At 66.4% G+C, this 54,487-nt stretch carries 58 protein-coding genes (1 of these 58 cut by a window edge); 33 read left to right on the top strand and 25 right to left on the bottom strand.

All coding sequences use genetic code 11. The features are described 5' to 3' along the window. Positions 1-612, top strand: a 612-nt coding sequence (locus AB1411_09555) for an SLC13 family permease (GenBank protein MEW6543840.1), incomplete at its 5' end; no start/stop codon positions are given. A gap of 39 nt (positions 613-651) precedes the next feature. On the opposite strand, the gene AB1411_09560 is transcribed toward AB1411_09555, so the two are convergent. After that, positions 652-816: a fatty acid cis/trans isomerase gene (locus AB1411_09560; GenBank protein MEW6543841.1), complete on the bottom strand. Its 165-nt coding sequence runs from the start codon at positions 814-816 to the stop codon at positions 652-654. A gap of 2 nt (positions 817-818) precedes the next feature. Here AB1411_09560 and AB1411_09565 point away from each other — a divergent pair, with 2 nt between their 5' ends. Then, positions 819-1,286, top strand: a complete 468-nt coding sequence (locus AB1411_09565; protein MEW6543842.1) for a hypothetical protein — start codon at positions 819-821, stop codon at positions 1,284-1,286. A 12-nt stretch (positions 1,287-1,298) separates the two neighbouring features. Here the strand turns inward: AB1411_09565 and AB1411_09570 are convergent, their stop codons facing one another. After that, positions 1,299-2,306, bottom strand: coding sequence for a phosphate ABC transporter substrate-binding protein (locus tag AB1411_09570; protein MEW6543843.1), 1,008 nt, complete (start codon positions 2,304-2,306; stop codon positions 1,299-1,301). 149 nt (positions 2,307-2,455) lie between these two features. Here AB1411_09570 and AB1411_09575 point away from each other — a divergent pair, with 149 nt between their 5' ends. From AB1411_09575 to AB1411_09585, 3 genes are all read left to right on the top strand, one after another. Further along, complete coding sequence (locus AB1411_09575; GenBank protein MEW6543844.1) at positions 2,456-2,857, top strand: hypothetical protein; 402 nt, start codon at positions 2,456-2,458, stop codon at positions 2,855-2,857. 293 nt (positions 2,858-3,150) lie between these two features. Next, positions 3,151-3,447 (top strand): RNA-binding protein, encoded by a 297-nt coding sequence (locus AB1411_09580; GenBank protein ID MEW6543845.1) that lies wholly within the window; start codon positions 3,151-3,153, stop codon positions 3,445-3,447. 299 nt (positions 3,448-3,746) lie between these two features. After that, positions 3,747-4,256 (top strand): hypothetical protein, encoded by a 510-nt coding sequence (locus AB1411_09585; GenBank protein ID MEW6543846.1) that lies wholly within the window; start codon positions 3,747-3,749, stop codon positions 4,254-4,256. A gap of 6 nt (positions 4,257-4,262) precedes the next feature. On the opposite strand, the gene AB1411_09590 is transcribed toward AB1411_09585, so the two are convergent. Further along, the gene (locus AB1411_09590) at positions 4,263-4,868 is read right to left on the bottom strand and encodes a 2,3-bisphosphoglycerate-dependent phosphoglycerate mutase (protein ID MEW6543847.1); all 606 of its coding nucleotides are present in this window, start codon (positions 4,866-4,868) and stop codon (positions 4,263-4,265) included. Between the two features lie 139 nt (positions 4,869-5,007). On the opposite strand from AB1411_09590, the gene AB1411_09595 reads away from it, so the two are divergent. Then, positions 5,008-5,868, top strand: a complete 861-nt coding sequence (locus tag AB1411_09595) for a hypothetical protein (protein MEW6543848.1) — start codon at positions 5,008-5,010, stop codon at positions 5,866-5,868. On the opposite strand, the gene AB1411_09600 is transcribed toward AB1411_09595, so the two are convergent. Continuing rightward, positions 5,857-6,501 (bottom strand): DUF2628 domain-containing protein, encoded by a 645-nt coding sequence (locus AB1411_09600; GenBank protein MEW6543849.1) that lies wholly within the window; start codon positions 6,499-6,501, stop codon positions 5,857-5,859. The genes AB1411_09595 and AB1411_09600 overlap by 12 nt on opposite strands. Before the next feature lie 164 nt (positions 6,502-6,665). On the opposite strand from AB1411_09600, the gene AB1411_09605 reads away from it, so the two are divergent. From AB1411_09605 to dapB, 10 genes are all read left to right on the top strand, one after another. Then, positions 6,666-7,859: an acetylornithine transaminase gene (locus AB1411_09605; GenBank protein ID MEW6543850.1), complete on the top strand. Its 1,194-nt coding sequence runs from the start codon at positions 6,666-6,668 to the stop codon at positions 7,857-7,859. Positions 7,860-7,994: 135 nt separating this feature from the next. Then, positions 7,995-8,936 carry an ornithine carbamoyltransferase gene (gene argF / locus AB1411_09610; GenBank protein ID MEW6543851.1) on the top strand — a complete coding sequence of 314 codons (942 nt, stop codon included), beginning with the start codon at positions 7,995-7,997 and terminating at the stop codon, positions 8,934-8,936. Next, entirely contained in the window at positions 8,933-10,153 is a 1,221-nt protein-coding gene (locus tag AB1411_09615; GenBank protein MEW6543852.1) for an argininosuccinate synthase, read from the top strand. Before argF ends, AB1411_09615 begins: the two co-directional genes overlap by 4 nt. A 79-nt stretch (positions 10,154-10,232) precedes the next feature. Continuing rightward, entirely contained in the window at positions 10,233-11,597 is a 1,365-nt protein-coding gene (gene argH, locus AB1411_09620; protein MEW6543853.1) for an argininosuccinate lyase, read from the top strand. Continuing rightward, positions 11,594-11,818: a hypothetical protein gene (locus tag AB1411_09625; GenBank protein ID MEW6543854.1), complete on the top strand. Its 225-nt coding sequence runs from the start codon at positions 11,594-11,596 to the stop codon at positions 11,816-11,818. The genes argH and AB1411_09625 overlap by 4 nt, the downstream gene beginning before the upstream one ends. 46 nt (positions 11,819-11,864) lie before the next feature. Next, entirely contained in the window at positions 11,865-13,742 is a 1,878-nt protein-coding gene (locus AB1411_09630; GenBank protein ID MEW6543855.1) for a cobalamin-dependent protein, read from the top strand. A gap of 1 nt (position 13,743) precedes the next feature. Further along, positions 13,744-15,003, top strand: coding sequence for a diaminopimelate decarboxylase (lysA, locus tag AB1411_09635; GenBank protein MEW6543856.1), 1,260 nt, complete (start codon positions 13,744-13,746; stop codon positions 15,001-15,003). A gap of 8 nt (positions 15,004-15,011) precedes the next feature. After that, on the top strand, positions 15,012-15,884 hold the full coding sequence (dapF, locus tag AB1411_09640) for a diaminopimelate epimerase (protein MEW6543857.1): 873 nt from the start codon (positions 15,012-15,014) through the stop codon (positions 15,882-15,884). Between the two features lie 105 nt (positions 15,885-15,989). Continuing rightward, entirely contained in the window at positions 15,990-16,862 is an 873-nt protein-coding gene (dapA, locus tag AB1411_09645; GenBank protein MEW6543858.1) for a 4-hydroxy-tetrahydrodipicolinate synthase, read from the top strand. A 104-nt stretch (positions 16,863-16,966) separates the two neighbouring features. Then, the gene (dapB, locus tag AB1411_09650; protein MEW6543859.1) at positions 16,967-17,770 is read left to right on the top strand and encodes a 4-hydroxy-tetrahydrodipicolinate reductase; all 804 of its coding nucleotides are present in this window, start codon (positions 16,967-16,969) and stop codon (positions 17,768-17,770) included. Positions 17,771-17,845: 75 nt separating this feature from the next. Here dapB and AB1411_09655 read toward each other — a convergent pair whose 3' ends face one another. Then, the gene (locus AB1411_09655) at positions 17,846-18,076 is read right to left on the bottom strand and encodes a hypothetical protein (GenBank protein MEW6543860.1); all 231 of its coding nucleotides are present in this window, start codon (positions 18,074-18,076) and stop codon (positions 17,846-17,848) included. Between the two features lie 298 nt (positions 18,077-18,374). Between AB1411_09655 and AB1411_09660 the strand changes: the two genes are divergently transcribed. Both AB1411_09660 and AB1411_09665 read left to right on the top strand, forming a co-directional pair. Continuing rightward, positions 18,375-18,713 carry a hypothetical protein gene (locus AB1411_09660; GenBank protein MEW6543861.1) on the top strand — a complete coding sequence of 113 codons (339 nt, stop codon included), beginning with the start codon at positions 18,375-18,377 and terminating at the stop codon, positions 18,711-18,713. Further along, a complete protein-coding gene (locus AB1411_09665; GenBank protein ID MEW6543862.1) occupies positions 18,710-19,420 on the top strand; it encodes a hypothetical protein in 711 nt (236 codons plus the stop codon). Before AB1411_09660 ends, AB1411_09665 begins: the two co-directional genes overlap by 4 nt. 27 nt (positions 19,421-19,447) lie before the next feature. Here AB1411_09665 and AB1411_09670 read toward each other — a convergent pair whose 3' ends face one another. Together AB1411_09670 and AB1411_09675 are read right to left on the bottom strand one after the other, a co-directional pair. After that, a complete protein-coding gene (locus AB1411_09670) occupies positions 19,448-19,630 on the bottom strand; it encodes a hypothetical protein (protein ID MEW6543863.1) in 183 nt (60 codons plus the stop codon). 107 nt (positions 19,631-19,737) lie between these two features. Beyond that, the gene (locus tag AB1411_09675) at positions 19,738-19,860 is read right to left on the bottom strand and encodes a hypothetical protein (protein MEW6543864.1); all 123 of its coding nucleotides are present in this window, start codon (positions 19,858-19,860) and stop codon (positions 19,738-19,740) included. Between the two features lie 231 nt (positions 19,861-20,091). Here AB1411_09675 and AB1411_09680 point away from each other — a divergent pair, with 231 nt between their 5' ends. Continuing rightward, a complete protein-coding gene (locus AB1411_09680; protein MEW6543865.1) occupies positions 20,092-20,340 on the top strand; it encodes a YHS domain-containing protein in 249 nt (82 codons plus the stop codon). 6 nt (positions 20,341-20,346) lie between these two features. On the opposite strand, the gene AB1411_09685 is transcribed toward AB1411_09680, so the two are convergent. The 3 genes from AB1411_09685 to AB1411_09695 form a co-directional block, all read right to left on the bottom strand. Beyond that, complete coding sequence (locus tag AB1411_09685; GenBank protein MEW6543866.1) at positions 20,347-20,661, bottom strand: hypothetical protein; 315 nt, start codon at positions 20,659-20,661, stop codon at positions 20,347-20,349. 61 nt (positions 20,662-20,722) lie between these two features. Next, entirely contained in the window at positions 20,723-22,123 is a 1,401-nt protein-coding gene (locus AB1411_09690; GenBank protein ID MEW6543867.1) for a sigma-54 dependent transcriptional regulator, read from the bottom strand. Between the two features lie 3 nt (positions 22,124-22,126). Then, positions 22,127-24,055, bottom strand: a complete 1,929-nt coding sequence (locus AB1411_09695) for an ATP-binding protein (protein ID MEW6543868.1) — start codon at positions 24,053-24,055, stop codon at positions 22,127-22,129. 642 nt (positions 24,056-24,697) lie between these two features. Between AB1411_09695 and AB1411_09700 the strand changes: the two genes are divergently transcribed. Next, complete coding sequence (locus AB1411_09700; GenBank protein ID MEW6543869.1) at positions 24,698-25,288, top strand: PDZ domain-containing protein; 591 nt, start codon at positions 24,698-24,700, stop codon at positions 25,286-25,288. A gap of 7 nt (positions 25,289-25,295) precedes the next feature. On the opposite strand, the gene AB1411_09705 is transcribed toward AB1411_09700, so the two are convergent. Then, entirely contained in the window at positions 25,296-25,862 is a 567-nt protein-coding gene (locus AB1411_09705; protein ID MEW6543870.1) for a DUF3365 domain-containing protein, read from the bottom strand. A 280-nt stretch (positions 25,863-26,142) separates the two neighbouring features. Between AB1411_09705 and AB1411_09710 the strand changes: the two genes are divergently transcribed. Further along, positions 26,143-26,679, top strand: coding sequence for a hypothetical protein (locus tag AB1411_09710; protein ID MEW6543871.1), 537 nt, complete (start codon positions 26,143-26,145; stop codon positions 26,677-26,679). 4 nt (positions 26,680-26,683) lie between these two features. Here AB1411_09710 and AB1411_09715 read toward each other — a convergent pair whose 3' ends face one another. Beyond that, on the bottom strand, positions 26,684-27,193 hold the full coding sequence (locus AB1411_09715; GenBank protein MEW6543872.1) for a hypothetical protein: 510 nt from the start codon (positions 27,191-27,193) through the stop codon (positions 26,684-26,686). Between the two features lie 87 nt (positions 27,194-27,280). Between AB1411_09715 and AB1411_09720 the strand changes: the two genes are divergently transcribed. From AB1411_09720 to fsa, 3 genes are all read left to right on the top strand, one after another. Continuing rightward, complete coding sequence (locus tag AB1411_09720; protein MEW6543873.1) at positions 27,281-28,987, top strand: porin; 1,707 nt, start codon at positions 27,281-27,283, stop codon at positions 28,985-28,987. 2 nt (positions 28,988-28,989) lie between these two features. Then, the gene (locus AB1411_09725) at positions 28,990-30,444 is read left to right on the top strand and encodes a porin (protein ID MEW6543874.1); all 1,455 of its coding nucleotides are present in this window, start codon (positions 28,990-28,992) and stop codon (positions 30,442-30,444) included. 90 nt (positions 30,445-30,534) lie between these two features. Beyond that, positions 30,535-31,185 (top strand): fructose-6-phosphate aldolase, encoded by a 651-nt coding sequence (fsa, locus tag AB1411_09730; GenBank protein MEW6543875.1) that lies wholly within the window; start codon positions 30,535-30,537, stop codon positions 31,183-31,185. Between the two features lie 60 nt (positions 31,186-31,245). Here the strand turns inward: fsa and AB1411_09735 are convergent, their stop codons facing one another. After that, positions 31,246-31,956 (bottom strand): uracil-DNA glycosylase, encoded by a 711-nt coding sequence (locus tag AB1411_09735; GenBank protein ID MEW6543876.1) that lies wholly within the window; start codon positions 31,954-31,956, stop codon positions 31,246-31,248. Positions 31,957-32,066: 110 nt separating this feature from the next. Between AB1411_09735 and AB1411_09740 the strand changes: the two genes are divergently transcribed. Genes AB1411_09740 through AB1411_09750 form a run of 3 tightly spaced genes read left to right on the top strand, consistent with a single transcriptional unit; the run spans position 32,067 to position 37,122 of the window. After that, on the top strand, positions 32,067-33,182 hold the full coding sequence (locus AB1411_09740; protein MEW6543877.1) for a transglycosylase SLT domain-containing protein: 1,116 nt from the start codon (positions 32,067-32,069) through the stop codon (positions 33,180-33,182). A gap of 8 nt (positions 33,183-33,190) precedes the next feature. Then, a complete protein-coding gene (locus tag AB1411_09745) occupies positions 33,191-34,528 on the top strand; it encodes a glycerate kinase (protein ID MEW6543878.1) in 1,338 nt (445 codons plus the stop codon). A 14-nt stretch (positions 34,529-34,542) separates the two neighbouring features. Beyond that, positions 34,543-37,122 (top strand): PEP/pyruvate-binding domain-containing protein, encoded by a 2,580-nt coding sequence (locus AB1411_09750; protein MEW6543879.1) that lies wholly within the window; start codon positions 34,543-34,545, stop codon positions 37,120-37,122. Between the two features lie 16 nt (positions 37,123-37,138). Here AB1411_09750 and pal read toward each other — a convergent pair whose 3' ends face one another. Continuing rightward, entirely contained in the window at positions 37,139-37,732 is a 594-nt protein-coding gene (pal, locus tag AB1411_09755) for a peptidoglycan-associated lipoprotein Pal (GenBank protein ID MEW6543880.1), read from the bottom strand. Between the two features lie 170 nt (positions 37,733-37,902). Beyond that, on the bottom strand, positions 37,903-38,661 hold the full coding sequence (locus tag AB1411_09760) for a hypothetical protein (protein MEW6543881.1): 759 nt from the start codon (positions 38,659-38,661) through the stop codon (positions 37,903-37,905). A gap of 128 nt (positions 38,662-38,789) precedes the next feature. On the opposite strand from AB1411_09760, the gene rmuC reads away from it, so the two are divergent. Genes rmuC through AB1411_09775 form a run of 3 tightly spaced genes read left to right on the top strand, consistent with a single transcriptional unit; the run spans position 38,790 to position 41,066 of the window. Then, positions 38,790-40,130 (top strand): DNA recombination protein RmuC, encoded by a 1,341-nt coding sequence (rmuC, locus tag AB1411_09765; protein ID MEW6543882.1) that lies wholly within the window; start codon positions 38,790-38,792, stop codon positions 40,128-40,130. After that, the gene (locus AB1411_09770; GenBank protein MEW6543883.1) at positions 40,127-40,561 is read left to right on the top strand and encodes a nucleoside triphosphate pyrophosphohydrolase family protein; all 435 of its coding nucleotides are present in this window, start codon (positions 40,127-40,129) and stop codon (positions 40,559-40,561) included. The genes rmuC and AB1411_09770 overlap by 4 nt, the downstream gene beginning before the upstream one ends. 16 nt (positions 40,562-40,577) lie before the next feature. Then, positions 40,578-41,066 (top strand): PilZ domain-containing protein, encoded by a 489-nt coding sequence (locus AB1411_09775; GenBank protein ID MEW6543884.1) that lies wholly within the window; start codon positions 40,578-40,580, stop codon positions 41,064-41,066. Positions 41,067-41,227: 161 nt separating this feature from the next. On the opposite strand, the gene AB1411_09780 is transcribed toward AB1411_09775, so the two are convergent. Genes AB1411_09780 through folK form a run of 3 tightly spaced genes read right to left on the bottom strand, consistent with a single transcriptional unit; the run spans position 41,228 to position 42,953 of the window. Next, positions 41,228-41,467 carry a four helix bundle protein gene (locus AB1411_09780; GenBank protein ID MEW6543885.1) on the bottom strand — a complete coding sequence of 80 codons (240 nt, stop codon included), beginning with the start codon at positions 41,465-41,467 and terminating at the stop codon, positions 41,228-41,230. Positions 41,468-41,484: 17 nt separating this feature from the next. Next, a complete protein-coding gene (panC, locus tag AB1411_09785; protein MEW6543886.1) occupies positions 41,485-42,354 on the bottom strand; it encodes a pantoate--beta-alanine ligase in 870 nt (289 codons plus the stop codon). Then, complete coding sequence (gene folK, locus AB1411_09790; GenBank protein ID MEW6543887.1) at positions 42,354-42,953, bottom strand: 2-amino-4-hydroxy-6-hydroxymethyldihydropteridine diphosphokinase; 600 nt, start codon at positions 42,951-42,953, stop codon at positions 42,354-42,356. Before folK ends, panC begins: the two co-directional genes overlap by 1 nt. A gap of 219 nt (positions 42,954-43,172) precedes the next feature. Between folK and AB1411_09795 the strand changes: the two genes are divergently transcribed. Beyond that, a complete protein-coding gene (locus AB1411_09795) occupies positions 43,173-44,279 on the top strand; it encodes a type I restriction endonuclease (protein MEW6543888.1) in 1,107 nt (368 codons plus the stop codon). 438 nt (positions 44,280-44,717) lie between these two features. On the opposite strand, the gene AB1411_09800 is transcribed toward AB1411_09795, so the two are convergent. The 4 genes from AB1411_09800 to AB1411_09815 form a co-directional block, all read right to left on the bottom strand. Next, entirely contained in the window at positions 44,718-45,893 is a 1,176-nt protein-coding gene (locus AB1411_09800) for an LL-diaminopimelate aminotransferase (protein MEW6543889.1), read from the bottom strand. Positions 45,894-46,093: 200 nt separating this feature from the next. After that, entirely contained in the window at positions 46,094-47,203 is a 1,110-nt protein-coding gene (locus AB1411_09805; protein ID MEW6543890.1) for a Fic family protein, read from the bottom strand. A gap of 232 nt (positions 47,204-47,435) precedes the next feature. Next, positions 47,436-48,011, bottom strand: a complete 576-nt coding sequence (locus AB1411_09810) for a type 1 glutamine amidotransferase (protein ID MEW6543891.1) — start codon at positions 48,009-48,011, stop codon at positions 47,436-47,438. 346 nt (positions 48,012-48,357) lie between these two features. After that, positions 48,358-49,077, bottom strand: coding sequence for a pirin family protein (locus tag AB1411_09815; protein ID MEW6543892.1), 720 nt, complete (start codon positions 49,075-49,077; stop codon positions 48,358-48,360). A gap of 197 nt (positions 49,078-49,274) precedes the next feature. On the opposite strand from AB1411_09815, the gene AB1411_09820 reads away from it, so the two are divergent. Continuing rightward, a complete protein-coding gene (locus AB1411_09820; protein ID MEW6543893.1) occupies positions 49,275-50,138 on the top strand; it encodes a hypothetical protein in 864 nt (287 codons plus the stop codon). Between the two features lie 37 nt (positions 50,139-50,175). Here the strand turns inward: AB1411_09820 and AB1411_09825 are convergent, their stop codons facing one another. Then, positions 50,176-50,817, bottom strand: a complete 642-nt coding sequence (locus tag AB1411_09825; GenBank protein MEW6543894.1) for a methyltransferase domain-containing protein — start codon at positions 50,815-50,817, stop codon at positions 50,176-50,178. A 332-nt stretch (positions 50,818-51,149) separates the two neighbouring features. Here AB1411_09825 and AB1411_09830 point away from each other — a divergent pair, with 332 nt between their 5' ends. Further along, positions 51,150-51,767 carry a hypothetical protein gene (locus AB1411_09830; GenBank protein ID MEW6543895.1) on the top strand — a complete coding sequence of 206 codons (618 nt, stop codon included), beginning with the start codon at positions 51,150-51,152 and terminating at the stop codon, positions 51,765-51,767. A 27-nt stretch (positions 51,768-51,794) separates the two neighbouring features. On the opposite strand, the gene AB1411_09835 is transcribed toward AB1411_09830, so the two are convergent. Next, positions 51,795-52,940 (bottom strand): efflux RND transporter periplasmic adaptor subunit, encoded by a 1,146-nt coding sequence (locus AB1411_09835; GenBank protein MEW6543896.1) that lies wholly within the window; start codon positions 52,938-52,940, stop codon positions 51,795-51,797. Continuing rightward, positions 52,937-54,487 carry the 3' end of an efflux RND transporter permease subunit gene (locus AB1411_09840; GenBank protein MEW6543897.1) on the bottom strand. It continues 1,638 nt past the right edge of the window, so the window shows 1,551 of its 3,189 coding nt (coding positions 1,639-3,189); its start codon lies off the right edge, out of view — the gene reads right to left on this strand; it ends in the stop codon at positions 52,937-52,939. The genes AB1411_09835 and AB1411_09840 overlap by 4 nt, the downstream gene beginning before the upstream one ends.

A 54,487-nucleotide genomic window follows, 5' to 3' on the forward strand; every position in this document is an offset into this window, starting at 1 on the left:
GGCGGGCCGGAGCGGCGCGACGAGGCCTACGCGCACTTCGATCGCTGGCAGACGACGAAGGGGCTGACCGTGGCGGCCGTCCTCGTCGCGGTCTTTTTGACCGCGCCCTGGCCGCGGGAGCTGGCGGCGCTCGCGGGCGCCGGCCTGCTGCTCCTGAGCCGCAATCTCCACTCGCGCCGGATGCTCGGGCTGGTGGACTGGGAGCTGCTCGTGCTCTTCGTCGGGCTCTTCGTCGTGAACCGCGCGTTCGAGCAGACGGGCCTGACGGCCCGGGCCGTGCAGGCGCTCGCCGAGGTCGGACTCCAGCTCGAGCAGCCGGGGGCGTTGTTCGTGCTGACGTTCCTGCTGAGCAACGTGGTGTCCAACGTGCCGGCGGTGATGCTGCTGCTGCCGCTGGCGACCCACCCGATGGCGGGCACTCTGCTGGCGCTCGCGAGCACGCTCGCGGGGAACCTGCTGATCGTCGGCAGCATCGCCAACATCATCGTGGTGGACGCGGCCGAACGGCGGGGCCTGGCCATTGACTGGCGCCGGCACGCGCGCGTCGGCGTGCCGGTCACGCTCGCAACGCTCGGGATCTCCGCCGCTTATCTGTGGCTCCGCCTCACGTAGGCGCGACACGACGAGTCGGCAGGCGGCCCTGATCGTGGTTCAGCGGTTTTCCAGGCGGTTGTAGTCGAAGAGTCCCGCCTCGCGCGGCGCCCGCGCGCGGTAGGCCCGGTGGAGCTGGTCGCTGTGGGACCAGAAATCCGGGCTGGTCCGGCGCACGCCGAAGTGTTCCGCGACCGTCCGCGAGGCAGGTCCACGACACGCCATCCATGACCACCGTCCTCTTCGTCTGCACGGGGAACATCTTCCGGAGTGTCGCGGCGGAGTACGCGCTCAAGGCGCACCTGGGGCCGGACTCCGGCTACCTCGTCGGCTCCGCGGGCATCGAGGCCGTACCGCAGCCCCTGCACCCGGTCATCCTGGCGCGCCTGCGGGAGAAGGGTGCGGACCCCTCCCGCCACGCGCAGCGGCGCCTGACGCGCGAGCTGGTCGAGGCGAGCGACCTGGTCGTGGCCATGGGGCTGGACCACCGGGAGTTCATTCTCCGTCGGTTCGGCCGGAGGGCGCCCCTGTTCAACGAGCTGTGCTACGGGAGGGAGGAGCCGATTCTGGACGTCCACGAGGCGGTCCCGGACTGGGAGGTCAATCAGGAAGCCGCGCGCGACTACGCCTTTTCGGTCATCGAGTCCGTCTGGGCGGCCATGCCGGCCCTGCTTGCGCGGCTGCCCCGTCGGTAAGGCGATCGGCCGCTACTTGATCGTCTTCTGCGCGCGCTCGACGATCCAGTCCTCGACCGGAAAGTAGCCGTCCTTGGTGACGAAGGCCTGGCCGTCCTGGCTGTAGACGTAGCGGAGGAACTCGCGGACGACGGGCGGGAGAGGCTTCTTACCACGCAGGATTTTCCGGGGCTCCTGGTCCACGTAGACGTAAAGGTAGCGCCGGAGCGGGTAGCGGCGGTTCTTCACGTTGTCGAAGGTGGGCTCGACGTAGGGTGAGAACTCGTCCGCGGCCAGGGGCACCGGCCGGACGTCGGGACTGACGGCCGCGAGCCCGCTGTAGCCGATGCCGAAACGGTCCTCGCCGAGCGCCTTGACGAGGGCGGCGGACTCGGTGAACAGCCTGACGTCGTCCCGGAGCTCGTTCCTGGCCAGGGCATGTTCCTTGAAGAATTCGGTCGTGCCGGAGGCCGCATCCCGACCGTAGAGGCGCAGGGGCGCGTTTTCCCACTCGCCGCCGACGGAGAGCTGTCCCCAACTGGCGACCCGGTCGTAGCTGGAGGCGGGGCTCTTCGAGAAGACGGCGCGCACCTGGTCCAGCGTCAGCCCTTCCAGTTGGTTGTCCTTGTGCACGTACACGACCAGGGCGTCCACGGCGACGGCGTAGGGGGTCGGCCGGTAGCCGTGCTTGGCCTGAAACTTCGCGACTTCCCCGTCGTCCATCAGCCGTGACAGGTGGACCAGGTGCGCGGTGCCGTCCGCCAGCGCCGGCGGCACGGCGCCGGTCTTCTTGGCCTCCAGGCGGATGGCCACGGCCGGGTACAGCTTGCGGAAGCTCTCCGCCCAGAGCGTCATCAGGTTGTTGAGCGTGTCGGAGCCCACGATCGTCAGGGAGCCGGAGAGGCCGTCCGCCTTGGCATAGGGCTTCGCGGCCGGGGCGACCGTCGGCTGGTCCGCCGCAAGGACGGGCCGGGCGACCAATAGGGCCAGCAGCCAGAGGGCCGCCAGGCCGGTCCGGCAGGTCCACGCACGCGCGCTCATGGAGTCTCCTTCCGTTGGAGCCGCGGCGGAACATCGGCTCGTCCGGCCGCGGGCGGGGCCATCGTACCGAAGCTCCGAGCGGGAATCAACGGGAATCCAGACACCCGGCTTTGCTTGATTCCCCGCTCCGGCGGGACTATCATCGGGCCATGATCAACCTGGTGATTCTCGCGACGACCCTGTGGGTCTGCCCCGGGGACGTCTATTCCAACGAGCCGAAGCCTGGGTGCAAGCCCTTCCATCCATCGGACAAGGAGGGATTCACCGTCATCCCCGAGGCCCAGCAGGCCCCCGCTGCTCCCCAGAGCCCGACGCAAGCGCCGGGCTCCGTCATCATCGAGGAGAACGTCGTCCAGCAGAAGTCGGAGCCGCGCCCCAGAGCCTCCTCGAAGGAGTGCGAGCTCTACGACGAGTATCTGACGCTCAGCACCAAGTCGCGCGGCATCGGGGCACTGGAGCTCACGACCGCCGAGTACGAGCGGTGGACGCTGCTCAAGAACATGTTCAACATCGGCGTGCCGCCGGTCTGCGACCCCCAAACCACCAAGTGACCGGCTCGGTATGATCCGGCCCCTCGGCGCAACCCAGGAAATCCCTACCCGGACCAGCGCGCGCTTGCATTCGCGCCAGGGGCGTGGTATAGTCTGCTTCGTGCGTCATCGAGCCAGGGCCGGACGGTGGCGCGCGGATGTGCATTCCGGCCCGATTCCCGATATTGCCTTGTGGTATAGGAAGCTGATCGGAACGTCTGCCCCGCACGCTGCTTGACTCACTGCATCGGCTTGGCTCTCTGTCCTCTGCGTTCCCGACTCCCCAAGACAATGTCCAATAGACAGGAGGTACCATGAGTACCAAGTTGTATGTGGGTGGCTTGCCCTATTCCACCACCGAGGCGCAGCTCGCCGAGCTGTTCGGCCAGCAGGGCAACGTGCAGTCGGCGCGGGTCATCACCGACAAGTTCACCGGGCAGTCGCGCGGCTTCGGGTTCGTGGAAATGGCCACGGCCGAGGAGGCCGAACGGGCCATCACCGCGCTGAACGGCACCCAGTTGGGCGGCCGGTCCATCACGGTGAACGAGGCCAAGCCCCAGGAGAAGTCCGGCGGCGGGCGCTTCGGCGGTGGCCGCGGGAGCCGGTTCTAACGCGGATCTCCGCGTCGTGACCGTGGGGGCAGCGGCTTCGGCCGCTGCCCCCTTGCTTTTTGGCCCCCCTCCGCCTCTATTGAGGCCATAAGAACCCACTCCGGCACCCCGGCAACAACCCCAGCAGGAGATCACGGACGTAATTAGAGAAAAGTCGCAGGATGTTCAAAAAGGCCGGCCAGCGCGGCCGCAGCGAGGCGAGACCCCGAGGCGTACTTGGTCAGTACGTTGAGGGGTTGAGCGAGCGAGAACAAAGCTGGCGGACTTTTTCAACATCCTGCTATGCTGCTGCCCCGATGATGCCGCCCGCACCACAGACTCCCGCCCAGGCCGCCGAAGCCTTCTACCGCGTGGCGCTGCGCGTTCTGTCGGACTGCGCGCCGGACGAGTACGGGATCGCGCTCTCGACGGAGCAGGCCTTCCTCCTCTCGCGCGAGCTCTTGTCCGTGACGTTGTACTGGGTGCACGCCGCGCTGGGCGTCGCCCTCCCGTCCGAGGCCGACGCGCAGCGCATCTTCGGATCGCTCACGGCGATCGTCCGGGAGAAATGGCACGCCCCCCTGGGGTTTCAGGGACAGGACGTGGAGGCGTACCTGGCGGAGATGGAGGAGCGCAGGGCCACCTACCGGCAGATCGAGGAGGAAGGAGGCGCGCCGGTCGCCGTCCTGACGGAGACGACCGCGATCCTGGAGTCGGCCGGAGCGGTCCGGCCGGAGGACCAGCCGAAGCTGCTGGCCCTGCTGATTGACTTGGTGCCCGTGGACGAGATCGGGGAGATGGCGACGGCGATCAGGCTGGCCGGCGCCTGATCGGCGTCAGAGGTAGCGCCGCTCGCGGACGTTCCCGGCCTGATCGAACTCGTAGAGCAGCGGCACGCCGGTCGGGATGTTGAGCTCGAGGACCTGCTCCCTGGTCAACCCGTCCAGGTGCATGACGAGGGCCCGCAGGCTGTTGCCGTGCGCGGACACGAGGATCGTGCGCCCGGCGAGCAGGTCCGGCCGGATGTGCGATTCATAGTAGGGGAGGACCCGCTCCGCCGTGTCCTTGAGGCTCTCCCCGCCGGGCGGGCGCACGTCATAGCTGCGCCGCCAGAGCTTCACCTGCTGCTCTCCGTACTTTCTGGCCGTTTCCGCCTTGTTCAGGCCCTGCAGCTCCCCGTACAGCCGCTCGTTCAGCGCTTGGTCTTTCTCGATCGGAATCCCGGTCTGGCCGATCACCTCGAGCACGATCCGCAGCGTGTCGATCGCGCGCTTGAGCACGGAGACGTAGGCGCGATCGAACCGGTAGCCCTTCAGCTTCTCGCCCGCCTCGCGCGCCTCCTGCTCGCCCTTGGGCGAGAGCGGCACGTCCACCCACCCGGTGAACCGGTTCTCCAGGTTCCACTGCGACTCCCCGTGCCGAAGCAGCACCAGCCGACTCATGCGTTCGTCCTCCAGTCCTTCCGCCGCCTCGTCGTTCGCCCGTCAGGCCGCTCCAGAATACGCAATCGCCGCGCGCCTTGCAATCACCTTGCAATCACGTTGGACCAGCGGGTACCATCCACGCAGATTCAGGAGCCCCATGACGTCGCCACCCCACCCATCGGCCCAGGCGGAGCAGCCCTGGCGCGAGATCGAGTCGTGGTGGGTTGCCATGGCGCAACGGCTCGGCGTAGCCGAGCGCGTCCAGCTCTTCTTCAAAAACGCGCTGGGCCGGAACGGGGCCTTGGAACGTGCGGCCCGCGTCGGTGCCGCCGTCCCCTACCTCCTGTTCGTCCTGCTCCGCTATTGGATCCCGCCGGTGCTGCCTCCGCCCGGGCAGGAGCGGATTGCCAAGAACGACCAGGACTACTGGCTCGAGTCCGAGCAGATCCTCAGGAAGGCGGTGGCCCGCCTGCGCGAGCTGAAGCCGCTCATCGAACTCCTCACCGCCCCCAACCCGCTGGCGGGCGGGCGCCCGCCCGACGCGGTGGAAGCCAAGCCGCTCGTCGAGGTGGAGCTGGCGCGCGTGCTCGAGGGAATCGCGGAGGTGGCCGGCAGCTACGGCGGCCCCGACTACACGTCGGTCATCAAGAACTTCGACCCGGTGCCCCTGCGGCAAACCCAACCCTTCAAACACAACAAGAAGCACAGCGCGGAACTCTGGGTGGTCTTCCTCCTCCGAGAGCACTTCAAAAGCCTGGGCCTGGGAAAGGACCGCTACTGGCCCCTCATCGCGGACCTGATCGGCGCCGCCGGCATCCACCAGGCCACCGGGCAGCCCTACGCCGCCGACGAGCTCAAGTCCTGGTGGCAGAAGAACTGGCCCCGCACCTATACGATGCTCGAGCAGAAGGGCCAAGCCGCCGAGCCCTCCGGCGCCGCCTACCAGCACGACTTCGACTGGTTCCAGGCCTGGTTCGCCTGGCAGACATCCCGCCCTGCCCAGCCCTCAAGACGCTGAAGCGACAAAGAGGCGGACGGCAGCCCGCTCCCCCCGCTCGAGCGGCAGCTTGCCCTTCTCCGGCGGGCCCTCCTTGATCGCGGCGAGGATCAGCGCCAGCAGGAGCAGGTGCAGCGCGACTCCCACCCAGATCACATAGGGCTGGACGCCGCCTTCTTCGTGCAGCGACCGCTCGAGCCGCGCCTGGTCGAAGCCCGCGGCCTTGCGCAGCTCGGCGACGTGCTCCTTCACGTGCCAATAGTAGAGGTAGTTGGCGCTGCCCGCCGCGATGATGCGCCAGACGATCCCGACCGTGATGTCGCCGGTGAAGTAGGCCGAGACCACCGGCCCGATCGCGTAGATGAGCGCGTAGAGGTACATCTTGCGGTAGAGGAACCAGAGGAAGGGATCGAATAGAAACGCGGGCCAATGCCAGGTGAGGGCGAAGCGCGGGGTCGCGCCCTCGGAGAACTTGCGGAATTGCTCCAGGTAACGATCGGCGTTCTGCCCGATGAAAGCCCGCCAATGCTCCTCCTCGGACGCCGCCGCCCGAGCGGCCGGCTCCGCCTCGGCGGCGGGAAAGGTCGCGCCGCATTGACTGCAGAACCGAGCCTCGTCGGGGTTCTGTCCCTGGCAGGAGACACAGGATTTCATGCCCGGTGCTTATAACACGGTCATCCCGGTCCCTCAAGCGCGCATCCAAGGGAATTTCCCAGGCGAAAGAACGGGATAGAGGCCCAGGCCGGCAGGGTTTGATATTGCGTTGCCCGGCTCGATGTGGTACGTTCACCGAATTGTCATCTTAGGGTGAAAATCCCATGCCGACCGAGGAGTTACGCCAGGAAGCCGACCGCTATCTGATGAACACCTACGCCCGGCTGCCGATCTCGATCGTGCGCGGGCGGGGCGCCAAGGTCTACGACCTGGAGGGGAGGGAGTACCTCGACTTCGTGGCCGGCATCGCGGTCAACATCCTGGGACACGCCCACCCGGACCTGGTGGCTGCCATCCAGAAGCAGGCCCAGCACCTCCTGCACGCCTCCAACCTCTACTACACGGAGCCGCAGGTGCGGCTGGCCCGGACGCTCGTGGACCATTCATTCGCCCGAAAAGTCTTCTTCTGCAACAGCGGCGCGGAGGCGAACGAGGCGGCCATCAAGCTCGCCCGCCGCTACGCCCACCAGAAGCACGGACCGGACCGGTTCGAGATCATCACGATGCTCCAGTCCTTCCACGGCCGGACGCTCGCGACTCTGACCGCCACCGGTCAGGAGAAGGTCCAGAAGGGCTTCGAACCGCTGATGCCCGGCTTTACTTACGTCCCATTCAACGACCTCGGAGCCATCGAGCGGGCGCTGAGCCCGGCCACCGCCGCCGTCATGCTGGAGCCGGTGCAGGGCGAAGGCGGGGTGCACGTCGCGGACCGCACCTACCTCCAGGGGCTGCGCGACCTCTGCCGGCAGCGGGACGTGCTGTTGATCTTCGACGAAGTCCAGACCGGCATGGGCCGCACCGGCACCCTGTTCGCGTACGAACAGCTCGGCGTCCAGCCGGACATCATGACCCTGGCCAAGGGGCTCGGCGGCGGCGTGCCGATCGGCGCCTGCCTCGCGACGGATGAGGCGGCGCAGGCCTTCGTTCCCGGCACCCACGCCTCCACCTTCGGCGGAAATCCCCTGGCCTGCGCGGCCGCGCTGGCCGTGTGCCGCGTGCTGCTGGAGAGCCGGGGGCTGGAGCACGCCCGCCGCATGGGCGATTATCTGGCCAAGGGCCTCCAGGAGCTGAAGGAACGTCTGCCCGTCGTGAAGGACGTGCGCGGGCTCGGCCTGCTGCAGGGCATGGAGCTGACCTGCGACGGGAAGGCGGTCGTGGCCGACTGTCTGGCGCGCGGGGTTCTGATCAATTGCACCGTGGATCGCGTCCTGCGCTTCATCCCGCCCCTCATCATTACCCAGCACGAGATCGACCGGCTGTTGGGCATCCTGTCCCAAGTTCTCGGCAAGCGGGCCTAGCGGCAGGAGCTGGGCGGAGGGACCGTCCCGCCGTTCCCGGCCAGGGCTATGAATTTGGAGGAAGAATCGGTGTTTTCCGAAACGAGCCAGAAGAACGGCGCGGCCAAGCGGGCGGCGGGGCTCCTCGGCAAGGACCTGCTCACGGTCAGCGCGATCCCGGTCCACGAACTCGAACGGCTGCTCAAGCTGGCGGAAGAGTTGAAGGCGCTGCAGCGCCGAGGGGTCCGGCCCCAGCCCCTGTTGGGCAAGACTCTCGGCCTCTTCTTCGAGAAGCCGTCCACCAGGACGCGGGTGTCCTTCGAGGCGGGCATGAACCAGCTCGGCGGCCAGTGCATCTTCCTCTCGGCCACCGACATCCAGATGTGCCGCGGGGAGAGCGTCGCCGACACGGCGCGCGTGCTCTCCCGCTACCTGGACGGGCTCGTGATCCGCACCTACGACCATGCGATCGTGGAAGAATGGGCGCGGGAGGCGACGATCCCGGTCATCAACGGGCTCACCGACCTCTGCCACCCCTGTCAGGCTCTCTCGGACCTGCTGACGATCAGGGAGAAGAAGGGAGCCCTCAAGGGCGTGAAGCTCGCCTACGTGGGGGACGGGAACAACGTGGCCAATTCGCTCATCGAATGCGCGGCCAAGATAGGCATGGTCGTCAGCGTGGCCTGCCCCCACGGCTACGAGCCGGACCAGCGGATCGTGGACCTGGCGCGGCTTGAGGCGGAGCGGACCGGCGCCGCGATCGAGATCGGGGCGAATCCGCAGGTGGCGGTCAAGGGCGCGGACGTCCTCTACACCGACGTTTGGGTCAGCATGGGGCGGGAGCGGGAGCAATCGCGCCGCCTGAAGACCCTGGCCCCGTACCAGGTCAACGAGCGGCTGCTGAGGCTGGCGCGGCCCGGTGCGATCGTCATGCACTGCCTGCCGGCGCACCGGGGCCAGGAGATCACGGCTTCCGTGCTGGACGGGCCCCAGTCGGTCGTGCTGGACCAGGCCGAGAACCGGCTGCACATGCAGAAGGCCATTCTAGTGGAGCTGCTCAAGCCGAGCCGGAAGGCCGACAGGAAAAGGAGACCATGAGGCGCGAGGCGATCAAGAAAGTCGTGCTGGCCTACTCGGGCGGGCTGGACACGTCCGTCATTCTCAAGTGGCTGATGGAAACCTACGGTTGCCAGGTCGTGGCCTTCTGCGCCGATCTCGGCCAGGGGGAGGACCTCAAGGCGATCAAGGCCAAGGCGCAGGCGGTCGGCGCCGCCAAGGTCTACGTGGAGGACCTGCGCGAGGTCTTCGTCAAAGAGCACATCTTCCCGATGTTGCGGGGGAACGCGATCTACGAGGGGTCCTACCTGCTCGGCACCTCGATCGCGCGGCCCCTCATCGCGAAGCGGCAGATCGAGCTGGCCCAGAAGGAGGGAGCGGACGCGGTGGCCCACGGAGCGACCGGCAAGGGCAACGACCAGGTCCGGTTCGAACTGACCTACCTGGCGCTGGACCCGAAGGTGCGGATCATCGCCCCGTGGCGCGAATGGACGTTCCGCTCGCGGCGCGAGCTGATCGAGTACGCCTCGACGCACGGCATTCCGGTGACGGCCACCAAGGCCAAGCCCTACAGCATGGACCTGAACCTCTTCCACGTGAGCTACGAGGGCGGCATCCTGGAGGACCCCTGGGAGGCCCCGCCGGAGGAGATCTTCCAGATGACGGTCTCCCCGGAGAAGGCACCGGACAAGCCGCGGTACGTGGAGATCGAGTACGGGAAGGGGGACCCGGTTTCGGTGGACGGGAAGGCGATGAGCCCGGCCGCGCTGCTCGCGCACCTGAACCGGCTCGGCGGAGAGCACGGGATCGGTCGGGTGGACCTGGTCGAGAACCGGTACGTGGGGATGAAGTCGCGCGGCGTCTACGAGACGCCGGGCGGGACGATCCTGCACGCGGCGCACCGGGCGCTGGAGTCGCTCACGATGGACCGGGAGGTCCTGCACCTGCGGGACAGCCTGATCCCGCGCTACGCGGAGCTGGTCTATTACGGCTACTGGTACGCGCCGGAACGGTTGATGCTACAGAAGGCCTTCGACGAAGCCCAACAGGACGTGAGCGGCACGGTCCGCGTGAAGCTCTACAAGGGCTCCTGTACGGTGGCCGGCCGGAAATCGGACCGGTCCCTCTACCGGCTGGACCTCGCCACCTTCGAGGAGGACGAGGCTTACCGGCAAAGAGACGCGGAGGGGTTCATCAGGCTGAACGCGCTGCGGCTGGCGATCCGGGCGCAGCGGCGGCCGCGCAAGCGTCATTCGTGAAGCGTGAGACGTGAAACGTAAAGCGACGGGCAAGAGACAGACGCCGTTCCCCTCCCCCCTCCCCCCTCCCCCCTCACGGATTTGGGGCGGACGGTTCCGGGAGGGGACGCACCGCCTCGTGGAGGCCTTTACGGCTTCGCTGGCGTTCGACCGGCGCCTGTACCCGTACGACATCAAGGGCAGCGTCGCCCACTGTAAGACGCTCGAGCGGGCCGGCGTGCTCACGCATCGGGAAACCGCGACGATCCTGCGCGGGCTGGAATCGGTGCGGGCCGAGCTGGACGGGGGACGCTTCCCCTTCGCCCCGCAGGACGAGGACATCCACATGGCGATCGAGCGGCGTCTCACCGAATTGATCGGCCCGGTGGGCGGCAAGCTCCATACGGGCCGGAGCCGGAACGACCAGGTGGCGCTGGACCTCCGCTTGTATCTCAAGGACGAGCTCACGCGGCTGCGCGACGGGCTCCGCCGGCTGCAGCAGGCGCTGGTGGCGCGGGCGCGGGCGGACAAGGACGTGGTCATGCCCGGTTACACGCACCTGCAACGGGCGCAGCCGGTCCTCTTCGCGCACCACCTGCTGGCCTACGTGGAGATGCTGGAGCGGGACAAGGGCCGGCTGCGCGACGCGCTGGCGCGGGTGGACGTGCTCCCGCTTGGCTCCGGCGCGCTGGCCGGCTCCAACTATCCGGTGGACCGGGCCTACACGGCCAAGCTGCTCGGCTTTTCGGCGGTGAGCGAGAACAGCCTCGACGCGGTCTCCGACCGGGACTTCGCGCTCGAGACCCTGGCGGCGCTGGCGCTCACGATGATGCACCTGTCCCGCCTGAGCGACGAGCTGATCCTCTGGTCGTCGCAGGAGTTCCGGTTCGTGGACCTGCCGGACGCCTTCTGCACGGGCAGCAGCATGATGCCGCAGAAGAAGAACCCGGACGTGCCGGAGCTCGTGCGGGGCAAGACCGGCCGGGTGTACGGGCACCTGCTGGGGCTCCTCACGACGATGAAGGGCCTGCCGCTCAGCTACAATCGGGATCTCCAGGAGGACAAGGAGGCGGTCTTCGACGCCCTGGACACGGTCGCAGCCTCGGTGGAGGTCCTGGGCGAATTGATCAAGGGGCTCAGGGTGAACCGCGCGGCACTCGCCGAGGCGGTCGAATCCGGCTTCCTGCTCGCCACCGAGCTGGCGGACTATCTGGTGACCAGGGGCGTGCCGTTCCGCGAGGCCCACGCCGTCACCGGCCGCATCGTGCGGGCCTGCCTGGACGAAGGACGCGATCTGCGGGACCTCACGCTGACCGAGCTGCGCGCCTTCTCGGACCGGTTCGAGAAGGACGTGCTGGACGTCGTGACGGTCGAAGGGGCGATCGAGCGGAAGGCGCAGGTGGGGGGCACGGCGAGGAAACGGGTCGAGGCCCGGCTGAAGGCGCTGGAGAAAGCGCTGCGATGACGCGCTTCGGCGCGCGGCTCTGGCTCCTGCTCGCGTGGGCGCTGGCCGGGTGCGGAACGGTCGGGCCGCCAGTCGCGCCGGAGGATCTGGGCGTCGCGGCCAAGCTGGAGAAGGCTAAGCAGCAGGAGGAAGCGGCCAAGGCCGAGGCGGAGCGGAAGAAGCCCGAGGAGCAGGCCGTGCCAGAAGAGGAGGAGCTGCCGCCGCTCCGCCTGGACCGGTAAGCCTCCGGCCCACATTGGGACGCGAGGAACGAGGGGAGGAAAAGCGATGGACCTGATGCACGCCAGGGAGACCACACGCCGGTTGCTGCTGGTTGATCCCTATCCGAGGAACAACCCGTATCACCTGACGGCCAGCGAGCGTCGCGCGGTCTGGTTCCCCAAGCTGAGCCTGCCGGTCATCGCGGCCTACACGCCGCCCGAGTGGGACGTGGACCTCGTGGACGAGGCGGTGGAAGATGTGGACTTCGACCGGCCTTGCGACCTGGTCGGCCTTTCGGTCATGACCTGCTACGCCCCCCGGGCCTACGAGATCGCGGCGGAGTTCCGGAAGCGGGGCAAGCCGGTGGTGTTGGGCGGGGTCCACCCGACCTACTGTCCCGACGAGGCGCTGCGGCACTGCGACGCGATCGTTTGCGGGGAGGCGGAGGACCTCTGGCCTCGGCTCGTCGCCGACTTCGAAGCCGGTGCGATGAAGCGCCTTTACAAAATGGAGCAGTTCCCCTCGCTGGACCGCTACAAGAGCCCGCGCGTGGAGCTGCTGAGCCCCGACGCCTACATGACCCGGCAGTGCAGCTTCACGACGCGCGGCTGCCATTTCGACTGCGAGTTCTGCAGCGTCTCCCCCTTCAACGGGAAGACCACCCGACGCCGGCCGGTCCACGAGGTGGTGAAGGAGCTGAGCCAGATCAAGCAGTGGATCCGCGCCGAGCTGGTCGAGCGGATGCGGCACGGCTCGCTCTGGCAGGCCTTTCTGACCGGGCTGCGCATCCGGATCGGCCTCGAGGACGGAACGATCTTCGCCTTCGTGGACGACCTGCACAACAGCAACCGGGCCTATTGCCGCGAGCTCTGGACGGCGCTCAAGCCGCTGAAGATCAAGTGGGGCTGCCAATCCACCCTGTTCCTGGGCGACGACCCCGAGATGGTCAAGCTGGCGGCCGAGAGCGGTTGCGTGTCGGTCTTCGTCGGGATGGAGTCGCTGGATGAGGACGCGCTCGAGGAGACCAACAAGTCCTTCAACCGGGTGAAGAAGTTCGAGGACGAGATCAAGATGTTCCACGACCACGGGATCATGGTGAACCCCGGCATCGTCTTCGGCTTCGACCACGACGACGAGTCGGTCTTCGAGCGGGCCGTGGAGTTCCTCGTGCGCAACCGGGTGGAGCTGGCCTATTTCAACGTGCTGACCCCGCTCCCGGGCACCGCGCTCTACGAGCGATACCACCGCGAAGGCCGGATCTTCGACTATGACTGGGCCAAGTACGACGGCAAGCACGTGGTCTTCCGCCCGAGCCGCATGACGCCCGAGCAGCTCCAGGAGGGCTTCCACTGGGCCAACCATCAGTTCTACTCCTGGCCGTCCGTCTGGCGCCGGCTGTCCGGCACGAAGCAGCGGCTCCCCGCCCGGTTCGAGATGAACCGGGAGTTCCGCAGGCTCATCAAGCGGTCCTGCCCCAAGGGAAGCCTGTCCCCGATAGCCAAGGTGCTCAGAAACCTCCAGGCCAAGCTGCCAGCGCTGGACGCGGACCAGCTCATCCCGAACGCGCTGCACGCGATCAAGCAGACGATCGGGGAGAAGGAGCGGAGCGCCAAGGAGCTCTGGTTGAACATCAAGGCCAGGCGGCACGACCAGTTCGCCGCCCTGTTCGTGGAGCTGGAAGGAACCCTGGACCACCTGAACGCCAAGGAACTGCTGGACCGCGTCCGCCAGGCGGCCGAGCGCGCCCGGATGGACGTCATCGTCAACTTCGAGCACCTCAAGCACGCGACGCCGGCCGCGCTGCAGACGCTCCTGGACGGGGAGACGCTGAAGGCGATGGCCCCTCACGCGAAGGTGCGTTACCGGAAATTCAAGGAATCCTTTGAGGCGGCGCTGGATGAGATCTCGCTGAGCGGGCTCGAGCTGCTCGAAGAGGAGCGGTAGGATGCACGATTTCCAGTACCAGCACGGCGAGCTGCACTGCGAGGACGTGGCGATCGGCCGGATCGCCAAGGAGGTCGGCACGCCCTGCTACGTGTACAGCCACGCGACCCTGGTCCGCCATTTCCGGGCCTTCGACGGGGCCTTCCAGAGCGTCCCGCACGTCGTCGCGTTCGCGATGAAGGCCAACTCCAACTTGGCCATCCTGCGGCTCATGGCCAAGGAGGGCAGCGGCGCCGACATCGTCTCCGGCGGGGAGCTGTACCGGGCGCTGAAGGCGGGCATCCCGCCCTCCAAGATCGTCTTCGCCGGCGTGGGGAAGAGCCGGGAGGAGATCCGCTACGCGCTCTCCACGGACATCCTGATGTTCAACGTGGAGTCCTCCGCCGAGCTGCGCGCGATCGACGAGGTGGCCGCCGAGACGGGCAAAAAGGCGCGGATCGCGCTCCGGATCAACCCGGACATCGACCCCAAGACCCACCCCTACATCTCCACCGGGCTCAAGAAGAGCAAGTTCGGGATCAGCGCGGAGCGGGCGCTGGACGAGTACAAGCTGGCCTCCTCGCTCAAGCACGTCGAAGTGGTCGGCGTGCACAAGCACATCGGCTCCCAGTTGACCGACGTGACGCCGTTCGTGGACGCGCTCAAAAAGGTGCTGGCCCTGGTCGAGAAGCTGCAGGCCCACGGGGCCCACATCCGCTACATCAACATCGGGGGCGGGCTCGGGATCACGTACTCGGACGAGGCGCCGCCCAGGCCGCAGCAGCTGGCCGAGGCGATCTCCCCGCTGGTGCGCGACCTCAAGTGCGTGCTGATCATGGAGCCGGGCCGCGTCATCGTCGGGAACGCGGGCGTGCTCGTCACCCGGGTGCTCTACACGAAGGAAGGAGAGGCCAAGAAGTTCGTCATCGTGGACGCGGCGATGAACGACCTGATCCGGCCCAGCCTCTACGGGGCCTACCACGAAATCAAGCCCGTGCGCGAGGCGCCGCACGCGAAGAAGGCCACGGTGGACGTGGTCGGGCCGGTGTGCGAATCCGGCGACTTTCTGGCGAAGGACCGCGCCATGTCGGAGGCCAAGCCGGGCGACTTGCTGGCGGTCATGAGCGCGGGTGCCTACGGGTTCGTCATGTCCTCCAATTACAACTCCCGGCCCCGCGTGCCCGAGGTGCTGGTCAAGGGCGGGGAGATTCACGTGATCCGGGCCAGGGAGGACTACGAGGATCTGGTGCGCGGCGAGGCGATTCCGGAGTTTCTGAAGTAAGGAGCGACATGGCCGTGAAGGGCAGGAAGGCGAACGGGAAGCCGATCCCGTTCATGAAGCTGTCGGGCAGCGGGAACGATTTCATCCTGATCGACAACCGGCGGAAGGTCGTGGACCCTCGCCGGGCCGGCGAGTTGGCGGCCAAGGTCTGTACGCACCGGATGTCGGTCGGTGGCGACGGGCTCATCCTCGTCGAGCCCAGCCGGAAGGCCGATTTCCGCTGGCGGCTGTTCAACGCCGACGGGAGCGAGGCGGAGTTCAGCGGGAACGGCGCCCGGTGCGCCGCCCGGTTCGCCTACCTCAAGCGGATCGCCCCCAGGCAGATGCGCTTCGAGACCCTGGCCGGGATGATCGAGGCGGAGATGGTGCCGGCGGCGCCCAGGAAGAAACCGGAGGCGGTCAAGGTGCGCTTCCCGGACCCGACCGGCCTCCGGCTGCACCTCCGCGTCCCGGTCGGTGGAACGGACCGGACCGCCCATTTCCTCGACACGGGCGTGCCGCACTGCGTCTACCTCGTGGAGGACCCGGACCAGGTGGACGTGGTGGGCATCGGCCGGCCGACCCGCTACCACGAGCTGTTCCAGCCGGCGGGTACGAACGTGAACTTCATCAAGGTCCTGGACCAGCACCGGATCCGCATCCGGACCTACGAGCGCGGCGTGGAGGACGAGACCCTGGCCTGCGGGACCGGCTCGATCGCCTCGGCCCTGATCGCAAGCCTGGTGGCCAAGGTGGAGTCGCCGGTCACGCTGATTCCCCAGAGCGGGCTGGAGCTGACCGTCTACTTTCGGACGGCCGGCGACCGGTTCACGGACGTCTACTTGCAGGGGGACGCCAGGGCGGTGTATGAAGGGCGCATGCTGCCGGACGCGTGGAAATGAGATGAAGATGGGTGAGAGGCTAGAGGCGAGTGGCAAGGGGGACCGCACCGCGGTGGTCATGACCCGCTGGCCCCGCGCCCCGCGCCCCGCGCCAAGGGGTTATCTATGTTCACCGGCTCATTAGTCGCGATCGTGACCCCGTTCCGGAACGGACGGGTGGACGAGCGGGCCCTGGGCGATCTGATCGAGTTCCAGCTTGCGAACGGCACGGACGGGATCGTGCCCTGCGGGACCACCGGCGAGTCCGCCACGCTCTCGCACGAGGAGCACAACCGGGTCGTCGCCCTCACCGTCGAGGTGGTCCGGCGCCGCGTCCCCGTCATCGCCGGCACCGGCTCCAACAGCACCGAGGAGGCCATCGCGCTGACCAAGCACGCCAAGGCGGCCGGGACTGACGCCGCCCTGCTGATCACCCCCTACTACAACAAGCCGACCCAGGAGGGGCTCTTCCGCCACTACAAGGCGGTGGCCGAGGCGGTGGATCTCCCGCTCGTCCTCTACAACATCCCGGGCCGGACCGCCGTGAACATGGCTCCGGCCACGGTGGCGCGGCTGGCGGCGATCCGGAACATCGTCGCGATCAAGGAAGGGGCCGGATCGCTGCAGCAGGTCTGCGAGATCATCCAGGCCTGCGGGGACCGGATGACCGTCCTGTCCGGCGACGATCCGCTCACGCTCCCGATGATGGCCGCCGGCGCCAAGGGGGTGATTACCGTCACCGCCAACATCGCGCCAGCCGACATGGCCGCCATGGTGGACGCAGCTCAGGCGGGCGACTACGCTGAGGCCCGCCGGCTGCACTACAAGCTGTACCCCCTCTTCACCGCGCTGTTCTACGAGACCAATCCGATCCCGGTGAAGGCCGCCCTCGCGATGATGGGGAAGTGCGACGGGGAGATCCGCCTCCCGCTGACGCCGATCGGCGCCGAGAACCGGGAGAAGCTGGCGCGGGTGGTGAAGGACTACGGACTCATTTGAACCCAGGCGGGCGAGAGGCGCGGGGCGCGAGGCGAGTGGTCGGACCGTCAACTGACCCCTAGCCTCGTACCCCGAGCCCCGTGCCTGGCTCAGGAACTGAGCTTATGATCAAAGTCGTCGTCGCCGGGGCGGCTGGTCGGATGGGCGGGAGGCTGGTCTGCCTGCTCAGGGAGTCCGCGGCCCTCACCTTGACCGGGGCGGTGGAGGGCAAGGGGCACGTGGCCGTCGGCGAGGACGCGGGTGAGGCGGCCGGCTGCGGCCGCACCGGCATCACGATTCGGGACGACCTCTCGGCCTTGATGGACCGGTGCGAGGTGGTCATCGACTTCTCGACACCCGCCGCGACCCTCGAGCACCTGCGCATCATCGCCCAGCACCGCAAGGCGATGGTGATCGGCACCACGGGGTTCACCGCGCCCGAGCTGAACGAGCTGCGGACTCTGGCCCGCTCCATCCCCTGCGTCTTCTCTCCGAACATGAGCGTCGGGGTGAACATCATCTTCAAGGTCATCGCGGAGATGGCCAAGACCTTCGGGGAGGACTACGACATCGAGGTCGTCGAGGCGCACCACCGGCTGAAGAAGGACGCGCCGAGCGGCACTGCGCTGAAGATGGCCGAGGTTCTGGCTCGCGCGATGGGCCGCGACCTGGAGCAGGTCGGGGTCTACGCCCGCAAGGGCCTGATCGGGGAGCGCAAGAAGGGCGAGATCGGGATCCAGACCATCCGGGCCGGCGACATCGTGGGGGACCACACGGTCCTGTTCGGCGGGATGGGCGAGCGGGTGGAAGTGACCCACCGGGTGCAGAGCCGCGACACCTTCGCCCGCGGCGCCTTGCGGGCGGCCCGCTGGGCGGTCAAGCAGCCTCCCGGGCTCTACGACATGATGGACGTGCTGGGACTCCGCTGACAAAAAGCCGGAGGGGCGCCGACCCCTCCGACGAGCCGACGCCCCTCCGAAACCCCTCCGCTTCTCTTCAGCCGGTCATCCCCCCTTGGGCAGGAGGAGATACATTCCGATGGCGATGATGGGAGCGGCGACGTACATCGCTTTCTTCCCGAAGACGTCGTACACGCCGAATACCAGGACGACCGTGATGAGCGTGAAGTACATGGAGGCAATGCCCCGGTAAGTGCCGCCGGCCCCTTCCGCCGAGGCCACGGTCGGCATCACCGCGAATGCCAGTCCCGAGACCGCACCGACGAATCGTCTCATAGCGTCCCTCCTTGTGAAGGTTCCTTCCGCAGCCCCGCCGCGTGACTTCCCCGAAAAGAAAAACGCCTCCACGGGCACAAGGAGCCCGTGAAGGCGCGCTCGACGACAGGCGTCTTGGAGCAGGAGATCCGGAGCTGGAGCCAAGCCTTCCCCGGCGCCATCACTCGCCCTCCTACAATCGTCCGTGGAAGCATCTTGCTCCTGCACGGGCAGGGAAGTCAACTTCCCACCCCCTTGCTTGACAGGACCCCTCCGCCGGCCTAGGCTATCCTCCGCCATCCCAACTAAGGAGTCCCCCATGATCCGAGCGTGCCTCCGACTCATCTTGCCGGTTCTGGTTGTCGGTCTGTTGCCCTTCCAGCCATCCGGCTCCGCCCAGGAGCCGAACCCCGCGGCCCCCGACATCCAGGCCCTGCAGCGGAAGCTCCAGCAGGCGCAGGAGGCGGGCCAGCCGAGGGCTGGGGACTCCCTCAAGCGCCGGGACCTGAAGGGGCAGCCGCTCTCGTCCCAGGGAGGCGAGATGGAAGGGCTGACGCCCGAGCAGCGGAAGATGTACGAAGAGATCCAGCAGCAACTGGAGGTCCTCAAGGAGAACGTGAAGAAGCGGGACGCCGCGCTGGAGGAATTGACCCGATGACGTCTCGGTCGGTGAGCAGCGCCGGCATCGGCCTGGCAGCGGCCCTCCTGATGACGGCGGGGTTGGCGCCGTCGGCGTGGACGGGCGACTCGTCGCTCGCGAGTCTGGCCAAGGAGCAGGGGAACGGGTCCCGGTTCAAGCTCCACGCCCAGGGCAGCGTGAGCGACCTGCAGGTCGGTCTGGTCACGGTGGATCAATCCGCCGCTCGCGTGATCGTGGAGGTCTTCGCTTCCGCCCAGCTCAGCGATCCGCTTTGGCAGCAGTTCAGCTTGTCTCTCAGGGGTTCGAAGCCGCAGGTGGAGGCCGGGTACATCCAGGTCGGACGCCGCGCCCCGATGCCCTTGCCGCAGAAGACCCTGGCCGGCACCGGCAACCTCGACGTCGGCCTCTTCCTGCTCTCGGAAGCCGATCTGAAAGGCGGCAGAACCGACCTCAAGGAAATCGGGCCGGAGGCCGTCACGATTCCGGCAGGCACCGTGACCTGCCGCCATTACCGAATGGATCGTCCGGAACAGAAGCTGGATGTCTGGATCAGCGACGCGGCACGGCCCATCGGGCTCGTCCGGCTGGTTTCCGTCGGGAAGAAGCCGATCGACAACTACCGGCTGGAGCTGGAAGAGCTGCTGTCCGGCATCGCGGCGAAGATTGATCCGGCCCGAGCCGTCCCCCTGACGGAAGACATCAAGGCCTTCCTCGCCCGGCCCTAGCTTCCCAGGCAGTGTTCTGTGACCGGGTCAGTCGGCGCTCGGAGAGGGTCCGAGCGAGGGCGGAAGGTTCTGTCCCTTGACCTTCGTCCCGCAGGCATGGCAGCGGACGACGGTCTGGCCGGCGTCGTAGCTGATCAACCGGTAGCATTGGGGGCAGCACACCAGGGCCGTCATGGGCACGCTGGCGATCCTGTTGACGGAGGGCCTCATAAAACGAGCATGCTCCTATCTGGTCTCGTCCGAGCCAGGGTGAACCAATCCCTCTCCGCCGTCGGGCGGAGGACCTCTCGCGGGTCAGGCTCGGGACGGGAGCTGAATCAGTGTCGGGCCGTCAAAGGCCGAGGCTGGTTTTCCGCGGCCTTGCGCCGGCCGCAGTTGAGGCAGGCGAACACGGTGATGGCGAGCCCAGCATCCAGGTCCACCGCCCGCTCCAACAGCATCGTTCCTTGGCACTTGTCACAGATACGCATGACGAGCAAGCTAACACTCGGCCGGCGGCGTTTCCATCGGTCTGAAGTCCCCGCCGCCGGAGGGCAAAGGACCCCGTTTCCGACCGACCCATAGGCCCTTCGGCCCAGGCCGACCCTTCCTCCGGCTGATTCCACCGGGAGCCGGCTTGACAGGGCCCCGGGGTCTTCCTAGGATGGGCAAGCCTGATCGGGGATGGCTCTATGTATCGGTTGCTGCTCGTTCTGGGACTCCTGATCATCTTTTACTTCCTGCTCCGCAGCGCGGTGCGGGAATTCTTGGGACGACGGAAAGACCAGGCGCTCACCGGCAGGGATCAGATGGTGCAGGACCCGGTCTGCCGGATGTACGTGCCGAAGGGCGCGGCCGTCGAGGCGAGCATCGGAGGCCAGACCTACTACTTCTGCAGCCACGACTGCGCCCAGACCTTCCGCCAGCAGCTCTCCGGTTGACGCGAGCTAACAGCCGGAGTAGCTGTAAGAGCTGAGCCGGTCGTCCTCCCCGAACTTCAGCGTGATCTGGCACTGGTTGGGCGTGAAGGTAAAGTTCAAGGGCAGGAGGCTGGTCTCCCCCCCCGCGATGCGGAAGTAGGTCCAGGTCTCGCCGCCGAAAAAACGCGGAGATTTCCCGCTGGGGGGGCCCCAGTTCTTCTCGAACCAGGCCTTGTCCTTCCCCTCGAATTCGGCCGGCTGCAAGGTTGCGTCCAGATAGGGATTTCCGCCGCACCCGGCCAGCACGATCAGCGCCAGGACCAATCCGGTGAGTCGTCGCATGGGATCCTTCCTGCCGATTGACGCCGCTCCAAGCCGACTGGCTGGACGGCGCTCGTAAGATTCAGGGTTCGCTCGGCGCGTCGGAGATCTTCTTTAAGCGTCGATCCAAGGCGAACCGGGTCAGTCCCAGGAATTTCGCCGCCTGGCTCTTGTTGTAGTCGGCCACCCGAAGGACCTCTTCGATGATGGCTTGCTCCACCTGGGCCAGGGACTCCTTGCCCAACGCCATCTCCACCCGGACGATCGGCTCCCCCCCCTGGTTGACGGCCGAGGCGACCCGCCGGGCCGATTCGCCCAGTTCCCGCGGCAGACAATCGGGGGCGAGGGTCTTGCCGTGGCAGAAGATCACAGCCCGCTCGATCACGTTCTGCAGCTCCCGGATATTTCCCGGATAGGAGTACCGTTCCAGAACGGCCCGGGCCGCAGGATCGATGTCCTGGACATCCTTCCCGAATTCCTGCCCGTACCGCACGAGCGCTTTCATGGCCAGGGGGATGATGTCCTCGGCCCGCCTGCGGAGCGGCGGCAGCTCGAAGGAGACCACGTTCAGACGGAAGAAGAGATCCTCGCGGAAGGCCCCGCGCGCGACCTCCTTCTTGAGGTCCCGGTTGGTGGCCGCGATCAGCCGAAAGTCCACGGCGATGTCGTCCGTTCCGCCCACGCGCCTGAACGTCCGCTCCTGCAGAACGCGCAGCAGCTTGGCCTGCATCGCCAGGTCCAGGTCGCCGATCTCGTCCAAAAAGAGGGTCCCGCCCTCCGCCCGCTCCAGGAGCCCGAGCTTGCGCTGGGTGGCGCCGGTAAAGGCGCCGCGTTCGTAGCCGAAGAGCTCGCTCTCGAAGAGCTCGCGCGGAATCGCCGTACAGTTGACGCCGACGAAAGGCCCTCCCGCACGGCTACCGTTGTGGTGCAGGACGCGCGCGAGAAACTCCTTGCCGGTGCCCGTCTCGCCCAGAAGGAGGACGGTGGTCTTGGGGTTCTGGGCCACGTCCCGCACCTGGGCCACCAACTGCTTCATGCTCGCGCTGTTCGCGACCAGGTTGGATAGGGCGTACTGGTCGCCCCGGTTCTCCATCTCATACAGCACCCGGTCCCGGAGCGTCAGGAAGTCCAGGGCCCGTTCCACCACGCCGTCCATGCTCTCCAGATCCACGGTCTTGATCAGGAAGTCGTGGGCGCCGAGCTTCATGGCTTCAACCGCGTCCTGCACGGTGCCGTAGGCGGTCAACAGGATCACCAGCGTCTGCGGGCACTGCTGCCTCACGCGCTTGAGCGTGTCAAGGCCCGACAATCCCGGCATCTTGAGATCCAGGAGGACGATGTCGGGCGTCTCCTGCTCGAGCGCCGTCAGCATGTCGTCCCCCGATTCGAACGGGAGAACCCGGTGGCGGCGCCGGGCCAGCCGGCGCACGATCACGGACCGGATCGCCGGCTCGTCATCCGTCACGAAGATCGTCGCGTGCATGGATCAGCACCCGCCCATCGGCATCGGCTGCCGCCGCGGCACCCAGATCTGGACTGTGGTCCCCACGCCCGGCTGGCTGTCCAGCTCGATCGTGCCCCGGTGAGCCTCGATGATCTTCCGGCAGATCGCCAGTCCCAACCCCGTGCCCCGGTGCTTGCCCGACGTGAAGAACGGCTCGAACACCCGGGGGAGATCCCCCGGCGCCACCAGGCGGCCCGTGTTCGCGACCCGCATCAAGATGCCGGCCTCCTGCTCGCGGGCGACGTCGAAGGCCGTGATGCGAAGGGTGCCGACCTCGTTCAGCGCCTCCGCCGCGTTCTGGAACACGTTGATCAGCACCTGCTTGAGTTGATCGCGGTCGGCGTGAAGTCGAGACAAATGGGGGTGCAGTTGCCGTTCCACCCTGACCCGTTTCTTGGCCAGTGCGCCGTTCTGGAGCGCCAACGCCTCCTGGACGAGCTCCTCCAGGGCGAACTCCATCGGCGCCAGTTGGCGCGGGCTGGCATAATCGATGATCTGGTTCACGATCCGGTCCAGTCGCTTGGCCTCCCGCAGGATGGTCTCCAGATCAGCGCGCCGCGAGTCGGATGCATCCGTCTCCTCCAGCAGGAGGGCCAGGGTCGAGCCGATCCCGACCAGCGGGTTTCGGATCTCATGGGCAATGCCTGCGGCCACCTGCCCCAGGGTCGCCAGCCGCTCGGCACGATTCAACCGGGACTGCAGTTGATCCAGGGCCGTAATATCCACATTGAACCCCTGATACATGACGGTCTGCCCCTCGGCGTTCCGGATCGGAATCCGCCGGCTCAGGACTTTCCTGACCGTCCCGTCCTTATGGAGGAACCGGAAGACGGTCTCGTAGGGCTGGTCCTGCTCGACCGCCTTGGCATACTCGGTGAGAACCCGCTCCCGGTCCTCCGGGTGAATGGCCTGCCTGATGGCTTCGGGATCGCTTTCCTCATCCGGGTCGAGCCCAGCCAGGGCCCGATTGTATCGGTTGGCGAAGACCATCGGCATCCCCTTCGTCGTAAAGATCCCGATCGGCGCATGGTCCACGATGCTGCGGTAATTGGCCTCGGAGGCCGACAGGTTTTGGTTGACCGCCCGCAGCTCGGCCTCCGACTTTTCGATCTGAGCGATGTGGTCGCGGATCTGTGCGCTCATCGCGCCCATCACCCGCGTCAAGCCTCCGATCTCGTCGCCCCGATCAAGAACCGGAACGTCCGGGACGGCGCCGCCTGTCGCCGAGCCGACCGCCTTGGCCAGCGCAACCAGCGGGCCGGTGATCGAACGGGCGATGAGATGCAGCGTGACCAACATCAACAGGAGCGCCAACGTCCCGCCGCCCAGGATGACGAGGAGCAGGAACGACCGATCGCGGGAGAGCTTGGTGAGCGCCTCATTCAGCGCATCCTGCTCGAGACGGTCGAACTGATCCATCTTCTCCCGGATGGCCGTCATGATCTCCCGGCCGCGACCCTGCTCGATGTAGTGCAGGGCGTCCACCTCGTGGCTCGATCGGATCGCGGCGATGAGCCGCTCCTTGTCGCTGATCAGCCGCTTCACCAGTTGCTGAACCTCCCTGACGAGCGCGTGCTGCACCGCGCGATCGTGAACCATCAGCTCCAGCGTGTCCCCGACGGTCTGGATCCGGTCGTTCGCTTTCAAGTACGGCCTGAGGTAGAGCTCCTGCTTGGTCAGCACGAACCCGCGAAACCCCGTCTCCAGATCCACCACGAGCCTGAGGTACTCGGCAGCTCGCCTCTGGACGAGATAGGCGTTGTTCAGCTGCTCTTCGTCTTCCGCATAGGTCTGGACGCTCTGATAGGTGAAGGCACTCAACAACACGACCCAGAGAATGGGTCCGACGGAGGTCAGCAGCAGCTTGCGTTCGATGGGAAGATTTCGCAGGAAAAGGAACGGTCGCTTCATGGCTTAGGTATCGTACGGACCGCCAAAAGCCTTTGTCAAACCACCCCCGGAGCACCCGTCCGGCGCGCAATCGGCCCGATCCGGACGGCGCATGATGCGCTCGTCGGCCCCTGACAGCCGGGGCATGAGGTCAGCAAGGCCGGTGCCAATCAGGCGGGAGCGATCACCGGACGATCCGGACGCTGGCCCGGCGTGATATCGGTCAAATCGTGCGATTTCGCACGGCCCGCACTGTGCGACGACCGTTCTGACCCCGTCCGCAGGTAGCAGAATCAACGTACCCGCCTCGTTTTCGCCGTTTTTCACAGGTGTTTCGTCGCTTCATCTTTTTCCAATACGGGACCGGGACTTGCGGGGGAGTTTCGAGCATCTCTCTTCATCAACCGGGCGGAGGAAGCCTGGACGGTCGTGCGCGACCGATGGCCGGCGATTCCCGTCGTCTTCCTCTCCAAGGAGACCGACGACACGCAACGGCTGGTGATCCAGGGAGGCGCCTATGCTTGGGTGCCAAGCCCTACGATGCGGCCAGGCTTCTGCAAGTCGTGGGCAGGGCGGCTCAGCGTGACGCGACATGGGTAGTCGAGCGATGTGGAAGCGGGGCGGCCCGTTGACGATGGACGTTCCCGCCCTCAGGATTTTTCGATGAAGAGACGGCGCATCCTGACCCTGATCTTCGCTGCCTGTAGCCTGTCGGCCTCCGCATTGTTCTGGGCGGAGGGCGGGGAAAGCCTGGAGACCGCCCACGGGCATCAATGGCCCCGGCCGGTTCTCGCCTCCGAGGAAGGATGTGTGACGAGACCCTGGCTGGGGGTCTCGGGAATGCTTCTGAACGAGGACATCGTGGCGAGGCTGAGCCTGCCGGTCAGGGGCGGACTCCTGGTCGAGGACGTGGAGCGGGGCAGCCCGGCAGCCCAGGCCGGGCTGCGGGTCGGGAACCTGGACGTGACGGTGGATGGGATCCACTGGCTCGTGGACGGGGATATCCTCGTGAGCCTGGACGGACAGCCGATCCTCTCGCCTCAGCCGCTTCTGGAGGCGATGAACGAGTTGCAAGCCGGGCAGACCGTGCTGATAGAGGTGCTCCGCAACGGCACCCGCTTCCGGACCTCAGCCGTGCTGCGCGAGCACCCCAGCGGCTCGCTCCTGGTCCGGCATATCGTCGGCCAAGGAAGAGACTTGGTGGTTCCCTGCGGCCCGCTGACGCTCGGCCCGACCGGGCACGTGCGCTTCTAGCCTGCGGTCATTTGTCCGCCCGGACGACGACGGCTCCCATCAGATCCCCCATCTTGAAATCCCGTCGCGTGCTGTTCGGATGCTGGTTGTGGCAATCCGCGCAGGCCTGCTGGATCGCCACGTCCGCGATCACACCCTTGACCTGGTCGCCGTCTCCGAAGATCAGCACGGACCGTCGGGGATCCGCCGCCAGCCTCTTGAGCGCGTCCACCTCCGCCTGAGTCTTGGGAAAGTTGGAGGTATAGATGGGGGTCAGCGAGATGAGCCCGATCTCCAAATCCTTGAGGTCGGCCTTGACCTCCCGTGCCGCCAGCTTCACGAACTGAAAGGGCAGCATGACCGCATGGCCGTGCTTGTTCCAGTCCTCCTTCGGCATGATCCCGGCCTTGGCCAGATGCTCGACCACGTAGTTCATGTAGACCGTGCGAAAGGCGTGGACGGTCGAGAGCACGTACCGGACCACCAGTTCCCTCGTCTGCTCCTTCGATGGCTCGGCCGACCGGCCCGACGGGACGCCCACCGCCAGCCCCACCGCGAGCGCCACCAACCCCCAATGCCATCGTTTGCGCTCCACTCCGCTCCCTCCTTGTCAGCGATGAATTACGCCGTGCACGTCGCTCCTTTTGAATCGCGCGACCTGTCCCGGACATTCAACTCCCGGACCCAGTGCCTTGACTTTCAAACTTGGCGGGGAAACCCCGTCAGCCGAGGGATGGCTTCGCACGGTGCGGACCGTGCAAATCCGCTCATGACTCGTGTCCGCACCTCTGAAAGAAGGCCCGGGACAAGCCTTCCCCGCATGGCACGCGGATTGCTGTCTTATAGGCGTGACCTGAATTGAGGGGGAAAGGGTCATGGGCAGCAGACTTTGGGTGTGGGTCGCGGCGGTGTTGCTCTGCTGGGGCAGTGCGGGATGGGCCGCCGAGCCGACTGACGGACCGGATGATCGGGAACTGGCCACGGTTGTCGTCGGGCAGGATCGTCCCGACGACTTGGAGCGTAAGCTGGGGGCCTCGGCGTGCCTCCTGCCGTCCATGTCCGGCGAACGAGTGTCCTATCTCTATAACGTCCAAGGATCGGACGGGCATTATTTTCTCAGATTCGAGGTGGATGGCCGAGTGGACGCCATCACGGTCTCCAAGGACCCGCCGATCGCCGGGGTCTGCTACGCCCCCGTGCGCCGGGTTCTGCCCGTGAAAACCGGCAAAGGTCTGTACCTGGGCGCCACCAAGGAAGCAGTCCTTCAACTGTACGGGAGACCGGCCGAGAGTTTCGCCGTGGGACCCCTGGAGCGGTTTCGTTACGTTTCCGTGCTCGACCACTTGCACGAATGGGATCTGGTTTTCCGGGACGGACGGCTCGTGGAATGGACCGTGGTGACGGAGGAATGAGGCTTCAATAATCCGATCGGTACCGGTACCGCAGCAGCAGCGCCTCGGCCCGACGTTGCGCGGGCGTCATCTCCGGAAGATCCGAATACTTGAGGACCACTTCGTCGGCCAGTCCCTCGGCAATCGCCGGGCTCCCCTGCTTGACATACTCATCCGCCACGTCCAACAGCCAGGCCGTGCGCTGCGCCAGGGACGGGATCAAGTCCTCAGGCGGGTCCATCCTGGCGGACCGATAGGCCCGGTACAGGCCGAATCCGTGGTCCAGATAGGCCCGCACGGCATTCTCGTATCCCTGCAACATGTCCAGCGAGTTCTCTCTTCCGTACCGCTTCTGGGCGGTCTGCGCGTCGCCCCTGAGGACGGTCTCCCTCTGCTGCCACTCCGCAAACCCCTGAGGCGTCCGTAAGTAGTCGGCCGGGGGACCTGGTTCGCTAGTTGCACAGGCTGAAAGCCAGAGGAGCATGGCCATGAGACAGAGCCCCGGTCGGTCCGCTTTGATGTCATCCGCTGCCATGGCACCCGCCTTTCTCAAAGCATGGAATGAATGGTCGAGCGAAGGGATGAACGAGCCATGAAAATCATAGCACGACACGTCCTCCCTGTGCTTCCTCGGATCGGAGCCCTTCTCCTGGGCTGGTTCCTGGGGACGGTCCCGCCGTCCGCCGCATGGGCGGGCGAACCGACCTTCACCTACTACGACGACCTCCCCCCCATCGAACAGACCGAATTGGAGGCTGTGCAAGAGCGGGTCCAGGAGGCGCGGAAGCGTCTGAAGATCATCAAAGGGGAGCCGGCCAAGCCCAAGAGGAAGCCGGTGGAGCCGCTTCCCGAGCCGGGCCCTGATGAGCGCGACACCGCGGGCGCCGTCGACTTCGAGGAAGTGGACGAGCTCCGGCAGGCGTTCAAACAGCTCTCCAAGCAGCAGCCGAAGGAAGAAGAGCCTCCTTCTCCCTCGAAACAGGCCCCCGCCCCGCCGCAGGGAAGCGAGGCCGCCACGGAGAAGGAGATTAAGGCCCTCTCCGAACGCGTGGCCGCGCTCGAAAAGGTCATGGTCGGCACCGAGGAGCAGCCAGGCCTCGCCGGCCTCATTGGTGGCTATACGCGGCGCAACGGGTTCTTTCTCATGTCGAGCGAGGGCGACTTCTTCCTCCGCATCCCCGCCCTGCTGCAGGCCGACCTCCGAACCTTCCCGAGCGGCCAGAACGGGGCGAACCCCGGCGTGAGTCCCAGTACCTTCATCCTGCAGCGGGTTCGTCCCATGATCCACTTCCGGCTCTGGCGCTACTTCCGCGGGCTCATGACGCCGGACTTCGGAAACGGCTTCACGCAGAGCCCGCTGGTCCAGGGCCGGGTGCAGACGCCCGACGCCTTCGGGGAGTGGGACTATTTCCCCGCCTTCCGGGTCCGCGTCGGCAAGTTCAAGAGCCCGATCGGCCTGGAGATGCTCCAGGCGCCGCAGAACCTCAGCTTCATGGAGCGGTCGCTCACCAGGAACCTGCTCCCCAACCGGGATCTGGGCGCGATGGTCTGGGGCGCCTTCCAGCACGGCCTCCTGGAATACCAGCTCGGCGTCTTCAACGGCTCGCCGAACGCCAACTTCTACCAGGAGAGCGCGGCCACCAGCAGCGCGAAGACGTTGGAGGCCCGGGTCTTCAGCCGTCCGTTTGTCGGCGGGGACCACTGGCTGCGCGGGCTCGGCCTGGGCGTCGGCATGAGCGTGGGATCGGTCAAGCAGGCGAGCGGGCAGGACCAGATGCAGACGGAGACCTTCAGCTACACGTTTTTCCAATACCAGTCCACCAGTGCGGTGAACGTGCAGGGGAACGGCACCCGGCTGCGATTCGCCCCCCAGATCGCCTGGTACGGCGGGCGGGTCGGCGTCATGGGCCAGTACGTCCGCAGCACCCAGGAAATGATCAACGTCGCCAACCAACAAACGGCCACGCTGACGCACGACGCCTGGTCCGGACAGGTGTCGGTCCTCCTCACCGACGACACGGCCACGTTCGGCCGCATCGAGCCGCGGCACCCGGTCGACCCGTCGAAGGGCCAGTGGGGCGCGTGGGAGTTGGCCGTCCGCTACGCCCAACTGAACATCGACCCGGCCACCTATACGTACAACTTCGCCGATCCCGGAGTCAGCGTCCTGCGCGCCAAGAGCACCACGGTCGGCCTGAACTGGTATCTGAACGCGAACGTGCGGATCACGGCCAACTTCGTCCACACGGATTTCACCGGCGCGAGCCGGGCCTACCATGCGGCCAGCCACGAGGACGGCCTCCTGTTCCGCACGCAACTGGTGTTCTAGCCGTGCGGCTGCTCGCCCTCCTGCTCCTCAGCCTGGCCCTGCACGGGCTGGCTTCGGCGGCCGAGCCGACCGGCTCGGAGCAGAAGCCGCCCGTCCAGGGGCCCAGCCGGGCATCCGAAGCCTCTCCGCCGCGCCCGCACCTGTCTCCTTCCACCAGGCAGCAGCTCCGCGACCTGGATCGCCGGTTGAGCGTGCTGGAGTCGCTCGCCGTCGGGCGCGGACACGGCCGCGGCGTTATGGAACGGGGTCTGGGCTGGTCGCCGGAGCTGAAGGAACGGGGCTTTTTCCTCTATTCCACCGACGGCCTCTTCCGGCTTCACTTAAATGGTGGTATCCAAGCACAGTACAACGCCTTTCCTGGAGGCAGGACAGGGCGGGATCCGGGCACTGAGCCGGATGGCTTCGAATTTCGACGCGTGCGCCCAATCCTGGACTTCCGGATTGGCCGCTTCGTGCGCGGGCAGATCATGCCCGATCTGGCCCCGCGTCGCCGCACGGAGTTGTACAATGCCTTTCTCGACTTCGAGCTGTCTGAGTTGGCGCGACTGCGCGTGGGGCAGTTCAAACCGGCGCTCAGTTTGGAGAAGCTTCAAGGAGAATTCGACTTAGTCTTCGCCGAGCGCTCGCTTGTCCAGAACTTTGTACCTTTCCGTGACTTCGGCGTCCAACTCACCGGCCGCCTGTTCCGACAGCAGCTCCGCTACGATATGGGAGCATTTAACGGCTCTCCACAAGCGATCGGACCTGCTAACCTGGGGGCTCCCTCTGCTGACAACAACAAGCACCTGGTGGCCAGACTCATGCTCACCCCCTTTCTCCTCCAAGGCCCACGAGCCTTCCGACAGTTAGAATTCGGAGTCGGAGTGATGTACGGAGCCTTCACCAACACGGCTGGCCAGCAGCCGATGCTCACGATGGGGCAGGACCGGATTATCTTCCAGTATCAGGACACGGTGACCGGAAACGGGTTTCATACCAGGATTGTCCCGCAGATGAGCTGGTTCTGGGGACGCCTCGGGGTGATGTCCCTCTTCGTCCACACCTGGGAGCCCAAGATCAACCGGGCGACCGGCCTGACCGGCACGGTGCAGAACGAGGCCTGGATGGTCCAAGGCGAGTTCGCCCTGACTGATGACGAGCCGGCCTTCATCCGGGTGACGCCCAAGCGCCCCTTCAACCCGGCCAGGCCGTTGAGCGGCAACTGGGGGGCCTGGACGATCGCAGCCCGCTATTCGGAGCAACGGGTGGATCCCCAGGCCTTCGGGCTCGGCTTCGCCAGCGCCCAGCTCTACGCCCAGACCGCCAAGGGGACCAGCGTTGCCTTGAATTGGTACGCGAGCCGGGAGTTCCGTCTCCAGGGGATCTGGGAGCACACGGACTTCTTCGGCGCCACGCCCGCCTTCTCCGCCTCGAACCGGGCCGACCTGCTGATCGTCCGCTTCACCTTGATCTATTGAGCCGTTGCATTCGGCTTCAGTTCTTCCTAGAATAGCCGATACAGGAATTGCCGGGGTGCCCTCGCGCCCGGCGCACGAAAGGATTCGACCATGAAGATCTTTCTCGACACCGCCAACGTGAAGGAAATCCACGAAGCGGCGAGCCTGGGGCTCCTCGACGGGGTGACGACGAACCCGTCGCTCGTCTCCAAGGAGGGCCGCAGCTTCAAGGAGGTCCTGATCGAGATCTGCAACATCGTGGACGGCCCGATCAGCGCCGAGGTCGTCAGCGTCGAAGCGGACGCCATGGTGAAGGAGGGCCGGGACCTGGCCAAGGTCCACAAGAACATCGTGGTCAAGTGCCCGCTGATCCCGGAGGGGCTCAAAGCCACCAAGAGGCTGGCGGCGGAGGGCATCCGCGTGAACGTGACCCTCTGCTTCTCGCCCACCCAGGCGCTGCTGGCCGCGAAGGCCGGCGCCTGGTGCGTCTCGCCCTTCATCGGCCGGCTGGACGACGTCAGCTCCAACGGGATGGAGTTGATCCGCCAGATCGTCGCGATCTACCGCAACTACGACTTCAAGACGCAGGTGCTGGTGGCCAGCGTCCGCCACCCGCAACACGTGGTCGAGGCGGCGCTCGCGGGCGGCGACATCTGCACGATGCCCTATTCCGTGTTCCAGCAGCTCTACAAGCACCCGCTGACCGACATCGGCCTGAAGAAGTTCCTGGCCGACTGGAACGCGAGCCCGGCGAGCAAATAGCGGGCACGCGGTTCGTCATTCGTCGCTCGTGAAGCGCGATGGAACAAGAGGGATGTCCGGTCACTCGCGAGAGACGGATGACGAGTGACGCAGCTTCAGCAGGCGGCGGGCGTCCCGGAAGACGGCGTGGAACATCGGCTTCGTGAGGGTCCCGGTGAAGGTGTTCTGCTGGCTGGGATGGTAGGAGCCGATGAGCGTGACGCCCCAGGGGAGCCGGCAGACCGTCCCGTGGCCGAAGCGGGGCAGCGGCGACGGCACCGGCCGGCCCAGTGCCCGGCAGGCTCGCAGGTAATGGTCGAACGCGATCTTGCCCAGCGCCACCACCACCCGCAGCCGTTTCAGCAGACGCAATTCCTCCAGCAGATAGGGCCGGCAGGCCTCGAACTCCTTGGGGAGGGGTTTGTTCCCCGGCGGCGCGCAGCGCACGGCCGCCGCGACGTAACAGTCCATGAGGCGGAGCCCGTCGCCCCGATGGGTCGACTGCGGCTGGCTGGCGAAGCCGAACCGGTGGAGGGCCTCGTAGAGCCAGTCCCCGCTGCGGTCTCCCGTGAAGACGCGGCCCGTGCGGTTGCCGCCGTGCGCGGCCGGCGCGAGGCCCACGACGAAGAGGCGGGCCCGCGGATCGCCGAACCCGGGCACCGGCCGGCCCCAGTAGGTCCAGTCGTGGAACTGCCGACGCTTCGTCCGGGCCACCGCCGTCCGGTAGGCGACCAGGCGGGGACACTTTCTGCAGCGGACGATCCGCTCATGGAGGACGGTCAGGCTCCGCATCGGGGCGCCGAGTTTATCATAAGAACGGCGGTGCTTGCCGCCCGCACCGCTCCTTGCTAGCATGGGGCGATGCGCAGCCGTTCGGTTCAACCCAGGGAGGCACGACGAGCATGCGGCCTGACCAGATTCCGCGACCGCCGCGATCGATCCTGTTTCCGACCATCGCGTTCCTGACGGTCGGCCTCGCCGCTGATCCGGCGCTCACCGGCGCGCAGCAGGGACCGGAGCCGGCCGCCCCGGCCGTCCAGAAGAGCCAGCCCGTACCGCCTGAGGAACCGGTTGCCAAACCGGAGAGCGGCGAGCCGCCGAACGGCTCGGCGGCACCGGAGGCGCTGTACGCCGCCCCGGAGGCGGAAGAGCAGATCGTCATCCTGCCCGAGATCCAACGGCAGGGGCAGCGCCACTTCCTCAGCTCGTTCAAGCTCCCGGAGACGCTGACCTTCGCCGGCCAGCCGGTGCCGCTGGACAACTGGCAGGTGCGCGAGCGGATCGAGTACGAGTTCTACCAGTTCCTCGAGGACGAAGGGGAGAGCATCATCCTGGCCAAGCGGACCGGACGGTGCTTTCCGCCGGTGGAGAAGCAGCTCGCCGAGGCCGGCCTGCCCGACGACCTGAAGTTCATGCTCCTGGTGGAAAGCAAGTGCATCTCGGCCGCCTACTCGCGCGCCAAGGCCTCGGGGCCCTGGCAGTTCATCAGCTCGACCGGCAAGCGGTACAAGCTCTACAGCAACAAGTGGCGGGACGACCGGCGGAACCTGGAGCAGTCCACCGAGGCGGCGATCAAGTACCTGCGCTTCCTCAAGCAGGAGCTGGGCGACTGGTTCCTCGCGATGGCCGCCTACAACGCGGGCGAGGACAAGATCAGGAAGCTGTTGAAGCAGCAGCGGGTCGACGACTACTGGCGGCTCCACTACGTGCGGGAGACCATGCGGTACGTGCCGCGCATCATCGCCGCCAAGGAGGTCTACTCCCAGCCGGAGAAGTACCTGGGCCTGACCAAGAAGGACCTCTACGCGCCGCTGGAGACGGAGACCGTCACGGTCACGGTCAAGGAGCCGCAGCGCCACCTGGCCTCGATCGCCGAGGAGTTCGGGACCTATTTCCTCGAGCTCAAGCTGTTGAACCCGGAGATCCGCAAGGAGTACCTGCCGAAAGGCTCCCACCACCTCAAGGTGCCCAAGCAGACCTGTCCCCTCCGCTGCTTCAAGCAGGACAAGACGCCGTAACCGGTTCCATGCAGATCGGCGCGCGGCAGCCTCTGGTTCGGGCGATCCTTGCCCGGCTGCTCCAGGCGGGGCTGGCCGCCGTGGAGCCCTCCGTCGCCCTCCGCCGGTGGGTCGTGAGGGCCGGCTCCGTCGTCCGCGTCGGTTCGCGCCGGTACGATCTGCGGGACTATGACCGGGTCGTGGCGATCGGGGCCGGCAAGGCCTCCGCGCGCCTGGCCGCCGCGCTCGAGCAGCGGCTGGACGGCTCGCTGACGGATGGGCTCGTCATCACCAAGTACGGCCATGCCGTCCCGACCAGACGGATCACGATCAAGGAAGCCGGCCATCCCGTGCCGGACGGGGCGGGGCTCAGAGCGACGGAAGAGCTGCGACGCCTCCTCGGCTCGCTGACCCGAAACGATCTGGCCTTCGTCCTCCTGTCCGGCGGGGCCTCCAGCCTCCTGCCGGCTCCGGCCCCGGGCCTGACGCTGGCGGACCTCCGGCGCACGACGGACCTGCTGCTCCGATGCGGAGCCGCGATCCGGGAGATCAACGCGGTCCGCAAGCACCTCTCGACCATCGCGGGCGGGCGGCTCGCGGCGGCGACGCGCGCCCGGATCGTAAGCCTGATCCTCTCCGACGTGACCGGCGACGACCTGGGCGCGATCGGCTCGGGCCCCACCGCGCCGGACTCGACCACTTATGCGGACGCCAGCGAGGTCCTGTGCCAGTATGGCGCCTGGGCCAAGGTTCCCGCCCGCGTGCGCGCGCACCTGCTCAAGGGCCGGCGGGGAGGGATCGCGGACACGCCCAAGCCCGGCTCCGCCCGGTTCCGCCTGGTGCACAATCAGCTCATCGGCAACAACGGAGCGGCGGTCGAGGCCGCGGCTCGGGCCGCCGCGCGCGACGGGCTCAGGCCGCTGGTCCTCACCACGTCGCTCACCGGCGAGGCCAGGGAGGCGGCCAAGGTCTTCGGCGCGCTGGCGCGGGAGATCGTCGCCCGCGGCAGACCGGTCCGCCGGCCCGCGTGCCTGCTCGCCGGCGGCGAGCTGACCGTCACGGTCCGCGGCGAGGGACGGGGCGGCCGGGCCCAGGAGTTCGCGCTCGCGGCCGCACGGGAGATCGCCGGGCTTTCTCGGGTGTGGATCGCCGCCTTCGGGACCGACGGGACGGACGGGCCCACGGACGCAGCCGGCGCGGTCGTGGACGGGGAGACCGTCGTACGGGCGGCGCGGATCGGGCTCGACCCAGCCGCGTCGCTGGCCCGAAGCGATGCCTACGGTTTCTTCAAGCGAGTCGGCGGACACATCGTCAGCGGGCCGACCGGTACGAACGTGAACGACCTGTATATCCTGATCGTACTGTAGAAATCCGCCAACCTATGTCGCGTCCCTACGTGTTGCCGCTCGAGTCCTGCTCCGATCCGGCCCTCGCCGGCGGCAAGGCGACGGGCTTGGCACGGCTGATCCGCCTCGGTTTTCCGGTCCCACCCGGCATCTGTCTGACCACGGAAGCCTATCGGGACGGTGTGCATGCCCTCGGTCTGGCCCCTCAACGGGCATGGCCGCGCATCGCCGACGCACCGGAAGCGGAGCGGAGCCGGGCCCTGGAAGAGCTGCGGAGGTCCTTGACGGATGTCGCCCTTCCCCAGAAGGTCCGCGAACTGCTGGAGCAGGCGCTCGACGGGCTCGGCGTCGCCTCGGACCGGCTCTGGGCCGTCCGCTCATCGGCCACCGATGAGGGCTCAGCCATTGCCACCTGTGCTGGGATCTACCGGACGAGGCTCGGCGTGCGCCGCGAGGCCATTCCCCGGGCTGTTGCTGATTGCTGGAGCTCCTTGTGGAGCAAGGCGGCGGTCGCCTATCGGGACCGGCTCGGCAAGACGGCCCCGCCCGAGATGGCCGTGCTGCTCCAGCCGATGCTGGCCCCCCGCGCAGCCGGCGTCGCCTTCTCCCGCCACCCTGTCACGGACCAGCCGCACGTGGTGATCAACGCGGTACACGGGCTCGGAGAGCCGCTCGCAAGCGGGCTCGTCCAGCCGGACCAGTATGTGGTGGAGGTCGGCACGGACTATCCGTCGTCCCGGTTGCTCGAAGGGCCCAGCGAGAAGGACCGGCCCGAACAGGAGCACCGACCGCCGGCCCTGCAACCCTCGGAGGCGCTGGCCCTGGCCGAGCTGGTGAAGAAGGTCGAGCAGGCTCTCCAAATGCCCGTGGACCTGGAATGGGCCATGGATGATCGGGGCATTTGGCTGCTCCAGGCCAGGGCCATCCCTTCTGCGCGCACGGCCTTGACCGACCTCACGAGCGTCTGGTCCCGCGCGAACTTCAAGGAGACCATGCCGGATGTGCCGAGCCCCCTGGGTCTGTCGTTCCTCGAGCAGTTCATGGAGCGGAACATCGTGCGGCCCTACCGGGAGCTGGGCTGCACGGCCCAGCCAGGCCTCTCCTCCGTGCGGATTGTGAACGGGCGGCCCTACATCAACGTGAGCCTGTTCCAAGGCTTCACCGCGCAACTGGGCGGCGATCCGACTCTGGTCACCGAGCAGATGGGGGGTGAGAACCTGCCGCTGCCGCCCCTGCCCCCGCGACTGCCCTGGTGGAAGCTGTTCCGCGCCGGGCTCATCATGGAGCGGCGGATTCGCCGCGCGGCCAGGCTGGGTCCCGCCTGGTTCGCCGAGCTCAAACGGCTGGGCGAGACGGAAGCGGGCGATTCGGTCCTGGCCCTGCCCCCCCTCGAGCGGCTGGCCCGGCTGGACCATCTGGGCCGACGCCTGCACGAGGGGGACCTGACCTTCGCCATCGTGGCCGCCGTCTCTCAGGGACTCTATGCCCTGGGCTTGCTGCTGGAGCGCCGGGCCGGGCCGGACTGGCGGGCCCTGCTCAACGCCTCGCTGCAAGGCTTGGGGGACGTCATCAGCGCGCAGCAGATTCTCCTCCTGCACCGGCTGGCGGACAAGGCCCGCCGCGAGCCGATCGTGCAGGCCTACTTCACGGCCCAACCCTTCGACCCGTCGGGATTCCGCCGGCAACTGGCGGGCACAGCCTTCCTTGAGGAGTTCGACGCCTTCCTCGGAGAGTACGGCCACCGGGCCGTCGGAGAGTCGGACGTCGCATCGCCGCGCTTCTCCGAGCGGCCCGAGCATTTCCTGGAGGTCATCCGGGTGCACCTCCTCGAGTCACCAGCCCGGCAGGCCGATGACATCCTGCGTGAGCAGGAGTCGGCGCGCCGGCAGGCTTTGCAGGAGATCCACCGGCGATTCGGCTGGCGCGTGCCTCTCCGGCTGGTCTTCGCCTGGTGGTACCGGCGATTGGCCCGGTACCTGACGCTGCGGGAAGCCAACCGCCACGCGCTGATGTATTTCACGGCCGCCACCCGCCGCCTTCTCCTTTCTCTCGGCGCACATCTGGTAGAACGGGGTGTCCTGACCGGACCGGACGACGTCTTTTTCCTGACGGCCGAGGACCTGCAGGAGGCGGTCTTCGGGATCGAACGTGACTGGAGGGGACTGGTGGCGGGCAGACGGGCCGAGCGGAAACGGCACCTCGGTGAAACGGCGCCGGACCTCCTGATCGGCCTGGCCGGCCCCCAGCCCGACAGGCCCGCCCAAGCGGGGGCGATCCTGGCCGGCATCGCGATCAGCGCCGGCTATGCCGAAGGACCGGTGCGCGTGCTCCGCAGACCGGAGGACATGAGGACGGTCAGGAAGGGGGAGGTGCTCGTGGTGCCGGTCATTGACCCGGGCCTGGCTCCGCTCATGGGGCTGGCCGTCGGGCTGGTCGTGGAAATGGGCGGCACCCTTTCGCACGGAGCGATCATCGCCCGCGAGTACGGGATCCCGACCGTGGCCAACGTGCCCGGCGCGACGCGCCTGCTCAAGGACGGGGAGCGGGTCGCGGTGGATGCCTCCCGCGGCACGGTGAGCCGGCTGAACTCTCCCTGGCGGTTGGCGGGAGGATGAGTCCCTTGACCGGTCCTTACCGCACCGCGACGTGGGCGCGGCGGTTCTGCTTCCAGCAGGCGACGCTGTGCTCGGTGCAGACCGGCCGTTCCTTCCCGTAGCTGGTGGTCTCGATCTGCGAGGACGGCGCCCCCTTGGCCTCCAGATAGCGCCCGACGGCCTTCGCCCGCTTCTCGCCCAGCGTCAGGTTGTACTCGATCGTCCCCCGCTCGTCGCAGTGCCCCTCGACGAGCACCTGCTTGCCGCTCTCGGTCTTCAAGTACTCGATGATGGCGTCCAGCGCGCCCTTCTCGTCGTCCTTCAGCACGGCCTTGTTGTAGTCGAAATAGACGTCCACCGGCTCCGGCACCGGCGCTGCTGGGGGCGCCGCGGCTTGAGCCTCTGCCTCCCGCGTCTGCTCGACCGGCGGGGGTGGGGAGGGCGGAGGGGGTTCCTCGACCCGCTCTTCGACCTTGGGCGGTTCCGGCTTCGGCGGCTCCGGTGGCGGGGGCGGCGGCTCCTGCTTGACCACGGGCGGGGGCGCCGGCTCCGGCGCCACCGTGGACCCGCTCACCCCGCTGCAGGCCGCGAGCAGCGCGAGCAACCAGAACATCCCGAACAGGCTGGTCATCCGAACAAGGGAACGCATCACCGACGATGCCATGATGGACCTCGTGCAGGCGGCTCGGTGCAGTCGAGCGGGCCCCGGTCACGGCCGCTCACGTCGCGGGCTACCATTACCACAGGAGGCGGGGACTTGCGAGTTTTTCTTTACTAGGTAGTCGCCCGGTTCGGTCCCGGTCACCGCTTGGGCAGCGGCTGGCCGGCCCAGCCGGCCTTGGAGGCAAAGCCTTTGCCATACCGGTCGTACAGCTCGAAGAACTGGTAGGCCTTGCAGTCGGTGAGCACTTCCTTGATCTCGGTGAGGTACCGTTCGAAGGAGTACTGGAAGATCACGCCCTGGCCCCCGACCAATGTGACGGTCCGCCGGACCGGATCGATCGCGCTCTCCTGGTGGAAGACGTACCGATAGTAGGGACTGTCCGGCCCGCCGACGTGCTCGAGAAATTGCGCCCAGGTGGGCGGCCGGTCCATGGACAGCCGCTCCCTGATGCTCACGCCCTTCACCGGTCCGAACCGTTCGAAGAACTCCTTGAACATGGTGTCCCGCCAACGATGCTCGTCCGCAACGTGGTGGATCGCGTGGTCGAACGGGACCACCGTGTGGGTCTCCCACCGGGAGCCGGGCGCCCAGTGGAAGATCACGCCGTCGGTCGGGCCGCTCCAGCCGGTGCCGCCCACTTGCTCCACCTGATGCTCGATGATCTTGTTGGCCCAGACCCAGTAGGCGAAGTCCAGGAAGCGCGGGTCTTTCGTCGTGATCGTCAGGGCATCGGCGCGCAGCGGGGTCTCGGGATTGTAGCTGGTCCGCACGGCGTTGCACCGCTGTTGCCATTCCTCCTCCGACCAGGCGGCGCCGCTCACCGGAAAAGCCCAGGCTTGGCCAGACGGAGCGGCCAGCAGCCAGAGCGATCCGGCGATCAGCAACAGGTGGTTCATGCTAATTCTCCCCTTCGTCCAGCACCGTCACGCTACCTATTGTACCGCAATCCACCGGCCTCCGTCCGTTCCTTGACGCCTTCGCCGGTTTCCCGTACTGTAGGGACCGGCCCCGCGAGGAACGTCCCATGCCCGACCCGACATCCCTCCCGTTCGGCCTCGCTGCCGGCTTCCTGGCCGGCGCCCTCCTCGCCTGGCTCTGGGCCGCGGCCGCCGCCGCCGAGCTGCGCAAGCAGGCCGACGAGGCCCGAACCGACCTGGTCCGACTGCGCGACGAGCTGGCGGCCGCGCAACAAGCCCGCGTGGCGGCGGAAACGCGCGGCGAGGAGACGCTCAAGAGCCTCCAGGAGCAGAAGGCGCTCCTCTCCCAGGCCCGGCAGGAGATGGCCGAGGCCTTCAAGGCCCTCTCCAGCGAGGCCCTCAAGACCAACAACGAGTCCTTCCTGAACCTGGCCAAGACCACCTTCGCAACTCTGCACGCCGAAGCCAAAGGCGACCTCGCGCAGCGGCAGCAGGCGATTGACGGGCTGATCAAGCCGCTGCAGGACGCTCTCCGTCGCTACGAAGAGCAGATCCACCTGATCGAGCGGTCCCGCCGCGAGGCCTACGGAGGGCTCGACCAGCACCTCAAGTCGCTGGCCGAGTCCCACCAGCGCCTGCAACAGGAGACCGGCAACCTCGTCAAGGCCCTGCGCGCGCCGACGGTGCGGGGACGCTGGGGCGAGATCACGCTCAAGCGCGTGGCGGAGCTGGCCGGCATGGTGGCCCACTGCGACTTCATCGAGCAGGCCAGCGTGGCCACGGACGAGGGGCGGCTCAGGCCCGACATGATCGTGCAGCTCCCCAACGGCCGCCAGATCGTCGTGGACGCCAAGGCCGTGCTCTCGGCCTACCTAGAGGCCCACGAGGCCCAGGACGAGGCCCAGCGGATCGAGCGGCTCAAGCGGCATGCGGCCCAGGTCCGGAGCCGGATCGAGGAACTGGGCGCGAAGGCCTACTGGGCCCAGTTCCCCCAGGCGCCGGAGTTCGTCGTGCTGTTCCTGCCCGGCGAGCATTTCCTCGGCGCGGCGCTGGACCAGGACCCGACGCTCATCGAAGACGGCTTCGCGCAGGGCGTTGTGCTGGCCACCCCCACGACGCTGATCGCCCTGTTGCGCGCCGTCGCCTACGGCTGGCGGCAGCAGCAGCTCAACGAACATGCGCAACAGGCCGGCCGGATGGGGGAAGAGCTCTTCGAGCGGGTCTCGGTGCTGGTCAAGCACATGGAGGACGTGGGACAGGCGCTGGACCGGGGCGTCCAGGCCTACAACAAGGTGCTCGGCTCCTACACGAGCCGGATCCTGCCGACCGCCCGCCGCCTGAAGGAACTGGGCGTCGCGTCGGACAAGGAGCTCCCGCAACTGGAGCCGCTGGAGCAGGCGCCGAAACCGGCGCCGTCCGGAGAGCCAACCGGAAAGGATCGCGCATGACCGACGAGCAGCGGATGGTGGACGAATTCCACCGCCAGTTCGAGATCAAGACCGCCCAGATTCCGACCGTGCCGGACGAGGCCACCGCCGCGCTGCGGGTCAGGCTGATCCAGGAGGAGTTCGACGAGCTGCGGGAGGCCCTCTCGCAGCGGGACCTGGCGGCCGTCGCCAAGGAGCTGGCCGACCTGCTCTACGTGGTCTACGGAACCGCGGTTTCCTGCGGCATCGACATGGGGCCGGTCTTCCGCGAGGTCCACCGGTCCAACATGAGCAAGGTCGGGGGGCACAAGCGGGCGGACGGGAAGTGGGTCAAGCCGCTCTCCTATTCGCCCGCCAGCATTGCCCCGATCCTGGCAGCGCAGACGGACGGAGTGGAGCGTCCCGGCTCGAGCTCGATCACGGATACGCTCCAGCCGGGCAATTTCGCATGACGGGAGGACACCGCCGATGCTGCCGACCTGTCCGCAATGCGGCCGCGACTTCGTCAAACGGACCCATCGCGAGGGGCTGCTCGAGCACGTCCTGAGCGCGGTCTACGTCTATCCCTACCGGTGCCAGCTCTGCACCCACCGGTTCCGCGCGATGGAGTGGGGCAAGCGCTACACGAAGCAGGCGATCGACAAGCGCCAGTATGACCGGTTCACGGTCAGCGTCCCGGCCCTGCTCCTGAGCGATCTCGGTCGCGGGGAGGGCACGGTCGTGGATCTCTCGATGGGCGGCTGCGGGATGGAGACGGGAGTGCCGCTGCAAACCGGAGCGCTCGTGCAATTGGAGCTCAGCCAGGAGGCGGGGGAGAAGCCGATCTTGGTGGAGTCGGCGGTCGTCCGCTCGGTCAGGAACAAATTCGTGGGCCTGCAATTCCTCCGGCTTCAGCCCGAGGACGAGCTGCGCCTCAGCCGGTTCGTCCACAGCCTCTGGGCCACATCCAAAAGATAAAGGTGAAGTAGGAAGGATGAAGTTATGAAATAAGGAGGTTAATGGCGTCGCTTGACGGTTTTCACGGTGGCAACAAGAATCGCCATGAGTTCGTCCGCCTCTTGATGCACAGGCTCAACCCGATCCCGGGAAGCAATGCCCCTCTCATTGAGTAGCTCCAGCTAATAGAGAGTCTCTTCGAGTTCCTGTAATCCACCTTCGATCTTGCTAATGAACTCGGCTGTTGAGCGGGCCCGCCTCGACTCGCGATAATGGGCTCCCACTGACGTCCCACTTCGTAGGAGCTGCTTCCCCAACACCTGGGCTTCAGGACTTCTGGGGAGGGAGGAGTACAGCCTGATGACCTTCAATGCAAAAGCCTTGGTTCGAGGCCCTATGTCCTTCTCACTTGAACCAGGCATTTCTCCACCTTCAGACTTCAGCGTTCATACTCCATACTTTCACCGAGCGTCACGAGGATGTTGTCGATCAGCCGGACGCGGCCGATCCGGACCGCGCCCAGGAGCACGGCGGTCTTCGTCACCCGCGCGAGCGGCTCCAGCCGGTCCGGGTCGCAGACGTCCAGGTAGTCCACCTCGACCGAGGGTTCCGTCGCGATCACCTGCTGCATGGCCTTCACGACCTGGCTCCCGAACCGGACGCCCCGGAGGATGGCGGTGCGTCCAGCCTGCAGGGCCTCGTGCAGCACCGGCGCGACGCGGCGCTGGGCGGGTGTGAGGTACCGGTTGCGTGAGCTCAGCGCCAGCCCGTCAGCCTCGCGCACGGTCGGACAGACGACGAGACGCACTCCCAGGTTCAAGTCCCCGATCACCCGCCGTACGATCACGGTCTGCTGAAAGTCCTTCTGGCCGAAGAAGGCCGATTCCGGCTTGACGAGACCGAGCAGCTTCGTCACCACGGTCGCCACCCCCTCGAAGTGCCCGGGCCGGTGCGCCCCTTCCCAACGTCGCGCCAGGTCCGGCACGGACACGGTCGTCTGAAAACCGGCCGGGTACATGTCCTCGGCGGACGGAGCGAAAAGGACGTCCACCCCTTCGGCGCGACAGAGGGCCGCGTCCGCCTTGAACGGCCGGGGATAGCGGGCGAAGTCCTCCCCCGGCCCGAACTGGGTAGGGTTGACGAAGAGGCTGACGACGACCGCGTCGCAGGCGAGCCTCGCTCTGTGGATGAGCGAGCGGTGTCCCTCGTGGAGCGCTCCCATGGTCGGCACCAGGCCGACCACGACGCCCTCCCGGTGCAGGGTACGGCTCCAGGCCGATAGGGCTTGAGCTGACCGGATAATCCGCATCAGAACGCTGAGGGCTGACGGCTGGGGACCCGTTGCTCTTCTGATGCAACGGGCGTTGCTGATGGCCCTAGACGCGAGCCGTAGCGTGGGCTGGGCTGCGGGTCGAGCCGGCGCACCGTTGCCGGATCGGCGAGGTGGTCGAGGAGGTCCTTGATGGTTCGGTGCAGGACCGGGTGGATCAAATCTGGGGCCAGCTCGGCCAGGGGAGCCAGGACGAAGCGCCGGAGATGCAGGCGGGGATGGGGCACGACGAGGCCCGCCTCATGAAGAACCCGATCCCCATAGAAAAGCAGGTCCAGATCGAGCGTGCGGGGCCCGGCGCGATGCTCCAAGTCGCGTCCCAGGGCCTTCTCCACTTCCCGGCAGACATCCAAGAGCCGATGGGGAGGAATCTCCGTCTCGAGCCGCACGACCCCGTTCAGGAACCAGCCGCTGCCCGGCCTGGCCCCGTCGTCCACCGGCTCCGTTTCGTAGAGCGAGGAGACCCCGGTCACTTGCGAGGCGGGGAGGAGGCCCAGGAGCGTGACCGCCCGGTCGCAGAAGTCCAGCCGATCCCCGACGTTGGACCCGAAGGCGATGTATACGATCTCGCGGCTCATACGCGCCCCGCAGCGGAGAGCAAGTGACAAGCGAGCAAGCTGACAAGTGTGGTTGGCTCATGAGGTATATAAGCCTTGGCCGTGTTCTCACCGTTCAGCATGGAAGCATTTGACATCTTAGTGGTCTCTGGCTAGAGTCTGCCAGCTAGAGGAAACCATTACACCAGTTCGGGCGTCTACTTCAAGCTAGACCACGCCATTACTGTAGTGCGCGATCACATGGGCCTGGAACAAGACATCGAAGACATCCGAGCCGGAATTAAAGCTGGCCGCTTCTCGAATGAAGCATCAGTGTCACAGGGCATTGTGCTTCGGCTTCTCCATGCGCTCGCTTGGCCCGCATATGACACACAGGTCGTATGCCCTGAGTATCCCCTCGATGGAAGACGAGTTGACTTCGCGCTCTGTCACCCTCCAGGTAAACCAATCGCATTTATCGAGGTAAAACAAATCGGTCAGAGCGAAGGTACGGAACGGCAGCTCTTCGAGTACGCCTTCCACGCCGGGGTCCCGCTCGCTATCCTGACAGACGGTCAGGAATGGAATTTCTTCCTTCCGGGGGAGCAGGGGGACTACGGTGAACGCCGGGTATACACACTTGACATCGTCGGACGAGACATCATTGAGTGCGTGTCGCGGCTGAATCGCTACCTTAAGTATAGCGCCATCACTTCCGGCTCAGCGATTCAGGCTGCGCGAGATGACTATCGCGACGTGTCGCGTGAAAAGCAAATGAAGGCCACTCTGCCGAGTGCTTGGACGAAGCTTGTTACAGACGAAGACGTTCTCTTGCTGGAGCTAGTCGCAGATCAGGTTCAAAGTCTGTGTGGCTATAAGCCAGACCTGGACACCGTTGCACGGTTTCTTAAGGAAAACGTTGCCTTGCGCTCAACGCAAACCACACACGTACCACAGTCGTCGCGAGCTCCTGTTCAGTCCTCACAACCGGCTTCCCCCGTCGGCAGTGCAGCCCGTTCTCTTAGCTCAATAGGTTTCGTCCTCAACGGAACACATGTTTCCGCTAGGAACGCGATTGAGGTCTTGATCGCCGTGCTGGAGGAACTGGCTAAACGGGATGCGTCGTTTCTTGATCGCTTTGCGGCGCTTCCGAAGCACGGCCGCACTCGACGATACGTCGCGCGTAGGCCCGAGGAGCTTTATCCAGGTCGTCCAGACCTCGCACGCGACTATTCTGTGCAACTCACTTCAGGATGGTGGGTCTGTACGAACCTTAGCAGAGCGGCAATAACGCGAATCATTGAAATGGCCTGCGAGGTCGCGCGCATCGTCTTCGGTCGCGATCTTGTAGTTACTCTGGGCGAGTGAAGTGATTGAGAAAAATGGTCGGGAGTCGTTTCGTGACACGATGTCCAATGCGGCTCGTGGAGTGCCCGGCCACAGGTAGGCGGAAATCAGAACATTGGTGTCAAAGACTGTGCGCCGAATCCTGGCCATCTCGGACTTGGCGGACAATGGCGGCGATCTTGGCGAGAGAGAGCTTCTTGAGGCGCTTCCGCTTGGCGATGGTCGCGGCGTAGTCGTAGATGGCCGGCCCATTTCTTCGTCGGGATCGAGCGGACCCAAGCGATTCGACGAAATTTAAGACGGCGGCCTGTTTTCCGGCTGGAAGTCTTTGCAACTTTTCCCAGATCACACTCGTGACGGTTTGGGAACTTCTGCTCATGGGACACCTGCGATGAACGATAGCATTAATTATACGCCGCGTCATTCTGTACTGCTAGCGATGACCATCCGCCCGCTCTCCTAAAACCCGGCTTTCCTGATGCGTTCAACCGCTTCCGCCAGCCGCTCCTTCGTGGTGGTCACGGTCATCCGGATGTAGCCCTCGCCCGGCTCCCCGAAGCCGTTCCCCGGCGTGGTGACGATCCCGGCCTTCTCCAACAGGTGCGCGGTGAAGGAGGCGGAGGTGTAGCCCTTGGGCACCGTCACCCAGACGTAGAAGGCCGCTGGCGGCGGGTCCACGTCCAAGCCCAGCTTCTGCAACCCCGGCACCAGCACGTCCCGCCGCTCCTGATAGGTCTTCCGCAAGCCGTCCGTGAGCTGCTCGTCCGATTGGAGCGCCGTGATCCCCGCCTCCTGCACGGCCTGGAAGGTGCCGGAGTCCAGGTTGCTCTTGATCTTCAAGAGCCCGTTCAGCACCTGCTTGTTCCCCACGGCGAAGCCGATCCGCCAGCCGGTCATGTTGAAGGTCTTGGACAGGGAGTGGAACTCGATGCCCACCTCCTTCGCCCCCTCCGCCTCCAGGAAGCTGGCCGGCCGCTTCCCGTCGTAGAAGATCTCGGAATAGGCCGCGTCGTGGCAGACGATGATTTGATGCTCCCGGGCGAAGGCGACGACGCGCTTGAAATAGTCCTTGCCCGCCACCACCGAGGTCGGGTTGTTGGGCGAATTCAGGAACATGAGCTTCGCCTTCCGGGCCACGTCCCCGGGAATCGCGTCCAGGTCGGGGAGGAAGCCGTTCTTCTTGAGGAGCGGCATGACGTGTGAAACGCCGCCCGCGAAACTGGTCGCCACCGGATAGACCGGATAGCCGGGGCTCGGCACCAGGACCACGTCACCTGGATCAATGAAGGCCAGCGGGATGTGGCCGATCCCCTCCTTCGAGCCGATCAGGGTCAGGACCTCGGCGGCCGGATCCAGCGTCACCTTGAACCGCCGCTGGTACCAGTCGGCGACGGCTTTGCGGAAGGAGAGCAGCCCCTCGTAGGAGGGGTATTGATGGTTCTTGGGGTCCGCGCAGGCCTGCTTCATGCGCTCGATGATCGGGGCCGGCGTGGGCAGGTCCGGGTCCCCGATGCCCAGGTTGATGATGTCCACGCCCCGGGCGAGCGCCTTCTGCTTCATCTCGTCAATCGCCGCGAACAGATAGGGCGGCAGGGTCTTGATGCGGCTTGCGTACTCGATCGGAAATGCGGCCATTCGCTTGCTCCTTTCAGTCGCCTGCTCTCAGCCGTCAGCTTCCCCCTCTCCCTAGCCCTCCCCCTTGAAGGGGGAGGAGGAGGTGGGGGTGCTGACTGCTGACGGCCTGTTGCTTAGTCCGCACAGGGTACTTCAGAAAGAGGCCGGCAATCAACGGCGGGGCTTACCGCAGAAGGATCTGGCAGCTGTGCGAGCCCTCATCAACGATCGCGGTTCGGTCTGGCCACAACGGGGCGAAATGAGAGCATGATTTCCTTCCCCGATTTGTATCTATTGCCAACCCTTTGCACAAGACCCTTCTCTACCAGCGCATTAAAGTCTCTGGTCAGCGTCTTCGCCGTCCGATTTGCGTAAGTAGCAGCGATTCGTGGATTCTCTTCAAGTAGTTTGGCAAGCGGTATCGGGTCGTCATGAGAAGATAGCGCAATGACCAGGTTGCACCTTCTCTCGTTTACTGGAGAGGAATGCCCCTTTAAGATCACATGAACATAGTTTTCCCATGAGATCTGCCATTGCTGCTTATGAATGAAGTCGATTTGCGCACGTAATCCATCGACAAATCCTTGCAATGCATAAGTGATGAACGGGATAACTTCGCCACTTGACCGACTAGACTGATTCAGTTGCCGGTAATACTCAGAACGAGTTTGGTTGTAATGGTTGCTTAGCAAGTGAGCAGCCGAACTTGGCACTCCGGAAGAGACGAGAATAAGCAACTCAATGAGACGAGCTGTTCGGCCATTTCCATCACCGAATGGATGTATCCAGGCCATATACAGGTGAGCGAGGATAGCTTTGATGATCGCAAACACGAGGGCGAGCTGTGGCATATCTTGTGGCGGCTGAAACGTCGGACCGTTCAGCCAATCGCAAAGACGCTGGAGCAAGTATTCACAGTCTTCCGGTGGTACTGCCCTGTAGCGCGCCACACCAACCGAGTGCTCTCGTATTTTTCCCGGAACCACTTCATCCGCAAGCTTCAACTTGTCGAGCACGCGACGGTTAAAATCCTTGATCGTCTCCGGGCTCAAAACTGGTGGGCTGCCCTTTTCGATCTCTCCCAGTATCAGATTGCAAGTGTTAATAATGTTTTCGGTTTCTTGCCCCAGGTACTCCCTTGACGGCGGTAAACGTAACTTCCCTTCTAACTGTTTGAGTACCTCCTCTTCGGTCAGCGTATTCCCTTCAATCGCCGTAGTAGCTAGCACCCCCTTAGCTAGGTAGATGGCGTGTAAGCGCTTAGCGGCATCCGGAGCCAGTATGACGTTGGATAAGTGTTCGCATTTGGACTTTGCCTCACCCAGAAGCATCCACAAAGTCTGAGTCCGACACGTGAGGTCGATCGAAAAAGTTATCCAGGGATGAGTGTTTTCGTATGTCCTGGTCATTGTCCAAATTTATGTCCTAATATGGTGTTTGTTTTTCAATATCTTGTATTTGTTTTTGTTAAATATGTGTCCGCAAATTTACAGCCATTGTACCGCGAACTATTCCCGTTTTCAATCTGCTGAAAATTTAGTTAGGGAGGGCTTTGAGCTGTGGTCAGCTAGTAAGGTGCTCGATGAGGAAGCTCGCCCAGTCGTGCAGGCGGGACAGGTGCGGCTCGGCTTCCCGGAGGAGGGCAGCGGGACTCGTTCCGGCTCGGCGGACATCCTCGGGGCATTCCCGGCAGAGGGCCTCGATACCGGCCCGTTCCATCTCCAGGTGAAACAGCAGCCCATAGGCCCGTTCCCCGTAGCGGAAGGCCTGCAGACAGAGGTCGGACGTGGCGAGCGGGACGGCGCCGGCCGGGAGGTCGAAGATCTCCCCGTGCCATTCGAACACGGAGGCCGGTTCGGGCAGCCGGCTGAAGATCGGGTCCTTGCGCCCCTCTTCGGTCAGGCGGATCGGCGTCATGCCGAGCTCCAGCGCCGGACCGGGACGGACCGGTGCGCCCAGTGCCCTGGCCATGAGTTGCGCGCCGAGACAGACGCCCAGCACCGGCTTGCCTAGTCGGATCGTGCGCCGGATGAACTCGATCTCCTGCTCGATCCAGCGGTCCGGATCGTTGACCGACATGGGCCCGCCCATGACGAGGAGGAAGTCCCCGGCCTCCTTGGGGAGCCCCTCTTCGGGCACGAGGCGCCGTTCGAGCCTGTACTCCCGTCGTGCGAGCAGCGGCTCGAAGATCCCCGGCCCTTCAAATGGGACGTGTTGCAGGCAGGTGGTGCGCGTAGGCAGAGCTCCGAGAGTGTGAGCGCCTAACAGAGCATAGGGAGGGATGAGACGTCAAGACCGCCCTGGCGCCAGGTTACGCTGGCTGGTGATGCCCGTGGTGGTGGCTGTGGCGCTGGTCATGGACCACCGCGTGGCCCCGGCCGCGGCTGATCAGCCAGCGGTTCACCGGCAGGGCGGCGACGAAGGCCAGCGCGAGCCCCAACCTCGTGGGCTGTCATGATCTCCTCCATCCCTCGTGTGGCTTGGCTCACGCACCCATCTCCCAGATCAGGACCTCGGCTCCTGTTTGGCCGTCGGCGGTCAGTCTCCGGTCCCCGGCCGAAGTCAGACGGACCGCGTCTCCGGTGTCGAGCGGTCCCGCTCCCTCCAGATCGGCGGCTCCCCCCGCGACGTAGAGGTGGACGAACCGGGCGTCGGGCACCGCGACCGTCTCGCCAGGCTTGAGTCGCCCGCCCCAGAGGACCGCGCCCTTCTGCCGGATCGAGATCGCCGCCTCATGTCCGCGGCCCGAGGCGATCGGCACCAGCCCGCCCTTGGCCAACTCGGCCGAGATGTCCACCTGCTCGTAGCCGGGGGTGATCCGCTCCCGGTCCGGGAGCACCCACATCTGAATCAGGTGCAGATCCTTGTCCAGCCGCGGATTCATCTCCGAGTGCCAGATGCCGGTCCCCGCGCTCATCCGCTGGGCCAGGCCGGGATAGATGATCCCCCTGTTCCCGACCGAATCCTTGTGCTCGACCTCCCCGTCCAGGACCCAGGTGACGATCTCCATGTCCTGGTGCGGGTGGGTGCGGAAGCCCGTGCCGGCCTTGATCACGTCGTCGTTGCTCACGAGCAGGAGCCCGTGGCGGACGTTCCGCGGATCATAGTGGTCCGCGAAGCTGAAGCTGTGCCGTGAGTCGAGCCAGCCGATCTTCGTGTGGAACCGCTCGTGGCTGCGCCGGATGTCGATGGCGGGCCTGGTCATGGCGGCCTCCTTTCCCGACCCTGCATGGGTCAAGCCGTACTGGTCATAATAATCCTAGTTAGAACTATAATCAACCCCTTCGACTATCCCGCCTTCCGGGCGAGGCTCGCGCGGGATTGACGGCGGCGGCGCAAGTCCGCGTCACTCCACCGTATTCCCTCTGGCCTCCGGCGCGCGGGCTGCGTTACAATGGCGCCATGAGGCACCGGATCAAGAGCGCCGAGGATCTGGCCTGGTTGCTGGAGCACACCCGTTCCTTCCAGGGCGGGCAGGTCACGGACCTCCACATCCAGAAGAAGCGGCTCCTGGACGAGGACTCAGGCCGGGAGGTGACGGCGGGCACCATTGTCACGGCCATCATCCGGTATCACCTGGTGGTGCGGGGCACCGTCGGCCTCTTCACGGTCTCCCGCGTGGCCAAGCTGACCATGACCGGCGCGACCGACTTCTCCGTCTTTGAGCAGGAGGGGGCCGACTGCTCCGAGATCGGCGTGATCCATGCGGAGGCCTCCGGCGGCCGGCTGCGCTTCTGGTTCGACCCGTGCGGGGAGCTCTACGTCGTCTGCGACGAGGCCGAGCTGGAAGAGGTCTCCACGCCCGGCCCGCCCAAGCCGACCGGGCTGGGCATGACCGAATGGACGTTCCAGGCTCCAGCCGGCGAGCTGCCGGCCGTGGCCTGGTTCCTGGAGCACCTCGATCAGGCGGGACTGCCCTGCGTCTGGCGGGAGCTCAAACGGTCGGCCGCTTCCCACGCGGCGCTGCGGTGGGGCGGGGTCCTCGCGCCAGCCTCCGACCTAAGCCTGCTCCAGCGCGGCCCGGAGGCGCCGGGCGGCGTCCTGATCCAGGCCTATGGCCCGCTCGACGGCAGCGACTTCGTGATCACCCTGCGGGCCGCCGATCCCCACGAGCTCGGCGCCTGCCGGCTGCTGAGCGCCCTGGCCGACCTCATCGCCCGCACCTTCCCCGGCACCTGCCTGGCCGGCAACCAGGTCATGGGGGGCGAGGAATGGCTCGCCTCGCACGGACGGGGCCGGTGGGACCGCGCGTCCGATTTCAGTTGATCTGTTTGGGGGAGAAGACCTGCAGGGAGCGGTTCGGCTAGTGGGAGGCCGCGGCGGAGCCGTTCTTCCGATTCACGCACTCGACCAGGTGCCAGAACCGCAGCGGGTTGACCTTTTCCTTCCTCGCCACCAGCAGCGACGTCCCTTCCAGCACGTGGCTCAGCGCGAGATCGGTCCGGAACCCGATGTGCTTGCAGAGCGGGGAGATCGCCTTTTCGACCGCGGCGATCAGCTTGTTGCCGTTGCTGAAGTGGTTCAGCATGACGATGCGCCCGCCCGGACGGCAGACGCGGATCATTTCGTTGACGACCTTGCGGTAGTCCGGCACGGCGGTGACGACGTAGGCGGCCATGACCGTGTCGAAGGCGTCGTCCGGGAACTCCATCCGGCCGGCGTCCATGCGGACCAGCTCCACGTGCTGGAGGCCGTAGGCCCGGACCCGCGCCTCCGCCTTCTCCAGCATGCCGGCGGAGAGGTCGATTCCCACCACGCGGCAGTGGCGGGGGTAGACGGGCAGGGAGAGGCCCGTGCCCACCCCGACTTCCAGGATTTGCTCGCCGGGTTTGACGCCCAGGCGGCGGACCGCCGCCTCGCGCGACTCGTGGAAGATCCGGCCGAAGACCTGATCGTAGAAGCCCGCGTAATTCGAGTAGACCCGTTCGACTTTCTCCAGATCCATACGCCCTCCGTCTCACGCCCGTGCCAGTGCCACAAATCCGCCCCGGCCTGAACCACGGCCGCGGGAGCAGGCATCGCGACGATGTGGTGAGCGGGAAATCCTCACGAAGGCGGGAAACCCGGATCGTGAAGCGTTATCGAGGAGGCCCGCCTGCGCAAAAAAACGGGTGGTACTCTACCGAAGTTCGCCGAAAGAGTCAACGGACTGGCGCAGGTGCGGGGCCAGGGGCGCGGGGCACGAGGCTCAGGGGACCGTCACGCGTGATGCGTCACGGCTTCCTTGCCCCGTGCCTCGAACCTCGCGCCTTCCGATCTCCTGAACGGTGTGGTATCGTGCCCCCGATGGTGCTCGCCGGGCTCTTCGCAGGACTCCTGATTCTGGCCCTGGTGCTGGGCGACTGGTTCCACTTCACCAGCCTGACGGTTGCGAGCAGCCGCTACGGCTGCCGGGTCGGCCTGGTGCAGGACCCGTCGCCCTTCCCGCCGCTCGCCGCCCTCCGCGAGCGGTTCGACCGGGGCGGCGTGCTGCAACTGCCGAACGGCGTCGCGCGCCTGTTCGCCGAGGAGCGGCGCATCCTGCTGCGCCCGCAGTATGGACTCCTTTCCCGCCGGTTCCGCACGGCCTGGCCGATCAAGGGCTCCGTCGAGCTGGAGCCGGACGGGGAAGCCGTGCGCGCGACCTGCGTCAAGCGCGTCCCCTGGTCCTCCGCGGTCCTCACGCTGATCTGGTTCCTGCTCGTGGGGGTCGGCACGCTGGCCTTCGCCGTCGCGTTCCTGATCGAGGGGGGGCTGGCGTCGCTCGGGAGCCTGTTGATGGGACTGGGAATCGTCGGCCTGGGGCTGCTCGTCCTGGCCTTCGGCCTGGTCACGGTCCTCGTGGCCTACCGTCTGGAGGACCAGCGGTTGACCCTGGCCTACCAGGATCTGCGCGGCGCGCTCCTGCAAAACTGACTGCCGCGAGCCTGCCCCGTCCCCGTGCTACCCGGGCGGCGGGACGACCCGAGCGGTCACCCTCGTGCCGGACCGCAACTCGTCGGTGCCGCGAAGCACCACCTGATCGCCGGCCTTGAGGTCGCCGAAGACTTCCACGAGACTGCCCGACGGTTGCCCCCGCCGCACGGTCACCCACTCCGCCTTCCCGTCGCGGATCAGGATGACGAAGGTCAGCTCGGTCGTGGTGACGACGGCTTTGGCCGGGACGAACAGGCTCGGGCGAGAGCGGCGGACCGGCCACTCCACTTCCGGGAACATCCCCGGGGCCAGGCGCTCAGAGGGATTGGCCACGTCCAACTCGACCGGCATCGTGCGCGTCTTGACGTCCACCGATTGGGCGATCCGGGCGATCGTGCCCCGGAAGGTCTCGGCCGGATAGGCCGGCACGGTGAAGGGAACCGTCTCGCCCGGCGCGAGGCCGCCGACGTAGGCCTCCGGGACGGGGACCATGAGGCGGAGATGCGAGGTCTGCTCGACGTGCAGCATGTGCTCGGTGCCCCCCGGCCCGCCTCCTTGAGGCCCGACCAGCGCGCCCGGATGCATGTGTCGCTCGGTGACGACACCGTCGAAGGGCGCGGCGATGATCAGGTATCCCTCCATCTCCTTGAGGGTCCTCACCCGGGCCCGATCCGCTTCCACGGTCTTCTGCGAGACCTCCAGGTCGTTGGGCGCGACCACGCCCGGCGTGGCCGAGGCGGTGCGCAGCCGCTCGTAGGTGACCTGGTCCGCATGGAGCTTCGCCTCGGCCTCCAGGCGCTGCGTCGTGAGCTCGGGGGCGACCAGACGCACGAGCACCTCTCCCTTTTTGACCCGCGAGCCCCGATCCACGCCGATCCACTCGATGATCCCCGTCACCTTCGGGTAGAGGTCTACGCTGAGGAACGGCTGCAGCTCACCGGGCAGGCGGACCGTCCGGTTCAACGTCTGCTCGACGACGGGCACCACCTCCACGACCGGCTCGCCGTCCGGCTGCGGCCTGGCCGGCGGCGTCTCCTGTCGGACCGCGGGCGCGGACGGCGGCTCCCCGGATGGCTTGGCGGTGGAGTCCCCGTCCCTGCGCAGCACGAGCAGGAGTGCGACGATAAGGAACAGGCCCACGGCGACGCCCGTGACGACTTGCACTCGGCTCATGATTCAGCGGCTCCTTCAACGGCCGACGGGCGTCCCGGCTCATCGTGATAGGCGCTCTGGGGATCGTCTGGGTCCAGGGACGGGGAGAAGGCCGAGGCTCGGCCCTTGATCAGCGTAAAGACGAGCGGGAGCACTGTCAGCGTCGCCACCGTCGCGGCGAGGAGCCCGCCGATGACGGCCCGGCCCAACGGGGCGGTCTGCTCGCCGCCCGTGCCGATGGCCATGGCCATCGGAACCATCCCCGCGATCATGGCCATGCTGGTCATGAGGATCGGCCGCAGCCGGCCCTTGGCGCCCTCGACCGCAGCCTCCGGCGCCGGAAGGTCCTCGCGCCGCCTCGTCTCCGCGAACGACACGAGCAGGATCGCGTTGGCGACGGCGACCCCCGTGGCCATGATCGCCCCGAGGAAGGACTGGACGTTGAGCGTCGTGTGGGTGAGCAGCAGGGCGACGAGGATGCCGACCAGCACGGCCGGCATCGTGGACAGGACGACCAGCGCGTCGCGCAGGGACTGGAAGTTGGCCGCGAGCAGCAGGAAGATGACGGCGATCGCGAGCCCCAGCCCCGCCTTCAGCCCGTCCAGGGTCTGGCGCATCGGCGCCACCTGGCCGCGGACCGTCACGGTCACGCCGCGGGGCGGCTGTCCCAGGCGCGCGATCGCGGCCTCGACCCGGCGGGCCGCCCGGCCCAGGTCCTCGCCGGCCACGTTCGCGGTGACGGTCATCATCCGCTGCATGTTGTAGCGGGCGTACTCGCCGATCATCGTGCCCTGGGCCACGTGGGCCACGTCCTGGATCAGCGGGCGGAGCGCGCCCGTCGGCATCGCGGGGATGTTCTGCACGTCCTCGAGGCTGGCCATCTGGAACTGCGGAATCTCGATCTGGACCTGGTAGGCGTTCCCGGAGGTCGGATCCCGCCAGAAGATCGGCTGGACGAAGCGGCTGGAGGAGGTGGCCGACACGAGTGCGCGGGCGACGTCCGCCATGTTCACGCCCAGTTGCCCGGCCCGGACCCGGTCCACCGACACCTCCACCGTGGGATAATCCAGCGGCTGTCCGTACTGGAGGTCCCGCAGAGTCTGAATCTGCCCCAGCTCCTGCATGAGCCGCTCGGCGTAGGCGCGGTTCGCCTCCAGCTTGGGCCCGCTGATCGCTACCTCGATCGCGGTGGGGGACCCCATGCTCATCGCCTGGCCCACGATGTCCCCGGCCTCGAAGGAGTAGCGCGTGCCCGGAATCAGCGCGGGCAGCTTCCGGCGCAGCCGCTCTTTCAACTCCTCGACCGCGATGCCGCTGTCCGGTTTCAAGGCCACGAGGAGGACCGCTTCGTGCGGCCCGCTGGTCCAGAGGTGGATCGTGTTCACGGGATAGCTGGCCGGCTGCACCCCGACGAAGCCTTGCGAGATCGAGACGTTCTCCGGGCCGGCCTCCGCCTTGATCGCCTCCAGCACCTGCCGAGCCAGGACCTCGGTCCGCTCGATCCTGGTCCCGTCCGGTGCGCGCAGCCGCAACTGGAACTGTCCCGTGTCCACCGCCGGAAACAGTTC

The organism is Nitrospirota bacterium (assembly GCA_040757595.1).
In the GTDB taxonomy this organism is placed as follows: Bacteria; Nitrospirota; Nitrospiria; order Nitrospirales; family Nitrospiraceae; genus JBFLWP01.

What these genes read in the sequence shown, in the direction of transcription:
- AB1411_09560 (MEW6543841.1), bottom strand. Translation starts at nt 816, where the DNA reads ATGGCGTGTCGTGGACCTGCCTCGCGGACGGTCGCGGAACACTTCGGC.
- AB1411_09565 (MEW6543842.1), top strand. Translation starts at nt 819, where the DNA reads ATGACCACCGTCCTCTTCGTCTGCACGGGGAACATCTTCCGGAGTGTC.
- AB1411_09570 (MEW6543843.1), bottom strand. Translation starts at nt 2,306, where the DNA reads ATGAGCGCGCGTGCGTGGACCTGCCGGACCGGCCTGGCGGCCCTCTGG.
- AB1411_09575 (MEW6543844.1), top strand. Translation starts at nt 2,456, where the DNA reads ATGATCAACCTGGTGATTCTCGCGACGACCCTGTGGGTCTGCCCCGGG.
- AB1411_09580 (MEW6543845.1), top strand. Translation starts at nt 3,151, where the DNA reads ATGAGTACCAAGTTGTATGTGGGTGGCTTGCCCTATTCCACCACCGAG.
- AB1411_09585 (MEW6543846.1), top strand. Translation starts at nt 3,747, where the DNA reads ATGCCGCCCGCACCACAGACTCCCGCCCAGGCCGCCGAAGCCTTCTAC.
- AB1411_09590 (MEW6543847.1), bottom strand. Translation starts at nt 4,868, where the DNA reads ATGAGTCGGCTGGTGCTGCTTCGGCACGGGGAGTCGCAGTGGAACCTG.
- AB1411_09595 (MEW6543848.1), top strand. Translation starts at nt 5,008, where the DNA reads ATGACGTCGCCACCCCACCCATCGGCCCAGGCGGAGCAGCCCTGGCGC.
- AB1411_09600 (MEW6543849.1), bottom strand. Translation starts at nt 6,501, where the DNA reads ATGAAATCCTGTGTCTCCTGCCAGGGACAGAACCCCGACGAGGCTCGG.
- AB1411_09605 (MEW6543850.1), top strand. Translation starts at nt 6,666, where the DNA reads ATGCCGACCGAGGAGTTACGCCAGGAAGCCGACCGCTATCTGATGAAC.
- AB1411_09615 (MEW6543852.1), top strand. Translation starts at nt 8,933, where the DNA reads ATGAGGCGCGAGGCGATCAAGAAAGTCGTGCTGGCCTACTCGGGCGGG.
- AB1411_09625 (MEW6543854.1), top strand. Translation starts at nt 11,594, where the DNA reads ATGACGCGCTTCGGCGCGCGGCTCTGGCTCCTGCTCGCGTGGGCGCTG.
- AB1411_09630 (MEW6543855.1), top strand. Translation starts at nt 11,865, where the DNA reads ATGGACCTGATGCACGCCAGGGAGACCACACGCCGGTTGCTGCTGGTT.
- lysA (MEW6543856.1), top strand. Translation starts at nt 13,744, where the DNA reads ATGCACGATTTCCAGTACCAGCACGGCGAGCTGCACTGCGAGGACGTG.
- dapF (MEW6543857.1), top strand. Translation starts at nt 15,012, where the DNA reads ATGGCCGTGAAGGGCAGGAAGGCGAACGGGAAGCCGATCCCGTTCATG.
- dapA (MEW6543858.1), top strand. Translation starts at nt 15,990, where the DNA reads ATGTTCACCGGCTCATTAGTCGCGATCGTGACCCCGTTCCGGAACGGA.
- dapB (MEW6543859.1), top strand. Translation starts at nt 16,967, where the DNA reads ATGATCAAAGTCGTCGTCGCCGGGGCGGCTGGTCGGATGGGCGGGAGG.
- AB1411_09655 (MEW6543860.1), bottom strand. Translation starts at nt 18,076, where the DNA reads ATGAGACGATTCGTCGGTGCGGTCTCGGGACTGGCATTCGCGGTGATG.
- AB1411_09660 (MEW6543861.1), top strand. Translation starts at nt 18,375, where the DNA reads ATGATCCGAGCGTGCCTCCGACTCATCTTGCCGGTTCTGGTTGTCGGT.
- AB1411_09665 (MEW6543862.1), top strand. Translation starts at nt 18,710, where the DNA reads ATGACGTCTCGGTCGGTGAGCAGCGCCGGCATCGGCCTGGCAGCGGCC.
- AB1411_09670 (MEW6543863.1), bottom strand. Translation starts at nt 19,630, where the DNA reads ATGAGGCCCTCCGTCAACAGGATCGCCAGCGTGCCCATGACGGCCCTG.
- AB1411_09675 (MEW6543864.1), bottom strand. Translation starts at nt 19,860, where the DNA reads ATGCTGTTGGAGCGGGCGGTGGACCTGGATGCTGGGCTCGCCATCACC.
- AB1411_09680 (MEW6543865.1), top strand. Translation starts at nt 20,092, where the DNA reads ATGTATCGGTTGCTGCTCGTTCTGGGACTCCTGATCATCTTTTACTTC.
- AB1411_09685 (MEW6543866.1), bottom strand. Translation starts at nt 20,661, where the DNA reads ATGCGACGACTCACCGGATTGGTCCTGGCGCTGATCGTGCTGGCCGGG.
- AB1411_09690 (MEW6543867.1), bottom strand. Translation starts at nt 22,123, where the DNA reads ATGCACGCGACGATCTTCGTGACGGATGACGAGCCGGCGATCCGGTCC.
- AB1411_09695 (MEW6543868.1), bottom strand. Translation starts at nt 24,055, where the DNA reads ATGAAGCGACCGTTCCTTTTCCTGCGAAATCTTCCCATCGAACGCAAG.
- AB1411_09700 (MEW6543869.1), top strand. Translation starts at nt 24,698, where the DNA reads ATGAAGAGACGGCGCATCCTGACCCTGATCTTCGCTGCCTGTAGCCTG.
- AB1411_09710 (MEW6543871.1), top strand. Translation starts at nt 26,143, where the DNA reads ATGGGCAGCAGACTTTGGGTGTGGGTCGCGGCGGTGTTGCTCTGCTGG.
- AB1411_09715 (MEW6543872.1), bottom strand. Translation starts at nt 27,193, where the DNA reads ATGGCAGCGGATGACATCAAAGCGGACCGACCGGGGCTCTGTCTCATG.
- fsa (MEW6543875.1), top strand. Translation starts at nt 30,535, where the DNA reads ATGAAGATCTTTCTCGACACCGCCAACGTGAAGGAAATCCACGAAGCG.
- AB1411_09735 (MEW6543876.1), bottom strand. Translation starts at nt 31,956, where the DNA reads ATGCGGAGCCTGACCGTCCTCCATGAGCGGATCGTCCGCTGCAGAAAG.
- AB1411_09740 (MEW6543877.1), top strand. Translation starts at nt 32,067, where the DNA reads ATGCGGCCTGACCAGATTCCGCGACCGCCGCGATCGATCCTGTTTCCG.
- AB1411_09745 (MEW6543878.1), top strand. Translation starts at nt 33,191, where the DNA reads ATGCAGATCGGCGCGCGGCAGCCTCTGGTTCGGGCGATCCTTGCCCGG.
- AB1411_09750 (MEW6543879.1), top strand. Translation starts at nt 34,543, where the DNA reads ATGTCGCGTCCCTACGTGTTGCCGCTCGAGTCCTGCTCCGATCCGGCC.
- pal (MEW6543880.1), bottom strand. Translation starts at nt 37,732, where the DNA reads ATGACCAGCCTGTTCGGGATGTTCTGGTTGCTCGCGCTGCTCGCGGCC.
- AB1411_09760 (MEW6543881.1), bottom strand. Translation starts at nt 38,661, where the DNA reads ATGAACCACCTGTTGCTGATCGCCGGATCGCTCTGGCTGCTGGCCGCT.
- rmuC (MEW6543882.1), top strand. Translation starts at nt 38,790, where the DNA reads ATGCCCGACCCGACATCCCTCCCGTTCGGCCTCGCTGCCGGCTTCCTG.
- AB1411_09770 (MEW6543883.1), top strand. Translation starts at nt 40,127, where the DNA reads ATGACCGACGAGCAGCGGATGGTGGACGAATTCCACCGCCAGTTCGAG.
- AB1411_09775 (MEW6543884.1), top strand. Translation starts at nt 40,578, where the DNA reads ATGCTGCCGACCTGTCCGCAATGCGGCCGCGACTTCGTCAAACGGACC.
- AB1411_09780 (MEW6543885.1), bottom strand. Translation starts at nt 41,467, where the DNA reads ATGCCTGGTTCAAGTGAGAAGGACATAGGGCCTCGAACCAAGGCTTTT.
- panC (MEW6543886.1), bottom strand. Translation starts at nt 42,354, where the DNA reads ATGCGGATTATCCGGTCAGCTCAAGCCCTATCGGCCTGGAGCCGTACC.
- folK (MEW6543887.1), bottom strand. Translation starts at nt 42,953, where the DNA reads ATGAGCCGCGAGATCGTATACATCGCCTTCGGGTCCAACGTCGGGGAT.
- AB1411_09795 (MEW6543888.1), top strand. Translation starts at nt 43,173, where the DNA reads ATGGGCCTGGAACAAGACATCGAAGACATCCGAGCCGGAATTAAAGCT.
- AB1411_09800 (MEW6543889.1), bottom strand. Translation starts at nt 45,893, where the DNA reads ATGGCCGCATTTCCGATCGAGTACGCAAGCCGCATCAAGACCCTGCCG.
- AB1411_09805 (MEW6543890.1), bottom strand. Translation starts at nt 47,203, where the DNA reads ATGCTTCTGGGTGAGGCAAAGTCCAAATGCGAACACTTATCCAACGTC.
- AB1411_09815 (MEW6543892.1), bottom strand. Translation starts at nt 49,077, where the DNA reads ATGACCAGGCCCGCCATCGACATCCGGCGCAGCCACGAGCGGTTCCAC.
- AB1411_09820 (MEW6543893.1), top strand. Translation starts at nt 49,275, where the DNA reads ATGAGGCACCGGATCAAGAGCGCCGAGGATCTGGCCTGGTTGCTGGAG.
- AB1411_09825 (MEW6543894.1), bottom strand. Translation starts at nt 50,817, where the DNA reads ATGGATCTGGAGAAAGTCGAACGGGTCTACTCGAATTACGCGGGCTTC.
- AB1411_09835 (MEW6543896.1), bottom strand. Translation starts at nt 52,940, where the DNA reads ATGAGCCGAGTGCAAGTCGTCACGGGCGTCGCCGTGGGCCTGTTCCTT.